This is a genomic window from Acidobacteriota bacterium (assembly GCA_040756905.1).
In the GTDB taxonomy this organism is placed as follows: Bacteria; Acidobacteriota; Aminicenantia; order JBFLYD01; family JBFLYD01; genus JBFLYD01.
This window is the reverse complement of record JBFLYD010000009.1, coordinates 1-57,671: the sequence shown is the minus strand read 5'-3', so window position 1 is coordinate 57,671 and position 57,671 is coordinate 1. Positions and strand designations below refer to the sequence as shown.

Here is a 57,671-nt window from a genome sequence, read left to right as displayed (position 1 = left end):
GCATTTTTTCTATCTTTGAACTGAGATTTCTTTTTACTTCTTCTGAATGCCATGAGACATTTTTTTCTATATTGTTTAAAGAAAATTCAATTTTCCCTATGGAGGCTTTCAAATTTTTTTCGATAAACTTCCCCTCCTTTTTTCTTTCCTTGAGGATCATATTCAGGACTTCTCTGAATCCTTTCTCGAATTTTCTCCAGTCTTCATTAGATATAGCTGACTCATTTAGCTTAAGAGAAAATATCTCTGGGAACTTGATGACCTCATTTTTCAGCAATGGATAGTGATTCAAAATTTTATCAAAAAGAAATGCGTTAAAATTAATTTTCCATCTATCTGAATTTAAAAAATTTATTTCAAAATTTATATATATCTTTCCTCTAAAAATCTCCTTTTTTACTATTTTTAAAATTCTCTTTTCAAGTTCAACAATTTGAGGATTGGATCTAAACTCCCATTCAAAATATCTATGATTTTCTGATTTCAACGAAATAAAAAAGTCGAGACCAGGATAAAAAAACCTCTTTTGAGCATAACCTGTCATACTGTTTATCATGCCTGTTGCTCGTTGAGTAATTCAGGAAATTGCAGGACATAAAGATGGGCATATATTCCCCTCTTTTTCAATAAACTTTCATGAGTGCCTTGCTCAACGATAGTTCCTTTATCTATTACCAATATCTTGTCAGCTTTCCTAATCGTGGAAAGTCTATGAGCTATAACAATGGTTGTTCGATTCTTCATTAAATTTTCAAGGGCCATCTGGATAGCTCTCTCAGATTCAGAATCAAGCTGGGATGTGGCTTCATCAAGGATAAGAATTGGAGGGTCTTTTAATATCGCCCTTGCAATTGCTATTCTCTGTCTTTGTCCAAGGGAAAGAATCTGGCCACCCTCGCCTATCACAGTTTCATATCCATCTGAAAGATTCATTATAAAATCATGAGCCATCGCTGCTTTTGCGGATTCAACAATCTTTACTTCGGATATGTTCTCTAATCCATAGACAATATTGTTCTTAACTGTATCGTTAAAAAGAATTATATCCTGGGTAACCAACCCAATCTGAGCTCTTAAAGAACTTAGAGTAATACTTCTTATATCATAATTATCAATCGTTATCTCACCCAAGTTCATTTCATAAAATCTCGGAATGAGGTTTATCAAAGTTGTTTTACCTGCTCCACTCAATCCAACAATTGCTACTAACTCACCAGGTTCAGCTTTAAAACTCACATCTTTCAGAACAAAATTTTTATCGCTATATGAAAAGCTTACATTTCTAAACTCCAGTAAACCTTTAACTCTTGGAAGAGTTAATAATCCACCCCTTTCTTTAACTTCGGGTTGCTCTTTCATAATTTCTTCTATTCTTTCCAATCCAACAAGAGCTTGTTGAATATTAAAATTAACCTTGCTTAACCTTTTTACTGGAGCATACATTAAAAACATCGCCGTGAGAAAAGAAGTAAATTGTCCAGGGGTTACAGCTCCTGATACTATCTTCCTCGTTCCCACCCAAAGAATAAACGCAGCAACGAAGGCTCCTAAAAACTCCATGAAAGGTGAGTTAAATGAGCTAATTCGAGACATTTTCAGATGAACTTTGAAATGATCATCTGTTAATTTTAAAAACTTTTTCTTTTCAAACTTCTCCATGTTAAAAGCTTTGACTATTCTGTTTCCTTTAACAGTTTCAAAAATAATATTTGAAATATCAGCCATCTTTTTCTGACCGAGAAGCCCTTTTCTCTTAAGCTTCTTACCGAATCCGATTATGGGAATCGATGCCATTGGAATTAAAAGTAATGATATGAAAGCTAATTTCCAGTCCTGATAAAATATTACAAATAGAAGACCTATCAAAGTAAAAGATTCTCTTATTAGATCTCCAAGAGTTTCAGAAAGAGCTGTCTGAATTCTATCAATATCATTGGTAACCCTTGATATTAATTCTCCTGTGGGCCTATTGATAAAAAAATTTATCGGTTGATCTATGAGATGAGAATAAAGTTTATCTCTAAGGGATTTTACAACAGTCAAGCCTATTGAAGTCATTTTGTACGAGGATAAAAATGTAAAAAATCCTTTTCCAAGAAAAACCATAACTAAAAGGAATGGTAGAAGACCTTCAAGTTGAGTTTCTTGAATGTGGAATATTTTCAAAAATAAATCTCTTGGAATAAATGCAACAGGGGCTTCCTTTGAACCTTTTAAAAAGAGATGATCCATGATTGGTTGAATGAGGAGGGTAAATGTAGCTGTAAAAAAAGCAACCATCGCCATTGAAAAAATTGCGATACCGATCTTTTTCCAGTTTTTGCTTATAAGGGAAAATAATTTTATATAATCATTCATACAAGAAATCTATTCAACAAATTTTTTGCAATTTGAATTGCATTTAAGGTGCATCCTCTTCTTAAATTATCAGCAACAAGCCATATCCAATAACAATTAGGAAAATTAGGGTCCTTCTTCAGTTTGATAAAGATACGATCTTCTCCTGATGCTGATACAGGAGTGGGAGGATCGGATTTTAATGGAAATATTTTAAAAAAGGGAACTTTTTTCATCCGGTTTTCAATTTCTTCAAATGGGATCTCTTCTGGAAATTCAACATAAATCATTGAAGAATAAGAATGAAAAACTGGAACTTGAATGATTGAAAGAGAAAAGAACTCGCTTCTTCTCAAAATTCTTTCAGTCTCTTTTATTATCTTTTTTTCGAGATCTGTGATACCATCCTCTGAAACTTTCCCTACCTGAGATATAATGTTGAAGGCGACCTGTTCTTTAAAGATCGATTTAGGAATTTGAGTAAGGTTTAAGACTCCCACCGTTTGAGAAATAAATTCTTTTATTCCTTCATCCTGATACTCTGATACTGGTTGATAAAAAATGGATATTGCTTTTTTTATCTTAAAATTTTTTTCAAAAAAATTAAAAACCAGGCTTAGAATAATAGCAATAGGATGGGGATTAGCAACTATATAATCATCAAATTTCAATAGTTCTTCGTTAACTCCATCAACTATTAAAGGAATGTTCTCTTCTTCATTAAAGGTAAATTCAAGGTCGATTGCGAAAATTTTCTTTTTTTTTGCCTTCTTGCCCCATTCTTTATTGAATTCTGTATCCGAGACTAAAAAAATTAGATCGATATCCTCTAAATAATTTTCATCTGGATATCTTACAATTTTTGCCTCATTTTTGAATTCTGTTAACAAGCTCCATTCCTCTTTTACTGAGAAATCAAAAAATTCAATATTTCGCAATGGAAAAGCCGCCTTTTCTATCAGATTCTTAATCTCTTTGCCTCTAAACGAATTTGCTCCAAGGATGGCTAAATTGTAATTTCTATTGGGCATCGAGAACTTCTCTTTCTCTCTTTTTAATTAATGTCAACATCTTTTTCCGAAGCAACAAAAATGGAGCATAAAAAATATATGGCACAATGATTAAAAGAACAGATATTTGAGAGTAAAAATAAAACACCCCAAAAAACATAGCCAAGACCAAAAATATCCAGAAATTTTTTGTAATCTTAAAATTCAATTTTTCATAGCTTGTATATTTCAGATTGCTTATCATCAACAAAGAAATAAATAGAATGTAAATTGTTAGTAGAATTAAAATCAGTTTGTCTTCCACAACTTTGTTGTTATACAGAACAAAGCCAGCAATTGAGACTGCTGCGGCAGGGATTGGTAATCCGATAAAATACTTCTTCTCCTCTCCTGGAACTGCAGTTATATTAAACCTTGCAAGTCTCAAAACTCCTGCCATTAAATATATAAATCCAAACACCCATCCAATATGATAAAAGTTTTTCAAAGCCCAGTAATAAATCAGTAAAGAAGGAGCTATGCCAAAGGAAATTGCATCTGCAAGAGAATCAATCTGAATTCCAAAGTGTGATGCGGATTTTGTAATCCTCGCAATTCTTCCATCGAGTATATCCAGAATCCATGAAATAATAATCATTAGAGCAGCTATTTTAAATTTTTCAGAAATGACATTTTTTATTGCGAGAAAGCCAAAAAATAAATTGGCAATTGTAAGTACTGCAGGAATAAGATGGAGTCCTTCAATTCTTTTTCTTAGTTTTGTTCTTTTTCTTCTGATGCGTTTTCTTATCATTCAAATCTCCCTATTATTGTCTTTCCTCCTTTAACTTTATCCCCCTCTTTTACAAGCAGGTTGACACTCGCAGGAAGGAAAAGTTCCACCCTTGATCCGAACATGATAAGACCTATTCTCTCCCCTGGTAAAACTTTCTGATTTTCCTTTAAATAACACTTTATTCTTCTTGCTAATATTCCTGCAATCTGTTTCAGAATTATCCTCTCTTTTTCACCCTTTATATGTATAACATTCTGTTCATTTAAATCTGAGGCATTACCCTTATACGCTGGAAAAAACTTTCCTTTTTTATAGACTATTTTTTCCACTATTCCTTCTACAGGAGACCTGTTTACATGAACATCATACAAAGATAAAAATATGCTTATTTTAATAGAATTTTCATTTGCAAAAGAATTGTCATTTATTTTTTCAACCTTTATCATTTTTCCATCTGCAGGAGAAAGTATCACACCTTTTTCTAAAAAAGGAATTCTTTCTGGATCTCTGAAGAAAAACCCGACAAAAGCTGCAATGAGAATAAAAATTATTAAAATAGTTAATTTGTTGAAAATCAAAATAAATATAGACGCAATTAGCATTAGAATTATGATGATAAAGATGCCTTCTTTTGCCATTTTTTATTCTTATTTTTTAAGCGATGTTTGATATTGCTCCATAATCAACTGCATTTTATCTTTTAAGATCAATTTTTCTTTTTTAATCCTTTTAATCTCTAATCTCTCATCATCGGTTAAAAATTTTTTTGATGATAATTCTTGTAATTCTTTCTCATATTTTTGATGAGAGTCATACAGCTTTTTAAATTCTTCATTTTCACTCAAAAGAACCTTCTTAATTTCTTCTTCTTTCATTTTACCCCCTTATTTATCAATTGATTTTGAAATTTCCTGTTTCTCTTGTCTAAGTTTAAGATTTCTTTCACTTATCGAATTTTATATTCTATCTAAAATTTTGTCAAAAATAAATAATCTTAAACTTTTAATACATTATATCGTATAATCTTAGTGAAAGATAACGGAGAAAAGAAATGAAGAAGAAAACAATAATCATTGCAGTAGTAATGGTCGTTATATCTGTCATAATTTTATTAAACATTAGGCGGGGAAAACCTCCTATTGAGGTGGAAACAGAGAAAGTAACAAAGAGTAACCTTATCTCAAAAGTATCTGCTTCTGGAACCATCAAACCTAAAAAATATGTTAACATTTCTGCCCATATTCCAGGGAGGATTGAAAAAATCTACGTAAAAGAGGGAGAGAAGGTAAGTGAAAATTCTATTCTGATGAAACTCGACTCAACTCAGTACGAGGCAAATGTTGAACGGGACAAAGCTCTCATTCTTTCCTTTGAAGAAGACCTTCGCCAGACAATGATTAATCTGGAAAAAACTAAAAATACCTTTGAAAGGTACACTCAACTTCACAAAGAAAAACTTATCTCAGATGAACAATTAGAAAATGCAAAAGCTCAGTATGAAATGAACCTTGCCCAGGTAAAAAGCTTAAAATATAAAATTGAACAGGCAAGGGCTTCCCTTAAAAGCTCAAAAGATAATTTTGAAAAAACGATAATCAAATCTCCTTTGAACGGTGTGGTAACAAGTCTCAAAGTAGAAGAGGGAGAAGTGGCAGTTATAGGAACCATGAACAACCCAGGAACAGTTCTTTTAACAATAGCAGACCTTTCAGAAATGGAGGTTGAAGTTGAAGTTGATGAAACTGATATAGTTGGAATAAGAGCAGGTCATGAGACCGAAATCACAGTTGATGCTTTGCCGGATAAAAAATTAAGGGGATTTGTCACAGAAATTGGAAGCTCTGCAATCGAGAAAGGATTGGGCACTTCCACAAAAGAGGCAAAAGATTTCAAGGTAGTTATAACTTTAAAAAATCCTCCCGAACAATTAAAACCCGGCCTCTCCTCATCGGTTGATATAATCACTGCCATTAGAAATGGAGTGCTGACGATCCCTATATCCTCTGTTGTGGTAAGAGAAAAAAAAGAAGAAAAAAAAGAGGAGGAAGGCATTTTTGTTATTAAAGATTCTCAAGTTTTTTTCCAGAAAGCAGAAAGGGGTGTAATGGGAGAAATGAGAGTTGAGATTTTATCCGGGCTTAGAGAAGGAGATACAATAGTTGTGGGACCTTATAAATCTTTAAGAGAATTGAAAGATGGAGATAGAGTAAAAATCAAGAAAAAATAAAGAATTATCAGGTATGAATGATCATTTAATAACCACAGAGAACATATGGAAGATTTATAAAATCGGAAAAGAAGAGGTCCAGGCTTTAAGGGGAATTTCCTTAAATATCAAAAGAAATGAATACATAGCAGTTATTGGACCTTCTGGTTCTGGTAAATCAACTCTTATGAACATTCTTGGATGTCTCGACAGACCAACAAAAGGTGAATATTACCTGAATGGAAAGTTAGTAAGCTCATTAAATGAGGAAGAACTTGCATTAATAAGAAATAAAGAAATTGGATTTGTATTTCAGGTTTTTAATCTTCTTCCAAATGCAAACGCATTTCATAATGTAGAATTGCCTCTTATCTACAATGGAACACCAAAAAAAGAAAGAACGGAAAAAGTCATCAACGCATTAAAAATGGTTGATTTACTTGATAGAAAAAATCACAGACCTTCAGAACTCTCAGGAGGACAGAGACAAAAAGTAGCAATAGCAAGGGCACTCGTTAACAATCCGTCTATCATCCTGGCTGATGAACCAACAGGAAATTTAGATTCAGTTTCGGGTCAAGAAATACTGAAAGTATTCAAAAAGCTTCACCAGATTGGGAACACAATCATTGTAGTCACCCATGAAAATTATGTTGCCTCTGAGGCCCAAAGAATCGTATATATAAGAGACGGAAAAATAGAAAAAGAAGTTCTCAATCAAATTTAAATATATTGAGGAGAAAAAAAAGAATGAACAATGGATTCTCTCGATTTATGGGAATTTTTTTTGAACCTGTAAAAACAATGCAGAGACTTCATGAAAAATCACCCTGGTATGAACCATTTATAGTAATCTTGATTACTTCAATTATTTTTGCTTACATCACCTTTCCCATCCAGGTTAAAGACAGGGTAGAAATGATAAAAAGTAGCACAAAACTATCGCAAAGAATTACTGAGGAACAGCTGGAAAAGATAGCAAATCCAGGAGAGAAAAGTAGAATCATTCAAACTCTGATAAATTCACTTATAGCTTTAATATTTCCATTTCTAATCTTCACAGGTACATTAACGATAATAATTAAGATGCTTGGAGGTGAGGGAAGTTTTAAAGAATTCTGGTGTGCTACTCTTTATTCCAGTTATATAGACTACTTTTTAGGAAGCGGGGTTAAATCTGCTCTCGTCATGCTAAAGAAAACTTATCTCACTGTTTCAACAGGAATTTCGATTTTTTTCCCAGCACTTACATACAAAGACCCCATCTATCATGTTTTAACCTTTATAGATTTTTTTACAATATGGTCATATATAGTGCTCTCTTTTGGGGTTTCTAAATTTACGAAATTTTCTCTTAAAAAATCCCTGATAATTCTCGGGATAATTTTTCTTTTAAGACTGGCAATTTTGAGTATCACAACAATTCTTTCCTTCAAAATATACAGTTAGCATTAGAAAAGATTAACCAAGTATAATTATGGGCAGCAAGGGTGGCGAAGAAAACTTAATTAAAAAAAGAAGGCAACCATCTTCTGAGCGATATATCGACGAGCATCTAAAAATCTGCGAAGTGAGTGAGAATAATCTCCTATATTTTAGATCAATGGAAGAGAAATGATGAAATGAACGGGAGCGAGAGAGGATTTAAAAGATGAGAGAAGATAAGACTCTAAGGGATAGGAGATTATTTGAGCGAACGAGCTTAGATTTTGATGCGAGGAGATCCTGAGCGAAGGGGATGGTTGCCTTCTTAATAAGTGTTTTCGAAGTCACCCTTGCTGCCCAAATTTTTAAACGATTTATATTTCCTGGCCGAGTTTGAAATTTTCGCCGAGAAATATTTTCTTTGCTTCTTTATTCTTGGATAGTTCTTCAGGCATTCCTGAAACTACAACCTCTCCCTCATGAATAATATAAGCTCTATCAGTAACTTCAAATGTATCTCTCACGTTATGGTCAGAAATAATCACCCCTATTCCTTTCTCCTTTAGAAAAAGAATAATTTTCTGGATCTCTGTAACTGTAAGGGGATCTATACCTGAAAATGGCTCATCAAGAAAGAGAAAAACAGGGTTCAATATTAATGCTCTTGCTGTCTCAAGTCTTCTCTTTTCCCCACCAGAAAGAGTAAAAGCAGGCTGTTGTAAAATATCTCCTAAATTAAAATCTCTTATCAGATTTTTTTTCTTCTCAATCTTTGATATGTAAGAAAGTTTAACTGTTTGAAATATCATTTCAAGATTTTCTTCCACTGTTGCTTTTAAAAAAACAGAATGTTCCTGGGGAAGATAAACCAATCCCTTTCTTGCTCTCAAACTCGATGGAAGATAAGTATAATCTTCTTCATCCACATAAATCTTCCCAAAATCGGGCTTTATCAGCCCGACAATAATTTGAAATACAGTTGTTTTACCTGCTCCGTTTCTTCCTAAAAACCCTACAACCTCACCTGAATTTATCTCTAAGCTTACATTGTTGACAACCCTTCTGCCAGAAAAATTCTTAACTAAATTTTTTGCATTAAGCTTTGACATTGAAAACCTTTACTTTATAATCTAAAATCATAAGAAGAAGTAGAATGAAAGTCAAGGAACATAGAATTATAAGCGCTTCAAGAAGAACTGATTTAATTGCTCATTTCCCTGATTGGTTAGTAAATTCATTAAAAAATAGAAAAGCGATTGTAATAGGACCCTACAAATACTCTTATGTTGTAGATCTAAATCCCTCGAATACCCATACAATAGTTCTCTGGAGCAAAAATTTTAAAAATCTTATCGAAAATAGGCATAACTTATTAGATTTATTAAAAGAATATGCCCAACTGTATTTTCTTTTTACAATTACTGGTCTTGGAGGCACCAGAATTGAACCTGGAGTTATTCCTTTGTGTGAAGCTTTAGCCCAGATTGATAGATTGGTAGAAATTTCTCAGCTTCCTGAAAGAATATCTATAAGGTTCGACCCGATAATTTACTGGAGAGAAGATGGAGGAGTAAAAAGCAATCTTACTTATTTTGAAAAAATTATATCTGAAATTTCAAAATTTGGAATAAAAGATATAAGACTGAGTTTTGTTCAATATTATCCAAAGTGTATCAAAAGAGCTAAAAAATTAAATTTAGATTATGTAGATCCTCCTGAAGAAGAAAAGTTAAAGGACATCTATGAAATTGAGGAAACAGTATATAAATACAATATTAATATTTTCTCCTGTTCCCAACCATTTTTGGAAAAAATCTCTTTTATAAAAAAATCTTCCTGCATCGATGGAAATTTTCTTAGCAAAATCCACCCTGAAAAAAAACAGGCTATTACGAAAAAAGACCCATCTCAAAGAAAAGAATGCGGTTGTACTGTTTCAATAGACATAGGTAGCTATACTCAACCATGCCCGAATGCATGTATTTATTGCTACGCCAATCCGAGAATCTAAATGCCCTCTCTTTTCTCCTACAATTATTAATACAAACGAATTAAATAAATTGACATGTAGGGCAAGGCTTTAACCTTGCATTAAGCAACCCCCGAATCAACCCATGAAACAAGTTCAGGGCAAGGTTTGGGGCAGGCTCTGAAGGGTTGCCCTACAAATTATTTATTGCGTTTGTATTAGGTGAGAAGGAAGGGTGGCGGAGAAACCGAAGGTTCCTGAGAACCGCCACTTCAGAATTTATAAATTTTCTCTTTTTCTAAAGGATTCCCAGGTATTTTTTAAAAGCATTGCAACTGTTAAAGGTCCAACTCCTCCTGGAACAGGGGTAAGGAATGAAGCTTTTTCTATCACCTCAGGGTGAACATCTCCAACAAGAGTGCTGCCTTTTTCTTTAATCTGAACTTCTTTTTTCTCATTATCTCCACAAATTCTTTTAAACTCAGCCAAATCTGTTATCTGATTAATTCCGACATCTACAACAACAGCACCCTGTTTAACAAAATCTTTTCTGACAAAGCATGGTTTCCCGATTGCCACAATTAATATATCAGCAGAACTTGTCACATCTTTTAAGTTCTCTGTCTTTGAATGGCAGAAAGTCAAAGTGGCGTTCTCATTTAGTAACATCAACCCTAAAGGTTTTCCAACGATAAAGCTCCTTCCTATTATAACTGCCCTCTTTCCTTCTATCTTTATGTTGTTTCTTTTCAATAGCTCTAAAATTCCAAAAGGAGTGCAAGGTCTGAACCCTGGCTTTGCATAGAATATTCTACTAACATTATCAGGGTGAAAACCATCCACATCTTTATCAGGGCTTAAAGCACTTATTATTTCAAGGGTATCAAGATGAGAAGGGATTGGAAGCTGAACCAGAATTCCATCTATCGCTCTATTATCATTCAATTCATTGATTTTATTTAATATATTTTCCCTTGTTTCATCTTCAGAAAATTTTACAATCTCTGACTTGATTCCAATTTTCTCGCATTCCCTTTTTTTTATGTTAAGATAAATTTTTGATGAGGGGTTCTCACCTATTAAAATTCCAACTAAATAAGGAGGCCTTTTGATTTTTTCCTTATAGGATTCTAATCCTCTCTGAATTTCTGCCTTAATTTCTTCAGCTAATAAATCTCCTCTCAGCCATTCTCCCATCCTGCAATTTTACCTGTGTTATCTTCCCTCCGTCAATTTTATTTTATGATAAAAAAATGGAATCAATTATTTCATTATATACCAGAAATTACTCTAATTTTACTGAGCAGCAAGGGTGGCGAGAAAACCGTCACGAATGTGGAGCGGGCATGGTTTCTCCTGAGTTTACTCAGGAGAAGAGCGAAGCATGAATGCTCCCGCACTAACTGTATTTATTCCAAAAAAATTAAGTGATGGGAGTAGAGATATTATGAATTCCTTAACTTAGGTAATAATAAGTTAGTGCGGGACTGGGGAAAATACAGCGTGTTTTCGAAGTCACTCTTGCTGCTCAAATTTTTTATCGGCTAAAAAACTTTATGGAAGGTCTTTTTCTGAATTTCTCATACAGTTCGATATGCTTGCTTGTAAGAGGAAGTTTCTGCCCTTTTATAAAAAGATGTTTTGTTTGTGTTCTCATCTCCAGAGGGTCTCCATCTGTCAAAATTATGTTGGCTATTTTCCCTTTCTCCAAGCTCCCAATTTTATCCTGAACCCCGAAAATTTCAGCAGGATATATCGTTATGCCCTTCAGGGCTTCTTCTTTTGGAAGCCCATAGGCAGAGGCAGTTCCAGCCTGATAGGGAAGATTTCTTACATCGCTTGCGCTTTCAGTGGAAAATACTACCTTTACCCCTGCTTTATTAAGAATTGATGCATTGGCGTATATTGCATCATAAGGTTCCTTTTCTCCCGGAAGAGAAAATAGAGAGCTGAGTATCACCGGAACACCTTTTTCTCCTATAAATTTTGCACACTTCCAGCCTTCAGATGCCCCACTCAGAATGAGCTTCATTTTATATCCATCAGCAAGTTCTATTGCTCCTTTTATCTCCTTTACTTTATCTGCAGAAATTACAACAGGAATTTCTCCTTTTAACGCAGGAGCCATAGCTTCCAGGATCAAGTCTTTTTCAGGAATTGAGCCTTTTTTATCCTTATTGTATGCTTCCCAGATTTCAATGTATCTTTTTGTTCTATCCAGAAATTCTTTCAATTCTTTCAATTGCTTTTGAGCCACTGCTTCGTCCTGGGGCTTTTCTCCTGGAGCTCCGAATCTCCTTCTCTCAATAACTCTTGGATATGAAATGTGAATGGCAGCTGGAGATTTCAACACCATCTCTTCAGGAGTCCAGCCTATTAAGTTTACAAGAGCGCTCTGTCCTGCTATCGTGCCTCCTCTCGGAGAAACAAGAACAGTTGCAATTCCATTAACCCTTGTAACTGGAATTAACTCACTATGGGGATTTATCGCAACCTCAGCTTTTATATGGGGCTTAAAATTTCCAATTTCAAAGGTATCAACTGTTGCTCGAACAGAACCTATTTCAGAAAGACCGAGAAAAGAGGAGGAATCAATTAGCCCTGGATAAACATATAGACCTTTTGCATTTATTATTTCATACCCTTCTGGAACTTCCAAATCCTTTCCTATTGCTTCAATTTTGTCGTCTTTAATAAGCAATATACCATTTTCAATCGGAGCCGATGTCACCGGGAAAATATATGCATTTACAATCGCATATCCCTTATTGCCTTCCGAATAAACATAATTTATCAGTATTAAAAGAAAGCATAATAATCCAATGAATTTAATAGAAATTTTTCCTTTCATCTTCCACCTCACTTTTTCTCTTTTTCTTTAGCCATCGCAAGGGCTTTTTCAGCGGTTATAGCTTTTTCTATGTCAAAATAAACCTCTCCCTCAATTATCGTCATCAAAACTTTTGAATAGACGCTCAAGGGATGTCCATTAAAAATAGCCAAATCTCCATCTTTCCCAACCTCAATACTTCCACATCTGTGGTCAATTCCGAGCATCTTTGCAGGATTTATTGTAATTGTTTTGAGAGCCTCTTCTTCACTTAATCCTCCATACTTCATGGTTTTTGCCGCATCCTGATAGAGTCTCCTCACTCTTTCATCTGAATCTGAATTAACTGTTACAGCAACTCCTCTTTCTGTAAGAATGGCTGCATTGAAGGGAATTGCATCAAAAGCTTCGATTTTATAAGCCCAGTTATCAGCAAATATCGAGGCAACTGTTCCATGTTTTGCAATCTCATCGGCAACTTTGTATCCTTCAAGACAATGTTCAAAAGAGACAACCTTTGCTCCATACTCATCTGCAGTTTTAAGCATCATCAAAAGTTCATCAGCTCTGTATCCATGGCAAACGATCCCAAGGTTTCTTTTTAATATATCAGCCAGTGCTTCTAATTTTAAATCTCTTTTTGGGGGAAGGGGTGGAATTTCTCCCTTCTTTAAAGATGACTTTTTCTTCTGGTATTCATCCCATTTTTTCATGTACTCTAAAGCATGATTGAAAGAATCTCTTATAACAAATTCTATCCCCATTCTTGTATTGGGAAATTCAGGGCCTCTGGGCATAGGAAAATTAGACTTCTTTGGATTTTCTCCGAGGGCAAATTTTATTCCCTGCATTGAATCTTTAACTAAAAGTTCTTCAGGCGGCTTCCCCCATTTTAGTTTTATAACAGCATTATGTCCTCCAATTACATTTGCACTTCCATGAAGAGGTTGAACGCAGGTGGTTCCTCCTGCCAGTGCTCTGTATATCGCAATGTCATCATGTTTTATCACATCCTGAATGTTTACCTGGGGAGTTACCTGAGAAGTTGATTCATTTATTCCTCTGTCGATTGCCATGTGAGAATGGGAATCGATTATGCCTGGCATTACATACTTACCTGTTGCATCGATAATTTTAATTCCCTCAGGTGGCTTTAAATCTTTACCAACTGCAAAGATTTTTCCATTCTTTATCAAAATAGAACCACCTTCAATCTTTCCCTTTGTAATCGTAAGAATAGTCCCCTTAGAAATAAAAAGGTTATCACCGGCTGATTTTTCTTCTGCTCTTACCCAAAAAAATGAAAATAAAATAAATACAATAAATAAAATATATTTTGATTTATTTTTTCCCATTTTCATCTCTCCTTTTAATTATTTCCAGCACTTTCAAAAAGTAAATTTAAATTGCCTGGACGGGTTGCTTTCCATTCTGCAGTGCCCATTGGTCCAAGGTCTATCGTCCCAGTTATAGAATTTCCCTCTACTTTTCCAGAGAAAAAAACTTCCATCGGTGGGTCAGTCGTTGGAATAAGTATTGAAAAACTGATTTCATTTCCGCTCACAACTCCATTACTTATCTGTGTTATTCCCATCTGACTTTTAAACTCTCCTGATACATCAGACCCTGATTGAGTAAGAGTCATCGTAGCAGACATCTCACCCCCTGGGGACATTATTGAAACATTCCATGTTCCTGTTACATCAACCGTGGGTGGCTTGATTCCCTCTTTTTTCACGGCTTCTTTAACTTCAATCTCTTTTCCATCGATAAATAAATATTTTAAAGTTGTATCTTTTTGAAACAACTCTCCCTTTGTAACCACTATGTTTGCTATCTTCCCTTTTTCAATGCTTCCAACCTGGTCAGAGATTCCGAATATCTCAGCTGGATAAATTGTAAATGCTTTAAGAGCTTCTTCCGCAGGCAATCCATTCTCGATTGCCTTTGACACATTCTTCATGATATCTCCGTACTGTTTTAACCCATATCCAGTAAAGGCGAACTTAATCCCTGCTTTGTGAAGGGAAGCTGCATTTCCATAAATAAGCTTCCAAATTTCCTCGTCTTCTTTCTTCTCCTCTTCTTTTTTCTCCTCCTTTGCCTCTTTCTTTATGGAAGGCTTTTTTTCTTCTTTTGGCTTTTCCTCTTTTTCAATCGGAAGGTCAACCTTCAAAAGAAAACTGTATCCAGTTGTATCTTTTGGTTCTGGAAAATTAAGGCTTAACAATACAGGTCTTTTCTCTTTCTTTAATAAATCTAAAACTCTCCACCCCTCTGTAACTCCGCTCAATAGATAGTTTAAATTGAATTCCTTCGCAATTTTGATAGATCTTTTTATGTCATTTTCTTTGTTTACTGAAAAAATTATTGGCATTTTTCTGTTTAAAGCTGATTGAAGAGACTCAAGAGGTTTGTTATAAACAGGTCTTCTTATCCCTTTTTTGTATTTGTTGTAATACTCCCATTCTTTCTGATAATAATCAGCATCAATAAAAGTCTGTCTGATAAAAGCTAAAACACCCATCAATGTTGAAGGGTACGCCCCTCTTAACATGTTAAATTCAAGATTAATACCTGCAGGAGATTTTAGAAGCATTTCTCCAGGAGTTTCTCCAGCTAAATTTATTATCGCGCTCTGACCCGTGAAAACTCCCTGGGCTAATGCTGACAACGTTGTTGTAATACCTAAATTTCTTGCTGTTGATATGTTCGGAGCTTTTGGGTTCAAACTGTCAATTACAAACTTATCTGCATTCAAAGGTTCTATTTTTTCTCTCTCTTCAATTGGCTGACCAGAAGGTGGAACCTCTTCTGCCTTTGGTTTTATCTCTGAGATTCCAATTGTGGAATGGGAATCAATCAATCCTGGATATACGTATAAATCTTTTGCTTCTATTATTTTGGCTCCAGCAGGGATAGGAATGTCCTTTCCAACAGCTTCAATCAACCCATTCTTCAAAATTACAGTTCCATCTTCTAATATTCCTTTTGTCACAGTAAAAATTTTTCCACCTTTAATAGCTATTACCTCGTCTGCTCGGGCTGAATAGCCATTAACTAAAATAAAAAAACAAATACACAAAAGAACTAACATTTTTATATATGAAGGAATCTTCATACCCCCTCCTTCTTAAGATTTTGCATTAAATATAAAGTATGAAAAAAAATAATGATATAACCTGATAAAATTCATTGTCAAGGAATCATCGGCTCATTGTCAAAAAAGTTGACGATAAGGTATAAAGGTTAAGCAATCCATACTGACTTAATGTTTACAAATTCTTTAATCCCATAATGGGACAATTCCCGGCCATAGCCTGATTTCTTAACTCCACCAAAGGGCAGGCGTGGGTCTGATTTTACCATAGCATTAATAAAAACCATTCCTGAATCAATCTTCCTTGCTAACTCTTCAGCCTTTTTCAAGTCTTTTGTCCATAGACTGGCTCCCAGGCCAAACCGTGTGGCGTTAGCTATCCTGATAGCTTCCTCTTCATCCCTTACCTTGATAACAGCCGCAACTGGACCGAAGGTTTCCTCTCTATAAACCGGCATACCTTCCCTTACATCTGTCAGAACTGTAGGAGCATAATAGAATCCAGGTCTATCCAACCTTTTTCCTCCGGTCAGGAGTTTTGCTCCTTGAGCTATGGAATCCTGGACTTGTTTATCTAACTCCAGTAGCAGGTCTTTCCGGGCAAGGGGTCCAATCTGAGTATTTTTATCCAGAGGGTCACCAACCTTTAACTTTTCAATATTCTCGGTAAGTAGTCTTTCAAACTCTTTGGCCTGTTCTTCAACTACAATAAATCTCTTGGCAGCGATGCAACTCTGTCCTGTATTGGTCGTTCTGGCCTGAGTCCCTACACTGGCACAAACATTAACATCTGCATCATGAAGGATTATGAACGGATCGCTTCCCCCTAATTCCAGAACAGTTTTCTTAATCTCCCTGCCTGCTATTTCTGCTACCTTACTTCCAGCATCTTCACTGCCAGTAAGAGTTACTGCTTTGATCTTATCATCCTTTATGACATCTCCTACCTTCTCTGAACTTATCAACAAAGTTGTAAAGAGATGGGGTGGAAAGCCAGCTTTCTGGAATACTTCTTCTATGGCTAAAGAACAACGCGGGACGTTAGAAGAATGCTTTAAAAGGGCCACATTGCCAGCCATCAATGCCGGCGCTGCGAACCTGAATACCTGCCAGAAAGGGAAATTCCATGGCATTATAGCAAGAATAACACCCAGGGGTTCAAAACAAACGTAACTCTTGCTCGCATCAGTTTCTATCAGTTCATCCTTTAAAAATCTTTCTGCATTCTCTGCATAGTACTCACACACCCAGGCGCATTTTTCTACCTCAGCAATGGACTGGATAATGGGTTTACCCATCTCCTCGGTTATAATTCTTCCATAATGCTCCCCATGTGTTCTTAATTGATACGCAACTTTTTTCATTAAATTGCTTCGCTCCCTGAAAGATGTTTCTTTCCATAGAAGAAATGCCTCCCAGGTCTTTCCTGTACTTTCTCTTATCTCATCTAAAGAATGTTCCTCAAAGGTAGCAATTAATTTTCCATTAGCAGGATTAATAGATTGCAGGATCATTTATCCTCCTCCTCTAAAGGGAGATTACATATTTAGTCTTTATCAAAGCAAAAAATTGATGTCAATAAACATAAAAATATTAATTAAAACTTCATTTTTTAGAAATATTCATATAAAATTTTTTTATCAAAGGGTACTTAATTGTATTTCAGGAGATATAATTTATTAATGAAGTGAAAAAAATTAAAATTATTGACAGATGAAAATACTTGAAGTCAAAACAAGGGCAAAAGAAGAGTTTGTGGATATAACTCCTCTTGTCCAGAAAGCAATTTCAGAAGATGAGGTTAAGGAAGGACTCTGTATAGTATTTATACCTCATACAACTGCAGGGATTACGATAAATGAAAATGCTGACCCTGATGTTGTAAGGGATATTCTCTATGGTCTTAGAAAAATTGTTCCTGACAATGCTCCATACAGCCATGGAGAAGGAAATTCTCCAGCCCATATAAAAGCAAGCATTCTAGGTCAATCTGAAATTATTTTGGTCAAAGATGGCAAGCTGGCGCTTGGAACATGGCAGGGAATTTTTCTTTGCGAATTCGATGGTCCACGCACAAGAAAAGTTTATGTCTCCGTTCACAAAAAATAATTTGTTTTGTCTTGTTCCTCTGTCATTTCATAACGCAATAAAATAGTATCACACATTTAAAGAAAATTTAAGAATTTATTTCCAGATTTTTGAAATTATCCACTGTCTGGGAACTCTTTCTTTCTGTATTGAAAACTCCTCCTCCTTTGAATCAATTACCTTTTCTTTTTTAAAAAAAGTTACAATTATTGTGTATTTTCCAGGAGAGAATTTCTCAAGAGAGAGCGATTCAAATACATTTAAAAGAGAAGGAGTATCCCAGATCTCTAAATCTTTTCTCCATAAAGCCTCATCAGATTTGTTTATCTTAAGCACTAATTTCAAGTTCTCCTCATATCCTTCTTTTTTCCTTAGCTGGGTGAATATGATGAGTTTATCTTTCTCTGAAAATAAATTTTCAATTGAAGGATAGATTCTCTGATTATCTATTTTAAATGGTTTTTTTACATCCTTTTCAGTATCTTTTTTTATATCATATCCTAATACCAAGTTGTTTATTCTTTCTTCTTTATCCTCTATGAGGATTACCCTTTCAAAGGGAACAAATTCTTTTGAGACTGTGTTCTGAAAGAGAATATTCAGTATATATTTTCCCGGAGAAAGGGGCAGAAAACTTTCATAGGAGAAAGGATGTGTTCTTGCTATTTTTATGTCTTTTTTTGTAAGCTCAATTGAAGATTCTTCATCTATCTGGTATGTTGTTTTTCCATCCTGAGTTTTAATTGTTCCGTTTACTCTCCAGTGGGCGGAGTATTTATCCTCATAGGAGATTAAAGAGAGGGATTTTGGGGAAAATGAGTAGTGGAGAAAATAGTTTCCTTTTTCATCTTCTATCATTTCTGTTTGAAGTGTTCCTGAGATTAAATTTACTGAGTAATCTACCTCCACCTTTCCTTCAGTCTTTAAGAATTCATCTACATATTCATCTTTTATGAGCTTATGAGGATAAAGTGGAATGTTTGCTAGCAATTTATCCGATTCCATAGGACTTTTTATCTTTCCTCCTGGTTGTGGTATAAGAGATAGTGATGCTAAATAGAGGTCATAATCTATTTTATGTAAGGGATCGAAATCGCGTTTTAACTTTGTTAGAACCGGTTCTGTTAACAAGATTTCATCTTTAATCAATCTTTCTCTTCCATCGACCGTTGGGCTGTAAAGTTTATATTCTCCTGCTCCAAATCTTCTATAAAAAAGTATATAAAAGAAAGGTTCAAGACCAAGTCTTACATCTCCAGAGTAAAACCATAACTCGCACGGATAAACCTCTTGTTCTGCATCGAACCTTTTCCTCTCAATTGGTTCTCCCAATATTATATATATTCTTCCCTGGTCAGTCATCCATCCAGGTCTTGAGGCGTGCCTTCCAAACCATTTATTTGCATAATCTATTCTTCTGTAATGTTCCTCTTTAAATTCATTCTTTGGAGTTCCAGATGTTGGGTCTCTCTGTCTCCAGAACTCCTCAATAAATTTATCCCTCATTTCATCAGATTCAAGTTTTAAAAATATCTCCCTCTCCTTTGGTGTTATAATGTAAACTACTTCCTCATCGAGCCATTTTTTGTATTTTGGTGGAAGGGTTTTCTTCTCTTCTGAGTAGATAATTCCAGGGCAAAAATAAAGAAAGCAAAGGATTGAAAGAATTATTACAATTTTATGTTTGTATTTTTTATTTAAAAGAAAATTTAAGGATTTTCTCTTCTCTGAATTGAAATTTTTATCCATTTTCTATTTTTTTCTCTTTAATTTTCCTCTAAATAGTCCATTAACATAAAAATAATAGATGGTCAACCAATCCTAAATAATTGATAAATACATTTGGAAGCTATAAAATTTGAAAAAGGAGAGAAGATGACTATTGTTACTTTAATCCCGGGAGATGGCATCGGACCGAGTATAACCGATGCAGCAAAGAGAGTTATTGAAGCCACTGGTGTTAAGATAGACTGGGAAGTAGTTGAAGCAGGAATTCAAGGAATAGAAAGACATAAAGACCCATTACCAGAAGAAACACTTGAATCCATTAAAAGAAACAAAGTAGCTCTGAAAGGACCTCTTACAACTCCGGTTGGTTCAGGGTTTAGAAGCGCCAATGTAGCTTTAAGAAAAGAACTTGACCTCTTTATTAATTTGAGGCCTGTTAAATCATTTCAGGGAGTAAAAAGCAGGTATGAAAATGTTGACCTTGTCATATTCCGGGAGAATACAGAAGAGTTTTACAGTGGAGTTGAACATTACATCGATGCAGCTCGAAGCGCTGCAGAAACAATTGGAATTGTAACAAGAACAGGCTCAGAAAGAATCATAAAAGCTGCTTATGATTACGCAAGAAAAAAACAAAGAAAAAAAGTAACGATTGTCCATAAGGCAAACATACTTAAATTTACAAGCGGACTTTTCCTCGAGATAGCTAAAAACATTTGCAAAGACTACCCAGAAATCGAATGCGAAGATAAAATTATTGACAACATGTGTATGCAGATGGTTTTGAACCCGAATCAATTTGATGTCATAGTTACCACAAATCTTTTCGGAGATATTCTCTCTGATTTAGCTGCTGGCCTGATCGGAGGCCTGGGTTTTGCACCTGGAGCTAACATTGGATATGAAATTGCTATTTTTGAGACAGCCCATGGAAGTGCTCCTGACATAGCCGGGAAAAATATCGCAAACCCATGTGCAATGATTTTGGCATCATCGATGATGCTGGAATATTTAGGTGAAATTGAAGCATCAAAAAAAATTGAAAATGCTGTTTTATCAGTATTGAAAGAGGGTAAAAAGGTAACAAAAGATATAAACCCAGAGAATTTCGTTGGAACAGAAGAAATGACAGATGCTATTATTGAATACATCATTAAAAATTAATGGCATTCCATGGAAAATGGATTATAAAATGGGAAAAAATCAGAGTTCACCATTGTATTCCATTAAGGATACTTTTAGCTTTAAACAACATATTCAAAGAAAATCTTCCTGTCCATGGGAATATCATTATATGTGAAAAGGATTCTCCAGAAGTAATTTCATCTCAAAAATTTATAAGATTAAAAATCCCTCTTGAGCGTGCCAGATTACCTCTAAACAAATTAACTCAATTTGTTAATGAACTTTCTATAAAAACAGAAAAAATTGAAAATGATATTTTTAAAACTAACAGTCCAATTAAGACAAACAAAAACATCCTATTAATTTTTCCTTATCTAAAAACTGATTTTAGATGGAGGTCGATGAGTGCTCCTCCTGGACTTCTTTTTTTAGCAGATTCTCTGAACAAAAAAGGGCACAATGTAAAAATCACTCTTTCAGAGATTTTATACGAACCCTATCCCAGATTTTCAATCGAAGAGGATACACTCAATAATTTTGACTGGATAGGTTTTCCTCTTTACGATGACCTTTTTTTTCCTGTCTCAAAAGCAATTTCCCATTTAAAGAGAAGATTTAAAAATAAAATCGCTGTTGGAGGACCTATGGCAACTCTTTCTCCCTTAGCAGTGTCTTCCCATCTTCAAGAAGCAAATTTAATCATAAGAGGAGAAGCAGAGGAAGCATTTCCTGAGGTTCTATCATTTTTAGACTATCCTGAGGAGAATGCATCAAATCTTTTAAATTTAAAGGGTTATCTCTACAGGAATGAAAACCTCTTAATCTCATCCTCATTCTCCGAAATAAACAAACCAAACCTGAAAAATGTTGATATATCTGTGGAGGAAATCCCAGAGGAACTTTTAAATTATGGGCTTGAGCTCAATACTTCAAGAGGATGCCCGAGAAGCTGCATTTTCTGCAGCCATGTCCATGGAAAAAAATTTAAGCCAATTACTACAGAAAAAGTTGGAAGATGGATCGACAATTTTTTAGAAAGACTAAAAAAAATGAATATAGTAAACCCTCAGGCATTCACAGTTAACATTAACGATGATGACATCCTTTTGAATTTAGACCATTTCCTAAATGTTATAGAAGAAATAAAAAAAAGAGGGTTTTCTCTCTGGGGGATCCAGACTTCAATCAGCTCATTAATAAGAAGACATGAACCAGATAAAAAACTGATTGAAATTCTTTCAGATAAAAAATTATATTTTAAAGAAAATCCTCTTTTGTGGATTGGAACAGATGTGTTTATTGAAAGTCGGGCAAAAAGACTTAATAAATCCATAAGAAATCAAAAAATTATCGAAGGGCTTCTTAATCATCTCGATAGAAAAAAAATCCTTAATTATCATTACTGGATACTTTCAGACATGGAATCGGATTGGGGGGAATTCCTTCAAGAATTTCACTTCATCCTGAAAATGAAACTGAGATTTAAAGAGACTTTTTTCATTCTCCCGAATAGCCCGTTCCTTATCCCATATCCAGGGACTGAGGCTTTTGAAAGGATAAAAAACAATAACCTCTTTGACAGGATAAGAATCTTGTGGGGTTTTGAAACAGATGGATTTCCAGAATTTACCCATAAAATTGTAGCCTACGAAATACCAAAGAGTGAATATTTACATTCTCTTCTGAATCCTTCTGTCAAACCTGAACTTCGAAATGTTTCATCGACTTTTTTAGACCATTTAAGAGGAGAAAATTATCATTCAGCATTTCAGGAGGCTATTTATTATCTTAATCATGAAATCTTATTTCTAAAATCAACGAATGAAAATAAAGAAAGAATAGATCTTTTAGAAGAAATAAAGGAAAAGGCAATTTCAGATTTCTTAGCCCTTTATAAATTATCGCCATGAAATAACAATAATCTATTTGAAAATCCCAGATAAAAATGTAAAATAATAAGAGGAGAAGAAATGGGTGAAAAGAATGTAAAGATATACACAACTCCAACATGCCCTTTTTGTACAGCGGCCAAGGATTATCTTAAGAAAAATAACATTTCTTTCACAGAAGTTGATGTGAGCCGGGATAGAAATGGAGCAATGGAGATGATAAGAATGACGAACCAGACGGGGGTTCCCGTTATTGTTGTTAATAGCCAGCCAATAATAGGATTTGACAGAAAAAAACTCGATGAACTCCTGAATATTAAATAGGATAAAATATTTTTTGGATAATTCTTTTGAATGAAATTTAAGAATTTTTCTTTAAGGATATTTTTTGGCTTTATAGCCCCAGCTCTCCTCTTTTCTCAAAGCATTGTTGATGTGGCAAAAAATGAAAAAGAGCGAAGGGAGAAAGTCAAAGAAAAAGCCAGAATAATCACGAATGAAATTTTAAAGAGAGAATCAAAAAGGGAAATCAATATAATTCAAAATATCTATCAGAATTTAGAAATTTATGGAATAAAAGAAGAAACAAAAGAATCTCAAGAAAATCAATCGGAAAAAAAGGATGAAGCTTACTGGAGAAACCTGAAAAAAGAGCTTGAAGAAAAATATCGAAAAGCTCAAGAATATGCAGATTTACTCCAAACAAAGTTGAACAGCCTCTGGATGGATTTCTATGCTTTGGACGACCCTTACCAGAGAGAACAGGTTCAATTCAGAATTCAGGAAACAACAGAAAAATTGGAAAAAGCAAAGGATGATTTAGCGAAAGCAAAAAAAGAACTCGATGAACTCCCGGAAAAGGCGAGAAAAGCTGGGGCACTTCCGGGATGGATAAGATAATAATCAAGTGTCGTGTCACAAAAGAGCAACAAAAGGAGACTAAGTGACACGACCCTAGGTTAACAAAAGTTAACTTAAAATTCTAACCTTAATTTAATAAATACTTATATATCAGCAAATTACAAAATGGCATCTTCTTTGCTTTTAAAAAATATGATGGGAAATAAGAAAGGATTTAGTTTAATTGAAACTCTTATGGTATTTTCTTTATTTATCATCTGTTTTCTCGTTTTTTTAAGAACAATTGCTCATAACAAATTAATCGAAAAAAATTCAAAAGAAAATCTTTTTCTTTTAGAATGCGCAAGAAATAAAATTGAAGAAATACAGATAGGCTCTCCCATACTTGAAAAATCAGAAGAAATCGAAAAATTAAGTATATTTTCATTTAAATGTCCCATCATCAATAGGATAAAAATCAAACAATTGGATGAAAATCTAATAATGATAGAAGTTGAGGCATTTCCAGAAAAATCAGAAGAAAGAAAAGTTTTATTGATGAAATATATCTCAAAAAATATAGGATTCTAAATGAAACAGAAAGGTTTTAGTCTCTTAGAGCTTTTAGTCTCATTTTCAATCTCAATTTTCATTTTCTATCTTTTTTCAACTTTCATTAATTTTTCCATAAAAAATCTAAGTTTGATAAAAAAGAATGAAGAAAAAAATTCTTCTTTATTTCTCTCCCTCGAAAAAATAAAACTTGATGTATCAAAGGCTGGAATGAATTTAAGATATTCCGATGGTTCTCTCTCCGTAGAAAAAAAATCATTAAAAATAAAATTTGCTGAATATTCTACTTTTCCTTCCAGAGAAATTCTCTCAGGTCAGAACATAATCTACGTGGAGGATTCATCATTTTTTAAAGAAAATAGAGAAATATTAATATATGATTTTCTCAATAGAGAAATAAATAAAATAAAATCAAAAGGAAAAAATTTTTTAATATTATACGATAATTTGAAAAATACTTACTTAAAAAGCACAGCGGAGATATTTCTCATTGAAACGATAGATTACAAATTTTATCAAGATCAGAAAGTTTTGAAATATTCGGAAAATGGTGGATATTTCCAACCACTTATAGAAAACATTGAAGAGGCTATTTTTGAGTTCAATGAAGATTTTAAATTGTTAAGTGTAAAAATAACTATCAATCCTTCAGAATCATTAAAATTTACTTACTTCGCAAAAAATCTTTTTCTTTCAAAGGAAAGATATTAATGAGAGAAAGAGGATCGATAAACATATTAATTTTATTATTCATTCTATTTTTTTCATCAATTATTTTAATCTCTCTATTCTCTTCTTTTTTATTGTTTAAAGCCACCTCTCTCAAAAAATCTTCAACAATCTTAAATTTCCTTTCTGAAGCAGGAATGAAGTATACACTGGATAAATTTATACAAAATCTGGAAAAGATCAATCTCCATGAACTAAATGACCAAGCGGAGATCGATGATCCTGTAATATTGTTGGAGGGCATTTTAGGAGAAAAGTTTCCAAACCATAATTCCCAGGCATGGAGAGAGGGAAGGTGGGATTGTTCACAAGAGTTAAAAACAAAAAATAAAGAAAGGAATGAGATTTTCAATCAATATACAATCGAATTTAAATCGATCTCGAAATCATCCTGGAAGAATCTCTCCTTTAATGCTCAATGGGAGACAAAAGGCTTTTTCATTCTTTTCGATGGAAAAATTCCTCTTTCCTTTCTTCCATTTTCTACTTTAAAAGACACAAAAAATCTGCATCAAAATTATGAAAACATTTCAATAAGAGCTCCTCAAAAAATTCTTACAGAAAAATTTTATTTTGAAGAAAAATTTATACCAGAAGATGCATCTTTTCAACTCCTTAATTGTCTTAAAATAAAAAAAATTAATTCTCCCGAATCCATAGATTATAGAACGATAAGAAAGATCCTGGGAATGGAAGAAATAGATGCTCCTCCAGAGGAAGGAGTTTATCTGATTGAAAATCAGGATGGAATGGGAGGAATATTCTGCGAAGGGGATCTTGATTCGATAATTCTTGCCATTGACGAGTCATTCCAGGTAATAGGATTTTTTCAAAAAGATAAAATCTGGGTTTTAAAATACAGTAAAAAGGAAAATAAAACAATCTTTTCTGAACCCGCAACCAGGGCAGAATTAAATGGAGTGCCTGAAGAAATAATCATAATTAATGGAAAAGTAAATGCTCTGGGTGGAGGTACCATAAATCCCCAAGGAATTCCTGTTTTTTATCAAGACGAGCCAATAGAATCTTTAACTCAGGACTCAAATATTACAATAGCTGCCTCTGACAAAATTACAATAAAATCCGACATAACGGGAAAAGGATTAAGATGGGAAAAGGATTTTCCTTTCTATGATAAGAGTAAGGGTATCCTGGGGATATTTGTGTCAGGAAGGGACTTTTTTAACTTCGAAAAGAAAGAGGGTATTATAAAAATAGAGAATGAAAAAGGAAAGACCACTGTAGATGCAAATTTAATATCTGAAAAAATCATTTTTGAAAATGAAACCAAATTAATTGGTAGCATTCAGGGGCATGAAATAAATTCTCCATTTAAAATTGAAATTTTTCCCTATGATTTAACAAGGAATTATCCAAAATTCTTCCCAATAAGTCCAAAAAGATTGTTATATTTATCTTCTTTTCAATTTTTATACTGGAGGAATTCGCAAATATGAAAGAAAGGGGCTTCAACCTTCTGGAAATAATCATTACTCTTTCTATTTTTATGTTAACTCTTATTATAGTAGTTCCTGTTTATTCAACCTGGATTCCTTTAAAACAGCTAAAGTTTACTTCTTCTCAAATCTCCATGAGCTTAAACCTGGCAAAATGCAAGGCAATTTTTTCAGGGACAAAATACAGAATAAACTTTCAACATAATTCATACTATCTTGAAAAATATATAAACGAGAAAAAGACCTGGGAAATCGATGGAAGAATTTACCATACAGAGAATGTAAGCATAAAATCCAACAACAACCCTGTCTTCCATCCTGATGCAAAAATTACCAGTATGTGCACCATAATTCTCAGCAACAAAGCAGGTCAGATAAAAATAACCCTTGCTATTACAGGAAGAATAAAAATTACTGATTAGAATTAATTGACAATAAAAGGGGAAATCATAGAAAATTTATATTAATGAGGAAATTGTTTCTTTTCATTCTGAAAGAGTTGATTTTTTTTATCATTATTTTTATCTCAAAAACTTCAAAAATAAAATTTGTGAGAAGAGAGAATTTTGAAAACTTAAAAAGAAGTGGAGAAAAAGTTATTCTTTTGTTATGGCATGGAAGGATAATCCTTCCTATTTATGTCCACAGAAAACAAAGCATAATGCCTCTTGTTAGCCTCAGTAAAGATGGAGATCTGGCTGCAGTGGTTTTAAAAAGATTTGGATATATTCCTATAAGAGGATCGAGTTCAAGAGGGGGAATTGAAGCTTTTAAAGCGATGAAAGATAAAGTATTTCAAAATATCATTGCTATAATTCCAGATGGCCCACGAGGTCCAGGGAGGAAACTTAAACCAGGAGCCCTTTACTTAGCAAAGCAAACAGGCTCTTCGATTATTCCATTAACATTTTCCTGCAAAATAAAAAAAATCTTAAAGGGATGGGATAAACATTTGATATTTTCACCCTTTAACAAATGTGCAATTTTTTATGGAGAGAGATTTAAAGTTCCAGATAATTTGAATGACTCCCAAATAGAAGAACTGAGAAAAGAATTAGAGGAAAAAATGGTTCTTCTTGATAGAGAAGCTGACGAGTATTTTAAATGATTAGAGAAATGGAAAATTCTTTTAAGATATTAGAAAAAGAAAACAGAGTACTAAAAAATCTATTGAACGCAGCTCAACTTCTTGGTAAATCGCTGGAAATTGAAGATGTTCTTGAAAAAGCAATGGAGATAGCAGAGAAAACCCTGAATGCAGAGACAAGCTCTATATGGGAACTGGATGAGGAAGAAAATGAATTATTTTTTAGAATGGTCAGAGGAGAAAAAGCAGAAAAAATCAAGAAAAAAAGGTTAAAAATGGGACAGGGAATAGCAGGATGGGTTGCTTCCACAAAAAAACCTCTTATAGTTGAGGATGTAAAGAAAGATCTTAGATGGAATAAATATTTTGACAGAGAATCCCATTTCATAACGAAGTCAATCCTCACAGTCCCCCTTATAGCTAAGGAAAAATTAATAGGAGTTCTTCAACTGCTTAATAAAAAAGGTGGTGAAAATTTTACCCATTCCGATGAAGAAAAGATAATGGGTTTAGCTTCACCTATTTCAATAGCCCTTGAAAATGCAAGGCTTTACCAAAAAATTAAAGATATCTTCATCCAAACTTCTTTCGCTCTGGCAACAGCTATAGAAAAGAGAGATCCGTATACTGGAGGACACACAAAACGTGTTCTTGATTATTCCCTTAAAATTTCTGAAAAAATGAATTTATCCAAAAAAGAAAATGAAAATTTAAGAATTGCATCAATCCTCCATGATGTGGGGAAAATTGGTATCCCTGATAGAATTCTTACAAAAAAAGGAAAGCTTACCAAAGGAGAATTTGAGTTTATAAAAAAACATTCCCAATTCGGAGCTGAAATATTAGAAAAAATAAAAGGATTGGAAGATGCAGTAATTGGAATAAAACATCACCATGAATGGTATAATGGGAGTGGATATCCATCAGGATTAAAAGAAGAAGAAATTCCAGTTCTGGCAAGAATAATTTCAGTTGCTGATACCTTTGATGCTCTTACTACAGATAGACCTTATAGAAAGGCATTTTCAAAAAAAGTTGCCCTAAATATTCTTAAAGAATATTCAAGAATTCAATTCTGTCCTAAAACTGTGGAAATATTCATACAGATTATGGAATAAGATGCTTGATAATCTTCTATTAATACTTTTTTTAAAATTTTTTATTATCTCAGGACAGGTTAAAGACGAACCAACATGGAACTTGACTTTAGAAATGGAATGCAAAGGAGAATGGAAAATCTATGAAAATTCTATTGTTGAATCAGGAAATTACTATCTCCATATGATCTGGAATGGATGGATGGTAAAGGATAATGGAGATTTTTCATTGGTGGGGCACAAAGAAGAAAATAGTAAAATGGGAGAAAGATTAATTTCATGGAAAGTTACTCAAAAAAAAGGGGAAAAAATCAATGATGTCTCAGAGGAAATAACACCATTAATTGAAGAGGGGATAATTCTACCCAGGGATGAAAAACTCTTTTTTATTTTTAAAATATGCTTTCTTTCAAAATCGGGAGCTCGGATTCCTCAGATCAAATCCATTCCTCCTATTCAATTCTATGGATATGAATTTATCAAACCCTCAATAAATTATTCCGATCATCTAATTGAAGGTAAAAATTGTCTTGATGTCAGAAGAGATGAAATATTATCTTTTAAAAAAATTGAAAAGAAAATTTTATGGAAATGGAAAAAGGAAATAGAAAGAAATATAGCATGCTGGCATACTGTAAAAGTTAATTTTGAAATTTACCTCTGAATAAGGCTCTTTTTTGGAACATTTAAAAAAAAATTTTCGTTAACAATTAAGGAGGAATAAATGAGAAAGGTTTTTATTTTAATATTTTCTATATTTCCCCTTTTTGTTTATCCAGAAGTTAAACAGGAGATAAAAAAATCCTTTGACTATCCTGAGATAAGCAGGATGAGGCTAAGTAATGTCAATGGAGAAATTTCTATCCAATCCTGGGAAAAAAATAAAATTGAAGTCTTAGCTGTAAAAAAAACAAAATGGAACCATGAAGCTCTTGAAAGAGTAGAAGTTGTGATGGAAGTGGATGGAGATTTGCTAAAGATTAAAACCGAATATAGAAAAAAATTTTTATTCTTAGATGGAGATAGAGCATGGGTTGATTATTCAGTAAAAGTTCCACAAAAATTTGACCTAAAGAGTATAAAAAATGTAAATGGGGAAATTCATTTAGAAAATCTCCAGGGTGATATAGAAACAGCCACTGTTAATGGAAGAATATCGATTGTAAACTGCGGTGGAAGCCTTAAAGCAAATACTGTAAATGGTTCGATTGATGCATCTCTAAATTATATAAAAAATTATGTAGATATTAATACTGTCAATGGAAGCATAGATTTATCCATCCCATTAAATATAGATGGCGAATTGGAAGTAAATACAATAAATGGAAAAATCTCATCAGATCTCTCAATAACCTTGAAAGACTTTTATTTCCATTCAAGAAAACTGAGGGCTACATTAGGTGATGGAGGAATCCCTATAAAGTTATCAACAATAAATGGATCTATAACAATTTCAGAATTAAAAGATAGATCACGTATTTAACAAAATAGGGCTCCGCATTCGTGACGGTTTTCAGGAACCTTCGGTTTCTCGCCACCCTTTCTGCTCATAGAATTAGATAGAAAAAGAGAGGAAAAGAGTCTGATTCCTTGATAACCTAAATTTTTTGTGTTAGATTTTCTAAAGTATGAAATATAAAATTTTTCTCATCTTATTGATTTCATTTAACCTTTTCTCTCAGGAAGAATTTCCAGTGAGCGAATTCCCAAAAATAATTGCGAAAAACCATGAAAGAATAAAAGATACCTATATCGCCTGGGGAGATGTGGAAATTGCTTTCAGAGATGTAAAAATTTTTGCAGACCGAATTGAGTTCGACAGTAAAAATATTATCCTTAAAGCAGAAGGAAATGTAGTTTTAGAATTAACAAATCAAAGTATTTCAGCTGAAAAGATTGTTATGAATCTGGAGAATGAACGAGGTGAAATGTGGAATACATTTGGCATCGTTGAACCAGGTCTTTTCTTTTTAGCAAAGCATTCAAAAAAAACAGATGAAGATGTCTATCTGTTTAAAAAGGCATCTTTCACCTCCTGTTTGCAACCCAACCCTCGATGGAAGATTTCCACTTCTGGAGGAAAAATTAAAAGAGAAAATTATGTGGATATGTGGAATGCAACTTTCTGGTTAAAAGGAATTCCTGTATTTTACATCCCCTATATCCGGTATCCTCTCCCAAAAGAAGGTCGCAAGTCAGGATTCTTGATCCCTCAAATTGGACATTCAAGCATTAAAGGAACTATTCTAAACCAATCTTTCTTCTTAGCCCTTGGGAGAAGCGCTGATATAACTTTTAATTACGATATCTATTCAAAGAAAGGGAACGGACAAGGAGCGGAGATAAGATGGGTTTTGAACCATGGGAATTACGGAAACATTAAACTCTACAATTTTTTCTACAAAAAAGACCAGATCTTAAACAGACAGAGTGATTATTTGATAATAGGAGATGCAAGGCATAGATTATTCTGGGATATATATGCAAGAGCGAGTGTTAATTACCAGAGTACAGTTAATTTTCTTCAGAATTTTGAAAACAATTTTAATCTCATCACAATAGGAACTCTAAACTCTATATTTTATCTTTCAAAAACATATAAGAATTATAGTTTTTATCTAAGAGCTGACAGGTCTGAAACTTTTTTCTTAGGCTCGGATTATTCCTTCGCAGGTTATAGATTACCTGAGTTTCAATTTTATAAAACAAAATCAAGAGTATTTTCTCTTCCCCTTTATTTCTCTTTAAATTCATCATTCGGAAGGTTAAAAAGAAAAATTCCTGGTGGACAACCTCTGCTTTTAAATCGTTTTATTTTTAATCCATCATTTTCCCTTCCCTTATCACCTTTTCCCTGGTTATCGGTCTCTCCCGAGTTTAACATGAGTAATTCAATTTATTTCAAAAGTTACAGAATAGAAAAAGGGAAGATGATACTCAGCGATGATCCAATCCACATAAAAATGCCTCAATTTAGTATTGAAGTGGTTGGGCCAATTTTCAACAGAATCTTTAACACTCCGAATTTTTCCTTTTCGCCCAAATTTAAACACATCATAGAACCAAGAATTGTTTATAATAAAACTTTCCAGTTCGAAGAGATGTCAAAAATCATATATAGAGTGCCAGAGGTGGATTTCAGTGAATCATGGTATTACTGGTATTATTTTCATTATTCAATTCCAAACCAAATATCGTTCATGCTAACAAATAGAATTTTGGCAAAGCGCAATCTCGGAGGAGAACAATTGACACCCGTCGAAATATTTTCGTTTTCTCTTTACCAATATAGATATTTAAACATGAAAACTAAAAAACCCTTAAAACCTAACTGGGGTTCTTATTTAAGATTCTCTCCAACTCAACACTATAATGCCCATTTCAGAATAAACTATGATTATCTCAGAAGATTTAAAGATGTCAGTCTTGGGGTCGGGTTTAATTCTCCTTCTAAGAATGCAGATTTGAACATCTCCTGGTCTATCTCCAATATAATAACTGAAACAAAATCTGAAAGATATTATAACCAGCTGAGAATTTACACCCATTTAAAAATACCCTATACACCAATTGATTTTACCGGTGAGGTGGATTATGATTTTGTCTTAAAAATAAGGCAGTTCACATCGATAAAATTCGGCTTTGATTACCAGTGCCTCAATTTCTCATTTCAATATTTACGTATAGATTTGACGAGATATATCAACAGGAAAGAACACCAAATAAGGTTTAACATAGGATTAGCAAATCTGGGCTTAGCTCAGGATTTACTCGGTGGAAGGGGGTTTTAAATGAAAGGATTGATTTTAAGTGGGGGAAAGGGAACAAGGTTAAGACCTTTAACTTACAGCCAGGCAAAACAATTGGTTCCAGTTGCCAACAAGCCTGTTCTTTTCTACGGTTTGGAAGCTCTTTCAGAAGTTGGAATAAAAGAAATCGGAATAATAGTCGGAGAAACAAAAAAGGATATAGTCGAAGCTCTTGGAGATGGTTCCAGATGGAATGTTAAGGTTACATACATTGATCAGCCAGAACCATTGGGACTTGCCCATGCTGTATTGATTTCTGAGAGTTTTTTAAAGAATGAGCCATTCATCATGTATTTGGGGGACAACATTTTAAAGAGTGGAATAAAATCTTTTTATGAAGAATTTTTAAAAGAAAAGCCAAATTCCCTCATACTATTATGTCCTGTTCCTAATCCAGAACAATTTGGAGTGGCTGAGCTGGATGGAGAGAAAGTCATAAGACTTATAGAAAAACCTAAAACTCCTCCATCAAATTTAGCCCTTGTTGGTGTATATATTTTCGATGAAAACATTTTCAAAGCTGTTAAATCACTAAAACCTTCATGGAGAAATGAACTAGAAATTACCGATGCAATTCAGTATTTAATAGATAATGGGTATAACGTAAAATCGCATCTTGTTAGCGGATGGTGGAAAGATACGGGCAAACTTGAGGATATACTCGAAGCTAACAGACTTATTTTGGAGACAATCGAAAGTAAAATAGAAATTCAAATAGAAAATCAGTCAAAAATAGAAGGAAGAGTGCAAATTGAAAAAGATGTAGAACTGAAAGAAAGTGTAATAAGGGGTCCTGCAATAATCGGTGAAAGATGCAAAATAATTAATTCCTACATAGGTCCTTTTACCTCGATAGAAAAAAATTCATACATAAAAGATACCGAGATAGAAAATAGCATTGTCTTGGAGGGAAGTATAATCGATGGCATAAAGAGCAAAATTGAAGAAAGCCTCATCGGGAGATTTTCCAAAATAAAAAAAGATTTGAAAAAGCCAGAAGCATATAGATTTATGATCGGAGAAAATTCTGAAATCGGAATTAAATAGGAGGGAAGATGATACAAGGAGTTGAGATAAAGAATTTAAGGGTAATCCCTGATGAGAGAGGAAGGCTTATGGAAATACTCAGATGTGATGAAAAATTATTCAAAAAATTTGGGCAGGTATATGTATCAACTACTTATCCAGGAGTTGTAAAAGCATGGCATCTTCATGAAGAACAGTTCGACAACATTGTTTGTTTATATGGAATGATAAAACTGGTTCTCTATGACAGCAGAAAAAACTCTCCCACGTTCAATGAATTAAACGAGTTTTTTCTTGGAAATTATAACCCCCAACTTGTTCAGATTCCACCCAATGTTTTCCATGGATGGAAATGTATCGGAGAGGAGGAAGCAATTGTAATGAACATTCCCACAGAGCCTTACAAATACGATAATCCTGATGAAATAAGGATAGACCCCCATAAGAATGATATTCCATATGATTGGAGCAGAAAGGATGGGTAAAAAATTTCTCATTACAGGAGGAGCTGGATTCATTGGCTCAAATTTTATAAAACATCTTTTAAAAAAATACCCTGACATTAAGATTTTAAATATAGATAAATTAACTTATGCAGGAAATTTAGAAAATCTGAAAGAAATTGAAAACGATGAAAGATACAAATTCTACAAGGGTGATATAAGAGACCGTGAATTAATAAGAAAATTATTGACTGAATCTGATGTCATAGTAAATTTTGCTGCTGAAACCCATGTGGATAGATCGATACTTTTCCCTGAAGAATTTATACTTACAGATGTCCTTGGAACTTTCACCCTTCTGGATGAATTAAAAAAGTTTAAAGATAAATTATTCATCCATGTATCAACCGATGAAGTGTATGGAAGCATTGAAAATGGTTCATTCTCCGAAGATGACCCTTTAATGCCTTCATCTCCTTATTCAGCAAGTAAGGCAGGAGGTGACAGGTTGGCATATTCTTACTTTAAAACTTTTAACCTTCCAGTTATAATTTTAAGACCATGTAATAATTATGGCCCCCATCAATTCCCGGAAAAACTAATTCCATTGTTTATAACCAATGCTTTAGAAGACAGGGAGCTCCCGCTTTACGGAGATGGACAAAACATAAGGGATTGGCTGTATGTATCAGATTGCTGTGGAGCGATAGACCTTATAATAAAAAAAGGAGAAATAGGAGAAGTTTATAACATTGCTGCATCTCAGGAATTTCCAAACGTTTATATAGCAAATAAGATTTTAGAGTTGCTCAATAAACCTGACTCTCTAATAAAATTCGTAAAGGACAGACCAGGACACGACAAAAGATACTCTTTGAAATGGGAGAAGATAAAAAAATTGGGCTGGCAGCCTGAAATTTCTATAAATGAGGGATTAAAGCTGACAATCAAGTGGTATAGAGAAAACGTTTCCTGGTGGAGAAAAATAAAAGAAGAGTCTGATGAATTCAAGAAGTTTTATAAAAGCTATTATGAGGAGGTGAAATGAGAATTCTAATTACTGGCATCACAGGGTTTGTAGGAAGTCATTTGGCAGAGTATGTGCTAAACAATCAGCCTGGAGTTGAAATATGGGGATTGGGAAGATGGAGGAGTTCTTTAGATAACATCAGGGGAATCTTAAATAAAATCAATCTAATTGAAGGTGATTTGAAGGATCTCTCTTCCATTAAACATGTACTGAAAAATGTTAAACCAGACTGGATATTCCATTTAGCAGCCCAGAGCTTTGTTCCAGCATCATGGAAATTACCAGCAGAAACATTCGCAATAAATGTAATAGGCGAGATAAATCTCTTTGAAGCAATTTTAGATTTAAAATTGGATCCTAAAATTCACATTGCAGGCTCCAGCGAAGAGTACGGATTAGTTTATGAAGAAGAAATTCCGATAAAAGAAACAAATCCTCTCAGACCTCTGAGTCCCTATGCAGTTAGCAAAGTTTCCCAGGATTTACTCGCATATCAGTACTTTAAGAGTTATAGGTTAAGAACAGTAAGAACCAGGGCATTCAATCACACAGGTCCTCGTAGAGGTTTAGTTTTTGTAACTTCAAATTTTTCAAAACAGATAGCTGAAATAGAAAGAGGAGAAAGAGACCCTGTAATATTCACTGGAAATCTTGATGCAAGGAGAGATTTTACTGATGTAAGAGACACAGTAAAAGCCTACTGGCTTTCATTAGAAAAGGGAGATGAAGGAGAGGTCTATAACATAAGTTCTGGCAAGGCCTATTCAATAAAAGAGGTGCTTAATATACTTCTGAGATACACAAATAAAAAAATTGAAATTAAGCTGGACGAGGAAAGATTAAGACCTTCGGATGTCATGCTTCTTATTGGGGATAGCACAAAATTTAGAGAAAAAACAAAATGGAAACCAGAAATTCCATTTGAACAGACACTTCAAGATCTGCTTAACTGGTGGAGAGAAAGAATTTGAGAGCTCTTATCACAGGGATTACTGGCTTTGCTGGAGGCCACTTAAAAGAATTTTTAAGAAAAAAATATATCGATGTATTCGGAATTGCAGATCCAAAGTTCCCCTCCGACAAGAAGGGAATTTATGTTCTTGATATCAGAAAATTTAAATCTTTAAAAGCAATTATTAAAGATTTAAAACCAGACCTTGTATTCCACTTTGCTGCCATATCAAATGTAAGTAAAAGCTGGCTGAATAAAAGGTTAACCTTTCAAACCAATTTTTTTGGAACCCTTAACCTCCTCGAAGCAATCAAGCATACTTCACCTGATTCAAAGATTCTTCTTGTTGGATCAGCAGAAATGTATGGAAATGTTCCACAAGTTAAACAACCCATAAATGAAAAATTCCCGATAAATCCGGTAAATCCATATGCCACATCAAAAGCAGCCCAAGAACTCCTTGGCAAACTCTATCTTAATGGAGAAGGACTCAACGTGTATTTTGTAAGATCATTTAACTATACAGGACCTGGACAGAGCGAAAATTTTGTTTGTTCTGACCTTGCCAGACAGATTATATTTATTGAGAAAGGATTATCTCCTCCTGTTATAAAAACAGGAAATTTAGAAATTAAAAGAGATTTTTCTGATGTTAGAGATGTAATCAAAGCTTACTATCTTATACTCACCAAAGGGAAAAGAGGAGAAATCTACCAAACATGCTCTGGTAAAACTTACAGAATAAGAGAAATTCTTGAAATACTCCTATCTTATACAGATAAAAAAATAAGAATAATAGAAGACACGAAGAAAAAGAGAAAGCATGACATACCTGTTCTCCATGGGGATTTCAATAAATTGAGAAAAGATACAGGCTGGAAACCTGAAATTCCAATTGAAAAAACATTACTGGATTTAATCAACTGGTGGCGAGTTATAGTGTGAAACTCCTCGTCACAGGAGGAACTGGTTTTTTAGGAAAAAGATTGTGCTTTGCTTTACACAGAAAAGGATATAAATTAAGAATTGTAGCTAGGGATATAACAAAAATAAAAGACTTTCCTGAAGAATTGGAAATTGTTTTTGGAGATATTCGGGATAGGGAAATAATAAATAAAACAATCGATGGAATCGATGGGATATTACACCTCGCAGCTCTTGTGAAGAGCTGGGTAAAGAACAAAAAGGAATACTATGAAATAAATGTCCAAGCATTGCAAAATTTATTGAACATCTGTGAACAAAAAAAATTAAAGTTCCTTTATGTGTCAACTTTTTTCGTATCCGGACCAACAGGAGATAAAATTTTCAATGAAGATGATTTCAAAGAAAGAGTTAAATTTTTCAACGAATATGAAAGAACAAAATATCTGGGATATGAGATTTCAAAAATACATAAAAAAAAAGGAAACCCAATAATCATTGTTTTCCCTGGAATTATATACGGACCCGGAGAGCTTACCGACGGCAATTTTATCGTAAAACTGATTTTAGACCATATACAGGGAAATCTTCCTGGAATGATAGGAAAGGGCAAATATTTGTGGAACTTTGTTTATGTGGATGATGTTGTGGAGGGAATAATTTCAGCATGGGAAAAGGAAAAATTTGGGGAAGAATTCATCCTGGGAGGAGAAAATACGTTAAATAAAAATGTGTTTGAAATATTAGAAAAATATACAGGAATAAAACCTCCTAAATTGAAAATTCCTCCAGCAATTGCCTATTCCTTTGGTATCGTTCAGTATCTTTATTCAGAAATAACAAACAAACAGCCAAAATTTATCCACAGGGATGTTAAACTGTTGACAAAAAATTGGGCTTATTCTTCTGAAAAAGCTGAAAAATTGCTTGACTATAAATGGAGATCGCTTGAAGAGGGCTTGAAAGATACAATTGAATGGATTCAAGACGAGGTGATTAAACTTAATGATGAACGCTAAATTTTCAGAAGATCTAAGAAAAATAATCCACATAACAATGGGAGGCTTCGCATTATTGCTAAGATGGCTGGAATGGTATCAGGCAGCATTTCTTGCTCTGGTCGCTTTAGGGTTTAATCTCACCATATTAAAAAAAATAGGAAAAGATAAAATTTTCAGAAAAGAAGAGTTAAAAGGAATAGGAGGGATTATATTTTATCCTCTCTCGGTGTTTATCTTAATCATCCTTTTTAGAAATCATCTTCACATAGCAGCAGCTGGATGGGCAATGATGGCTTTAGGGGATGGAATGGCCACTTTAATTGGAATTCACTTCGGTAAGAAAAAAATCCCCTGGAATAAAGAGAAAAGCTATTTAGGAACTATTATCTGTTTTATATTCGGGTTCGCTGGAATGAGTTTTTTTATATGGTGGGTTGGAGCAAGATATGAAGGAGTTTTAAACAGTTATTCTTTGTTCATTGTTCCTTTTTTAGGGGCGATTTTTGCCTCATTCATTGAATCTCTTCCCATCAGAATTAACGATAACCTACTGATACCCATTTCATCTGGAATATTTCTGTATGTTCTGCTTTTAGCCGACCCTTTTATTTTTTCTCTGAAGAAAGACATTTTAATCTCTAATTTTTTAACTGGGATATTCATTAATTTAATTTTCGCAATTTTAGGAATTGCAATCAGAGGTGTGAGTATTTCCGGCTTTATATCTGGAATTTTTGTTGGGACTGGCATTTATACATTTTTAGGTTTTTCAGGGTTTTTAATTCTCCTTTTATTTTTTCTTATCGGAACAGTATCAACAAAGATAGGACTTAAAAAAAAGGAAAAATTACACATAGCTGAAGAAAGAAAAGGTGCAAGGTCCTTCAAAAATGTTTTCGGAAAGGGATTTGCTCCCCTTTTTTTCAGTTATTTAGCATTTTCTTATTCAAAAGATCTGTTTTCCATAGCATTTGTATCATCTCTTGCCACAGGGACTTTTGATACCGCATCATCTGAACTCGGAAAAGTATTTGGAAAAGAGACCTATTCAATTTTAAGTTTAAAAAAAGTCACGGCAGGTGAACCAGGAGGATTCTCATTGGAGGGGACTCTCTTTGGAATTTTCTCTGCCTTACTGATTTCTTTTGTATCTTTTTACATTGGACTCATCAATAGCATTTCAATTCTAATCGTTCTTATATCCTGTCTTTTAGCAAATTTTTTTGAAAACATTATAAGCTCAACCATTGAGGTAAAGGGAATAATTTCAAATGAAATAACAAACTTTATAAACACACTTTCTGGTGGTTTGATTTCAATTTTCATTTTCTCTCTTGTCAAATGAAAAAAATAAAACTCTACTTAGAGTTTATGAGACCCTTTACCTTAATAGCTCCATTTTTGGGTTTTCTTTCTGGAGGAATTTGCTCCTGGGGAGCCTATCCTAAGACTCCTTTTCAATGGAGTTATTTATTTTATTTAATTCTGGGCTCGTTTATGGCAGCAATATTAAATGGAGCATCAAATGGGTTGAATCAGATTTTTGATATAGAAATAGACAGGATTAACAAGCCAAAAAGACCGCTCCCATCGGGAAGACTATCATTAAAAGAAGCTTATGTATTTTCAGTTTTCCTTTACATCCTTGCATTTATAATGGCATGGTACGTATCCCCTGAAGGCAGAAAAGAATGCTTTATCCTGGTCTTAATTGCTGCTTCGATGACTTATATTTATTCAGGTTATCCATTCAGAACAAAAAGATGGGGAATTCCAGCCAACATAACGATTGCTCTCCCGAGGGGAATCCTTCTTAAAGTAGCTGGCTGGTCCTCTGTAAAATCGATAATTGGAGTGGAACCCTGGTTCATAGGCCTTATATTTGGACTTTTTTTGTTAGGAGCAACATCAACAAAAGACTTCGCTGATATCGAAGGGGATAAAAAAAACAACTGCATAACTCTTCCAGTTAAATATGGCGTTAAAAAGGCAGCATGGATGATATCGCCTTTCTTCATACTTCCCTTCTTTTTAATCCCGCTCGGAGCAAAATTTAGGGTACTCACAGGAAATCCTTTTCTTTTAACTATTCTTGGGTTTTCCCTTGTCCTATGGGGATTTTATGTAGATTATCTAATTCTTAAAAAACCTGAAGAATTAGCCATCGAGGAAAACCATATATCATGGAAACACATGTATATGATGATGTTCTTTGCCCAAACAGGCTTTGCCCTCTCCTATGTCTTTTAAAATGAGACAATGGTTCCTTGAGCGATAAATCGACGAGCATCTAAATCGCTTTTAATTTTTCTTGACATTAGTGCAATATGTTTTTATACTCTTTAAAACTTTTTTAGGAGGTAAAAATGAACTTGATAGATAGGGTTCAGGAAGTTCTTTTTAAGCCTAAAGACACATGGATAAAAATTAAAGAAGAGCAGATTACTATATCACAGTTATTTACAAGTTATGCGGTTATTTTAGCTGCGATCCCGGCTGTGGCAACTTTTATAGGTTCCTCATTGATCGGATATTCATTCCTGGGATTAAAATACAGAGTTCCTGTAGGTTCAGCTTTTCTTATAATGATCTTCTCTTACATAATAGGATTGATCGGTGTTTACATAATCGGATCGATAATTAACTTACTGGCACCAAGTTTTAGCTCAATCCAGAATAGTTTAAATGCAATGAAAATTGCAATTTTTTCATTCACTCCCGCATGGATTGGAGGGATTTTTAACATAATACCTCAACTTTCACCCATTGGTTTACTTATAGCTCTTTATGGACTTTATCTTCTATATTTAGGAATTCCTTCTCTTATGGAAACTCCGAAAGAAAAAGCTCTTGGTTACACAATTGTTGTGATACTAATTTCAATTGTAGTTTTTGTAATTGTAGGAATTGTAGTGGGAGCAATAGGCGCTTCTTTTTACTCAGTTAAGAGGTTTTATTAAAAAGTTTCAGCAAATCTTTGTAAGATTTTTCAGGTTTTTCAATTATCGTTCTACCAATAATTATATAATCTGCACCAAGTTCTATTGCCTCAAGAGGAGAAAGAACTCTTTTCTGGTCATCTTGAGGAACTTTCTCAATCCTTATCCCAGGGGTGGCAACTAAAAAATCATCTCCTAAATTTTTCTTTATAATTTCAATCTCCAGGGGTGATGAAATAACTCCATCTGAACCTGATTCTTTGGAAATCCTTGCAAGGTTTAAAACCATCGACCCCACATCTTTTTCTATTCCGATCTCTTTCAAGTTTTTCTGTTCCATGCTCGTAAGTATTGTCACTGCCATTATCAATGGTCTGGGAATTCCTGAAATCTCAGCTTGATTCTGAGCTGCCTCTGAAGCTTTCATAAGCATTTCTTTTCCTCCGAGCGAATGAACTGTCATCATGGAAACTCCCATTTTTGTTGCTTCTTTTACTGCATTAAAAACTGTGTTTGGTATGTCATGAAATTTCAAATCAAGAAAAATTTTCTTATTTTTTTTCTGTAGCTTTTCAATAATTTTTCCTCTTGAGGAAAGGAATAATCCAGGACCTACCTTAAAAATTTCGATTTCTTCAAGAAAATCAACGATTTCTAAAGCTCTCTCAATTCTCTCAACATCAAGAGCTACGATTACCCTTTTAATCAATTCTTTCACTTTTAAAACTCCCGATGAAATTTTCTATTCTTTCTACAGAATTTCTTTCACAAATTTCCTTTAACTCATCTATAATTCTCTTACAGGCATAGGGATCTACTAAGTTTGCTGTTCCTATTTCAACTGCTTTAGCTCCAACACATAAAAACTCCATAACATCCTCACCGGAAAAGATTCCTCCTATACCAATAACAGGAATCTGTACTGCATTTATAACCTGATAAACCATCCTCAAAGCTACTGGCTTAATCGCTGGGCCTGATAAACCTCCAAATAAACTGCCAAGCCTGGATTTTTTTTCTTTCCAATCAACTGCCATCCCAAGGATTGTGTTGATAAGAGATATACCATCAGAGCCAGCCTCCTCTGCGGAAATCGCAACAGATTTTATATCCCCTGCATTGGGTGATAATTTTGTAATGATTGGCTTTTCTGTAACCTCCCTTACAATTTTTACAACCCTGTAAGTCCAATCTGGTTCCATCGCAGGACACATCCCATCTTTTTTTATATTTGGACATGATATGTTCAATTCAAATCCTGAGATTCTTTCCTCTTTTTTAAAGAAATCCACAACTTCTGCATACTCTTCATCAATATCACCACAGACATTTATCAGGATTTCTGTGTTAAATTTTTTTAATTCTGGAAAAACTTCCTCATAAAATCTCTTGACTCCAATCCCCTGAAGCCCTATCGAGTTTAAAAGTCCAGAGGGAGTTTCAGAAAGCCGGGGTGGAGGATTCCCTTTCTTTTCATTTAAAAAAAGCCCCTTGACTATAACTCCTCCAAGGATTGAGAGGTCATAAAAAGGTAAAAATTCGATTCCGTACCCAAAAGTTCCACTCGCAGTTAAAATCGGATTTTTAAGCTTTAAAAATTTTAAATCTACGGATAAATCTACCATACTATCTCCTCTGATTTGAACACAGGTCCATCAACACATGCTTTTTTAAAACACTCTTTTCCATTTTCTCTAATCCTTACAGCACACCCCCAGCATGCTCCAAACCCGCACCCCATTATAATCTCAAGAGATATTAAGCTTTCTATGTCAATTCTTTCAGAAAAATAAGAGACCTTTTTGAGCATCTCTACTGGTCCACATGAATATATAGAGGAGATTTGTTTCTTTTTAACAATCTCTTCGATGAAATCTATTACCATGCCTTTTTTCCCGAAGGAGCCGTCCTCGGTTACATAGACAACATTAAAGCTATTTTCTTCTAATTCCTCCATCAAGGGAATATCTTCCTTTGCTTTTCCGCCATAAATTAACACAAATGGTATTCTATGTTCATACATCTTTTTAGCCAAATAGAAAATAGGAGATATGCCCCTTCCTCCTGCAATCAATAAAACTGACTTTTTCTTTTCTTCAGGATAAGAAAACCCATTCCCAAATGGACCGAGAATTCTAACCCTTTCTCCTACTTTTTTAAAAAATAAAATTTCAGTTCCAATTCCAACTCTCTGGAAAAAAAACTTTAAGGAGGATTCTTCGAAATCCATCACTGCAAGAGGTCTTCTTAAAAGAGGAAAATTCTCCTGCACTTTTACCATAAAAAATTGCCCTGGTTTTAATTCGATTTTATCAAAAGGAATTTTTAAAGATAAGCAGCAATATTTATTTGACCAGATTTTTTTCTCTATTATTTCAGCTTCAAACTCATAAATCATTTATCTTTAAAGTTTTCACTGAATAATATCCATTTCAACTTATAAATGTCAATTTTTCCATAAAATAGTTTTTCAAAAATCTATTTTACGATGGCTTCTTCACCAGTTTTCAATTTATAGATAATTTTAAGAGGGCAGATTTCTCATCAGATAATGATATCTTAATGCTTCACCCAATTATTATCTTCTAAATTCATCTTTTACATTTATAAAGGAAGGATTATTTAATGCCTATCAAATTTTTAAGGGCTGCATATTAAAATTTGAAAGAATTATATATTTGCAAAAAATAAAAAAAATTATAATATAAATTAAATGGGGCTGTAGCGCAGCTGGGAGCGCGCATGACTGGCAGTCATGAGGTCGGGGGTTCAAATCCCCTCAGCTCCACTTAATATTTTTTCAACCAAGTAAAATTATGCTTATTTTATCATTGTCGTTTTAAAATATTTTCAAAACAACGTGTTTAAATAGGAGGATAATAGGAGGTCTTTTAGTATGTAAGGACAATACCATCTCCAAAATAACAAAGTAATCAAAAATATATAAATGAAATTTCTCCTTATATACAAAGTTATATTGAAGCCGCACTGTATTTTAGGAAATTTAATTTCTAAGGATGTGTAAAAAAACTTTTAGCTCACCAATCTTTGTCAATTACTCAGAGATACTTACATTTAACATATTAGAGCGGAGTTGAGAAATTGAAAAAAATGATAAAAAAAATTGATTTTTTTAACAAAGAATAATATATTATAAAAAAGAAAAGATAGCTTGAAAGGGAGAGACATAATGTTTGTTCAAAGTAATTCGGATATAACACAAAAATGGAGGAATGTTTGAACCACTTCGAATATAAACCCAGATAAAGCTATTTCCTAAAAATGAAGAGTTCAAGATGAAATATTTATTAATAGTAATCATGGCAATTATTGCAATTATCGGCTGGCTTAAACCGAGGGTAATCCCTTCATGGCTCACAATCGCTATGGTATTCCTGATAATTTTAGGAGCAATTATTCAATTTGTTATTCAGAGAAAGGAATATATGGATAAAGAGATCTCAAAGTATGCAGGCAAATTGGAAAATAAATCAAAAACGATCTTATTAGACCCGCAAGAAAAGCAATACCCTCAATTTGAATTTGGTGATTCAGGCGCAATTCTTGACTATAGAGGCCCTGAGGGATCACCTTTATTTAAAATCTTTGAAGATAATTGTCTTACTATCTGGACAGAAAATGGGAATTTAAAGATTTCTACCATAATCCGAAATAAAAAGGGTGAGGTGGTTGCAGAACTTCTAGCTAATGAATGGAAGATAAAAAAGGAAAAGGCATTTGATCGAAATTTTACAAAGGATGCTTTAGAAGTGAAGGATGAAACAGGAGATATTGTTTTACAGATTAGAGTTAAGGACAACCGCGTTCAGTTCCAAGGAAAATTTTATGATGGAAATGGTCAGGGCATAGCGTTTGGGAAGATAGATACGCCACAAGGTGCCGGGGGCATAATCGAAATTACGTGTCCAGATCATCCTATTTTAGAACTTAAAATTAAACCAATATTTAAATATCCTAGTGAAATGCATCTGGGAAAACTTCTTTAGTTAAACGGAAACGGCATCTAGCATGGCACAAAAGTCTCACTCAAATTCTTCCAACTTCTTTTATGCCGATCATGATATGCAATAGCGAAAAATAAGGAATAATTAAAATGGAAAAAATGGTTTTAAAAATATTTCTGATAGAAATTGAGCGACAATGTAAATTTGCAATTACTGCTATAGATGAAATAAAATCTGGATTATTAAACATTAATTCCGATATAGTTTGGTATGCGATACAAAATTTCTTAGTAGCTATTGGTAATATATCTAAAATTTTTTGGCCATCAAAAAAAGAATCTCAAAAAAGGGGAGAAGAATTGAGAAAAAGTTTAGGTATCGAAGATAATTCTCCTATACATCCAAGGAATTTTAGGAATCATTTTGAACATTTTGATGAAAGATTAGAAACTTGGATCATGTCATCTAAAAGACATAATTTTGTTGATTCAAATATTGGTCTATCTAACATGATAGCTGGAATAGATACAGAGGATTTTCTTCGTAATTTTGAAGATACGACTTGGGCGCTTACTTTTAGAGGAGATAAATATGAATTGAAACCTATAATTAACGCTATTTATGACCTTTATCGAAAGGTTTTGATTGAAACAAATAAGCCATGATAGGAATAATATTTCGCCGGTGGCTAACATTGGATAAAAGAGAAATTGAAGATTTACCCGAATCCCGACATATCGGGACTACTTTTATCCCGAAGACATATACATAATGAGTGTGATTAATTTGTAGGGAATCATAGGAATTTTAAGGAATTTAAAAGAACTTAAAAAGTATAGAAAAATCACTTCAATACTATTTTTTCTTTTTTTAAGGAGTTTAGTATCAATCTATCATAATTTCAACAAAATTATGTAAAATTTATAACAATGATTTTATGTCTGAGCTTTATATTTATATAAGAACAAAAATATAAATCTTCAGTGTAATTATACTATAGATTTAAACAATGTGCTGGCTAGTTAATTTTTAATTAGTCTGTTTAGTATAAGAAAAGAGGATAGAGCTAATAGATTTAAAAAAACGACAATGAGAAAAAATTGATTTTTAATCAGGAATAATTATATAAAAATAAAGAAAAGGTATGGCAGAAGATGCATGGGGAGATAAAGTTAGTAAAAAAATTAATGTGGATATTTATAAAAAAGAAATGTATTCTAAATTGTTTAAATATAAATAAATTGGGTAAAACAGCGAGCAATGAAAGTATTTAAATAGAATCGCAATATTTATAATTAAAATGCAAAAATTAACAAGCGAATGTCCTATATGCAAGAAGCCGCATTATGGAAATTTAGGGGAGCATATACGTTCTCAACATAGTGAAAAAGAATTTAAGGAATCAGTATTGAAGGCGAAAGAGAAAGGAATACCAGATCCAGAAATTGGCACATTGTTTGGAATTACTTTCAGACAACTGGAAGAAATTATCACCGAAGCATATGGAATCAATATTTCGGTTCTCACAAAACTCAGGAAGATAAAATATTGGGAACCTAAAAATTTTAGAGAAGATACTACAACTGTTTGGAGTTTTAAACAAAGAGGAGATTGGGCAACGCATGATGGAAGATATAGAGGAAACTGGGCGCCGTACATACCAAGGAATGTAATCTTGAAATATTCAAAACCTGGAGATATTGTTTTGGATTATTTCGTCGGAGGTGGAACTACAGCAGTAGAGGCGAAGTTACTTGGTAGAAGATGCATAGCTAGAGACATCAACCCAGCATGTATAGGTTTAACCTTAGAAAATTTAAAATTTTCACCTCCAACAACACTATTTCCTTTCTCCATCTATGAACCCGATGTTTCAGTAAGTGATGCAAGGTCTCTCTCTCATATATCAGATAATAGTATTGACCTTATTTGTGCTCACCCTCCTTATGCAGGAATCATTAATTATAGTTCTAGCGTTGAAGGTGACTTATCAAAGCTTGGTGTTAAAGATTTTTTAAAGGAGATAAAAAAAGTTGCAAGTGAAAGTTACCGTGTCCTTAAACCTAGCGGAAAATGCGCAATTCTTATCGGAGATACCAGAAAACATAAACATGTTATTCCCATAGGATTTCAAACAATAAATGTTTTTTTAGAAGCAGGGTTTAAAATAAGGGAATTGGTGATTAAACGCCAGCATAATTGTAAAACTACTGGATTTTGGTATGAAAAAAGCACAAAATATAATTTCCTCCTTTTGGCCCACGAATATCTACCAATTTTTGAAAAACCCGAGTCACTTGCCCCCTCCTTAGCCTTAAGAGAAGAGAGCTTAGATTATGGAGGTGTTATTCCTGCATTTGAAAAAATACCCTTGAAAAAAATAGATGAACTTGAAACTACCACGGTATGGCTATTTCCTGAGAGAGATTTGGAAGAGCGTTTAAACAAAAATGTAATTAATAGGTATTCAATTGGAGGTAAATACTCAACTATAAATTTTAATGTCAATTTTGAAAATCAGGCATCTTTTACTAAAGAAGATGGGAAAAAGAAGATAGACCTGCTTTTTATAAAAGCAACATTTTTGAACAATAACCCTTTAAAGCCAAACATTGAGCACTATTTAGAAGAAATAAGACAGACCGTGATACAAAGCTTACCTAATGTTAACAAAGGTGGATTTTTAGTAGTCCAAACGCAGGATGTAAGAATGGATGGATTTATTGAACCTCTTGGCAAAAGAATAGTAGATCTAATCGTCTCTGACAATTTATGGTTAAAAGAAATTGTAGTTGTAGCTCAAGAAGAACAAAAAACTGATAATGAAATCAAAGAAGTAGAAAAAGATAATAATTTGAAAATAACACATCAATATCTACTTATTTATGAGGTGGTAAAATGAGAGTAAGAAAAGCAAAGGCAAAAGAAAGGAAGAATGGTACATGGTATATTAGATGCCCTGTATGTAAATCTCGAATTGACTTAGATGAGTGCCCTATTCCTGGTAGCATGACTTTTAATGTCGAGTTTTGTTATGAATGTGGAGCAGAAATTGAGGTCTGTCCACCCTCATCCGTACAAGAGGAGGTAAAATATTGAAATTATTTAAATTATTGGTAGCAATTTACTATTACATAAAGTCATCTTATAAAATTTGGAGAGTTAGACGCTTTCAAGAAGATGAAGTCGTTTATACTACAAAAACAAATATTAAAATTGCAGTTTACCCTGGCAGAAAGTCAGAATCCCCTTACGATTTCATTGTAAAATTCCAAGAGCCAAACAAACGAGAACGCACCCCCGCTCATGTTCACTTAATTGTAGAGATGTATGTCAAACATGCTCATAGTTCTTTATTAACTTTGAAACTTAAAGACCATATCTTGGCAATGCTCAGTCAAATAAAACCTGTAAATTCATTTCCACCAAGCCTTCAGTTTTTCAAAGCAGAGCATATCGAACCATTCAAAGAATTAGATAAAGTGGGAGAATTTTCTGTAGAATTCCTGCTTGTCGTGACAGAGCTTATGGCTATACAAGAGAAAACCAATTATCCAGAAGGCTCCTTAACAGAAAGTTTATACAAAGATTTTATGGCTAAAGACAGATTTTCCGTAATCCAAAAAGCGGTATTAAAAAGGTTGAGATGATATAATTAAAGAATTAAAAATAAGCCGGGGATAATATCTTACGCTATTAGATGCAACACTATCATTAAAATTCTCTTCGCCGAATTTGGCAATGCGAAGAACATTTTCCAATATTCTCTCTAAAATATAATTTTTGAATACAACTTTATTTTTCAGGCACCCACAGACTTTGTTGATAATCTGAGCTTTAATTTATAAGAAATTATAGGAATTTTGTGCATATTCATATGCTTTTAAAAGAATAGAAAAATCCTTCTCAATATCTATAAATTTAGGGAATTTAGCAGAAAAGAAATATTTTTAAAATAATTAATAGATGTAGAAGAAAATTGCATCATGTTTTTGTGAGGTAAAAATGGGTCACAAGTAAGGCAAACGATGAAAAAATAAAAAAATAGAAATACAAAACTGAATAAAATGAATAATTTATTTCTCGCCTTTAAGGATGCAGGCGATTCCAGAGCTTAAATTTTTTAAATAAATATTTTTTAATTTCTCTTCTTTTAATAACTCAATAATTTCTTCCCGATCGAAAAAACCTATTATTGATGATGAAAGATATTCATAGGAAGCTTTTGAGCCAGAAATTAAACCTCCTATTAATGGGACAATCTTTTTAAGATAGAATTTATAAACTTTTGCTAAAAAACTTTGTTCAGGAAGTGTGAGCTCAAGGATCAAAAGCACGCCACCTTTCTTTAGCACTCGTATCATTTCTTCTATGCCTTTTTTTACATCAAGAAAATTCCTCAAGCCAAAGCCAATGGTCACTGCATCAAAGGTTTCATCTCTGAAAGGAAGATTAAAAGCATCACTTCTCTGAAGGGTTATATTTTGACAAAGGTTTAAGTTGTCTATCTTTCTCAAGCCTATTTTTAACATATCTTCAGATATATCAATTCCTATAATCTTTGCTTTTGGACCTTTTTTAGCAAGGGTAATAGCTAAGTCACATGTTCCTGCACAAACATCCAGTATTTTGTAAGATTTAGAAAAGCTTAAAAGTTCTGCCAGTTTCTTTCTCCACCTTCTATCAGCATTCAGACTCAGGATATGGTTTAAAAGGTCATACTTATCAGCAATTAGAGAAAACAATTCATCAGTTTTTTTCTTTCTCATCTTTCTAAATTTACAAAGACTAAGAGGATACCAAATTACAATAAATCAAGTAAAGATTCGAACAGGAGAAATTAAAACAGTCTCTCTAAACCGGAAGGGAAAACCAAAAACCCTGGTTTAAATAAGAGGACAATCTGGGTGTTTATGTTTATTATAGGGTCATAAGAGGCCAATGTTTATAGGGTCAGATCTTCATTATTCGTTTAAAATTAATTATTATTTTTTATCATATTTTTTTGGAAAATACATTGAATCCGATTAATGAAATATTTAAATAATGAATAATGAAGATCTGACCCCCCTTGTGCCTGGCTTATTTGAGGGTTTTCTCAAATGAAAATGAAATAATGCAGCTTTGATTTTTAACATCATAAACTTAATTGCATAAATAAATTAATCAAATAGAAAAGAAGTTAAGTCTTTTCAATCATGTCAGTAAGAAAAACTTTTGATGGAAATATTCGTATTAATAAATTAGAATAATTAATTGCTAAAAACTCTAATAAAAAAGAGGAAGCTGGTGAATTATCTTTTAAAAAATATTTTATAAAGGAGGATTGGATGAGGAAACCAATTTTAATAATTTTTTTGATATTTTTTATCATAATAATTGCTACAATCGCATCATTCATAATAATTGGCTTAAAGGAAGAGGTAACGGTAAAAAAAGATAGCTACCTTATTATAAGCATTGGCGGTGACATTCCTGAAGAAATAATCGATTATGGAGGATTTCCTATATTTGAAAAACCTCTTACAATAAAGGATTTACTGGTCAACATAAAAAAAGCAAAGGATGACAAAAAAATTAAAGGAATCTATCTAAAGATATATCCTTTAAGAATTGGATGGGCAAAAGCCCAGGAAATAAGAGATTATCTTGAAGATTTTTCAAGCTCTGGAAAAAAAATTGTAACTTTCCTCGAGACAGGAGGAAATCTTGAATATTTTATAGCTTCTTGCTCAAAAGTAAATCTTTTGCCCACTGGATTGCTACTGATAAAGGGATTCGCATCAGAATACATCTTTTTCAAAAATACTCTTGATAAGCTTGGAATAAAAGCAGAGCTCGAACACATAGGAGATTATAAAACAGCATCCAATACTTTTACTGAAAATAAGTTCACCAACGCCCATAGAGAAATGGCAAATTCTCTTTTAGATGATTATTATGAAAGATTCCTAAGGGAAATATCTAACTCAAGGAAAAAAGACTTAAAAGAAATAAAAAAGATAATAGAGGAGGGACCATATCTTCCTGAAGATACATTAAAAAATGGACTTATCGATAGATTAGCCTATGAGGATGAAATCCTGAACGAAATAAAAAAAGAAGGGTTTGACTTCATTGATATAAAGAAATATTCAAAAGTTAAATTTCCTCTAACGGGAAAAAAGAAAATAGCAATTGTTTATGGGCTTGGTGCTATCGATATAGGAGAAAGTGGAAAGGATTCTATTTTCGGTGCCCCCCTTATTGGATCGGATACTATGACAAAGATTTTAAATAGGGTAAAAGATGATAAATCCATAAAAGCAGTAGTATTAAGGATTGACTCTCCAGGAGGCTCAGCCATTGCTTCTGATATAATTTTAAGGGCTGAGCTTACTTTAAAAGAAAAAAAGCCTCTCATCGTATCAATGTCTGATTTAGCGGGCTCTGGAGGATACTGGATATCGCTTGGTTCTGACTACATTATAAGTCAGCCTTGGTCTTTTACCGGTTCCATCGGGGTTATCTACGGGAAATTCAATCTGAAGGGATTCTACGATAAAATAGGAATAACAAAAGAAATCATAAGTAGAGGAAAATATGCAGAGCTTTTCTCTGATTACAGGGAATTTTCACCAGAAGAAAAAGGGAAAATAATCGAAGAAATGAAATGGATTTATGAAACATTCCTGAAAAGGGTCTCTACATCAAGAAATATGAAAATAGATGAGATCGATAAAATTGGAAAGGGAAGAGTCTGGACAGGAGAACAGGCAAAAAAATTAAAATTGATAGATGAGGTGGGTGGTGTTTTGAAAGCCATTGAGATTGCAAAATCCAAAGCAAAGATCCCAAAAGAGGAATCGGTAGTTATTGAATTTTTTCCAAAAAGAAAAACTCTCTGGCAGCTTATTTTCAACTCTTCAGAGGGGGAGACTCATCTAATCAATGTAGATTTGAAACATTTCTTTGCAATCCCATTTTTAAAATCGAATGTTTATTCAAAAGCATTGGCGATAATGCCATGGATTATATCGATAAATTGATCGATGATTTTCAGGTCGATATTTTATGGAATTAAGAGGAGTCTCAGGTCAAAAAAAATTATACTCTGGCTCTATTTAATTAATCTTTCGTTTTCTCTTTTTTTAGTCACACCAATTTATTACATCATGAAACCTCTTATAACAAGAACTCATTATAGCGATTTATTCCTTCGAGATTTTCCAATGGAATTTCTAATTGACTTTAACTTTAATTATCCAAAATTCTTTCCCCTCTACAAAAATATCCTGATAATTTCTGGGATCGTATTTCTATTATTCCATGTATTTTTATCAGGCGGAATTTTAAAAACTCTCCTTAGAGAAGAAGAACGATATAACCTGAAAACTTTTTTCGAAGGATGTTATGATTATTTCTGGAGATTTTTTAAAGTTTTTCTTATCTCAATTCCATTCTATGCATTCTCATTTTTTCTTATAAGAAAATGGCTCTTTGATTTAATTTTAAAAAATTATAAATTGGACGAGAAACAATTTTTCTTCTTCAGAATTGGCATGGATATTCTATTCTTACTAACATTTTTTCTCCTCAATTTTTTATTCGACCTGACAAAAATAAAAATTGTCTACAATAACTCGAAAATTATTTTATTAGAATTATTCGATACATTGATATTTTTAATTAAAAATCTCCTTTCTTCTTTTTATCTTTATTTTACCCTTGGGTTAATCAACGCAATCTTTATCATTATCTATAATCTTTTATCCCCCATTTCCAGGGCATCAACATTTTTATCCATTTTGTCTGCTTTCTTTATTATGCAATTGCTTGTGATTTTGAGAGTATTTCTTAAACTAACATTCTGGTCTTCTGAATTCGAATTTTATCTTGAAGCTTTATCCGGAAAGCAATGAAAAATAACAAAAGATATGCAATGCTTATAGATTTGAGAAAATGTGTCGGTTGTCACACATGTTCTGTTGCCTGTAAAGCTGAAAATAGTTTTCCAGTAGGAGTTTTTGCATCCTGGGTTAAAATAATAGAAAAGGGAAAATTTCCCCATGTATCCCGTTCTTTTCTTCCGTTATCCTGCAATAATTGTGAAAAGCCTATATGTCTTACAAACTGTCCTGTCAAGGCAACATGGAAACGAGAGGATGGTATTGTAATGATAGATCAGCACAGATGCATAGGATGTAAATATTGTATTGCTTCATGTCCATATGATGCAAGGTTTGTAAACCCGCTAAAAAAATACGTTCAAAAGTGTACTTTCTGTCACCATCGCGTTGATGTAGGCTTAGTTCCTGCCTGTGTGGAAACCTGTATTGGAAGAGCAAGAATCTTTGGAGATATCAACGACCCAAACAGTTTAATATCTCAAACAATTTCCACCAATCCGGTTAATGTTATAAAACCCGAGATGGGAACAGAACCAAGAGTTTTCTACGTTGGATTAGATTTAGATGCAGCTGACCCAATAAAGGTCTGGAAGGTTCTGGAAGATTAACATGGATATTCAGGTAATTTATAACACTCCTTACTACATCCCTCTTGGAATATTTATTGCAACTTATTTTTATCTAACTGGGATAAGCGCTGGCTCTTTTGTGATATCTGCAGTTACAGTCCTTGGAGGAAAAAAAGAATATAAATCAATAGGAAAAATAGGGTCCATATTGGCTCCTGTATCCCTTCTAATAGCTCCAATATTTTTGCTAATAGACTTAGAACAGCCAATGAGATTCTGGCATCTGTATATATATCTTCAGATGACATCCCCAATTACATATGGAACATTTCTGTTGTCAGCTTATCCATTGAATGGAGTTCTCTATGCATGGGCTTTATTTGCAAATAAGGAAAAAACAGCAAAGATTCTTGGAATAACAGGGATTCCGCTTGCTATATGCACCCATGGTTATACAGGGTTTATTCTTGCTCTTGGAAAAGGAAGGCCTCTATGGAGCACAGCTTTGATGCCCACTCTATTCATTGTTTCAGCAATGGTATCAGGTATTGCGCTTGTAATATTAATCGCATCTTTTAATAATTTTTTCTTCACAAAAAGAAAAGATGTAGAAAAGGCAGAACAGGAGAAGAAATTAATATTGAATCTGGGAAAATTTATGGGTGCAACCATCGTTGCTGACCTCTTTTTAATTCTTAATGATATTCTGGTGCTTTTAACGTCTAAAACTGAAGAATACCATGTAGCACAGCTTCTTCTATTCGGAGAATTTAAATTTCTTTTTTTAGGGATTGAAATATTCCTTGGAAGCATCGTTCCTCTTTTTGTTGTGTTTTTCCCGAAAACTGGTCAAACTCTTAGAGGAAATGTTTTTGCTTCTCTGCTGGTAATGATCGGAGTATTTGCGATGAGATTGACTGTAGTTTATGCAGGTCAGAGTGTTCCATTGCATTGAAGAATTAAGCCATGAAAAGAAGAGATTTTATAAAAATAGGAGCAGCAGGAAGTAGCTTAATTTTACTATCAAGAATAAGCCCTTTAGAGTTAAAATTTGAGAAAAAACATATTTCTCGAACCACAGGAAGAACTCATGTGGGAATTCCAACTACATGTTTAAATTGTTATGCAAGATGTGGAATAATTGCTTACATTGAGGCTGATAGATTAATTAAAATCGGAGGAAATCCGGATCATCCAAACTCAAGGGGGAGAATGTGCGCAAAGGGGCACGCAGGGATTCAGATGCTCTATGATCCTGAAAGAATTTTACATCCCATTAAAAGAATAGGAAAAAGGGGTGAAGGAAAATGGAAGAGCATATCCTGGAATGAAGCTTACAGGGAAATCGCTATGAGATTAAAAAAATTATGGGAAAAAGGTCATCCTGAACGCTTTGTATTTCTCAGCACAAGAGATATTACAACTCAAGATTTTATAAAAAGATTTATGCATGCCTTCGGCTCGCCAAATGCTCTGGTAAATGTTTCCCTTACAAATAATAACAAAAGATTTGCTCAGAAAATAACGTGGGGAGCTCCATATGAAATTAATGATGTCTTAAACTGCAGGTATATGCTAAATTTTGGGTGCAACCCATTTGAAAACCATATATTGAGGACAAGCTTTGTCCAAAGAATTACGGAAGGAAGACTGACAAAAATTATTAAAGGAAAAGTATTCTATGGAGCAAAACTTGTTACTTTTGATGTAAGATGTTCTCAAACAGCAGGAAAAAGTGATGAGTGGTTTTCTCCTTTTCCTGGAACAGATGGCCTCATCGCTCTTACGATGGCAAACGTGATAATGCAAGAAAATCTTTATGATGAAAGTTTCTTAAAAAGATGGACGAACTATCCTGTTCAAGAACTTAAAAACCATCTGAAACAATTTACTCCAGAGAAAACTGAAAAAGAAACTGGCATCCATTCAGAAGATATAATAAGAATTGCATTAGAATTTGGCCAAAGCAAGCCTGCTACAACTATCTCAACTGGTGGTGTGAGTAAACATTTAAATGGAGTCTTAAATGAAAGGGCTGTAATATTACTGAACATAATTACAGGAAATATTGATATAAAAGGAGGATATTGTCTACCGAGATATTATGAGTTTTCAGAACCCCATCCAAAACCTCCTTCTCCAGAAATAAAAAGTAATCTTATTAAAAAAAATGGATATGAAGCACCATTTAACTTTATGGAGGAGGTAAAAGGGGAGGCTGGAAAAATCGAGGCTCTCTTTACCTATCAGGCTAACCCTGCTTATGAATTTCCTGATACTGACTCTACGATTGATGTCTTAAAAAATGAAAATCTTATACCATTTCATGTTAGTATCGATACTCATCTAACAGAAACTTCTGAATTGGCTGATATTGTACTTCCATCTGCGACATATTTAGAAAGATGGGAGTTAGATTCTCCTCCTTCATTGGAACTCATTCCTTTTGTTAGCCTGAGACAACCTGTTGTAAAACCCCTTGGGAAAACAAAATCTATAATGGAAATATTGATTGAACTCTCTGATTATTTGAATGGAAACATGAAAAAATATTTTTTCTTTGACCCTGAAGATTACCTTGCATCCCAGATTTCTGAAATAGATGAACTCATAAAAGAAGGTGGCCTTGACTACTTGAAAGACCATGGCTTCTGGGTTGAAACTAACGCAAAACCTGAATTCAGAATCTATGAAAGAAAAGGATTTGACACTCCTTCAAAAAAAATTGAAATATACTCAGAGAAACTTAAGGAAATGGGGTTAAATCCTCTTCCATCTTATGAACCTATACCAATCCATAAAAATATAATTGAAAAAGGAGAATTTGTACTCACTACCTTTCAATGGAATATCCACACTCATTTCCATACTGCAAATTCTCTATGGCTTTCTGAGATTGTTCATAGAAATCCAATATTGATGAATAAAGAAGCAGGAGAGAAGATGAACCTGAAAACTGGAGACACAATAAAAGTTACCTCAAAAATTGGTTCTTTAGAAGGAGAGGTTTTTTTGGTCCAGGGAATTCATCCCAATGTAATTGCAATATCTGATAATTGTGGCCATTGGGCTTACGGAAAAATTGCTCAGGCAAAAAAATTTAAAAGTGATGACCCTTTAACAGAGTTACTCTGGTGGGAGAAGGAAAGAAACGGGATTCATCCAAATCAAATAATTCCTGTAGTTTCAGATCCTTTAGGAGGTGGACAGGCTTTCAATGACACAACAGTTTCTGTGTATAAATTAGCAGAAAAAAAATCGCCGGGTTTTTTTGAAAAATATATTGGTTTCTTATTTGAAAAATAGGGAAAATTTTTTATGAAAATTCCTGTTTTAAATCTAAAAAATTCAATGATTGTGGGAATTGGAGGGATAGGATTATTATTGATGGGTGGATGGTATCTGGGAAAATATGCAACGAGTGAAAAATATTGCTTAAAATGTCATGCTACAGGTGAAACATTAAACATAGGAGTAAAATCAAAAATCCATCCTGATTACAAAATTGTAGGATGTACCGAGTGCCATTCAATGCATCTTCCTCTTTTTCCGTGGAATGTTCTCTTTGAGAGAGGGCACTCTGCTTACATATCAGATAAGTTAAGACTAAATCCCAACTGTGTAAGATGTCACTCGGATATATTCAAAAAACCTTTAGATAGTTACAAATATAATGTTTATAAAATAAAAATTGATCACGAATTTCATGTTGATTTTTTAAAAACAGGTTGTTCTGATTGTCATTCTAACATTGCCCATGATAAGTGGGCTACCCAAACAAATCGGCCAAACATGGAAGTATGTATGAACTGTCACAAAAAGGAAAGGGGAACATGTGAAATATGCCATCCAAAAAACACAATAAATCCGCCATTATCTCCCCATATAGTAAGAACTGAATGTAAAGGATGCCATCAAAATTATGAAGGAGAAGTAATTTCCTTTTCTGATAAAACATTTAAACACATTCCCCATATTCAAAAAGGAGTTGCCTGTAAAATATGCCACTCCAATGAAAAAAAACATGGTGAGATTCTTATCGAAAAGAAAGACTGTATGATTTGCCACCATTTTGATCCAAAAAGAATCTGTATGGAATGCCATAAAAGAAATGCCCTTCCCTCCCCACACCCAACTCATTTTGCATTAGAACTTAAATGTCAGAATTGCCACACGATGAAAAAAGAAATCGGCATGTTATTAAACAAGGAAGTATGCAAAAACTGTCATTAATGTCATCTTCACTAATGACATTCTGAACATTTGTTTTTATTCAAAAGAAAATTTTTTTCCTTGGTAAGAAAATGGCAATTGTTACAATTGAGGTCCGTGTCCTCTACATGAAACTGATGGGAGAACAATTTTGATTCGTATTTTATTTCTTTTGTTTTAAGTTCTCCATGGCAAACTTGACAATCTCTGTTGACTGTTTGATGGTGACATTTAGTACAGCCATTTAAACTTATGAACAAAACCTCTCCCTTCGGCTTTTCTTCATGTCTTCTATGACATTTTTCACATTCTATTTTACTGTTTATTATATGCGTTCTATGACTAAAATTTTTTCCGTGTATAATCCCTTGTTGACTTTCGATTCCTTGATGGCATCTAAGACATGAACTTCTGTAAGGAATTTCTTCCCAGTATTTTTCAGAAATTTTTTTACCAGATTTTCTAATGGTTTCATCAATTAGCTCATAAGTTTTATTTAGGATTTTCAATGAATAGTCCACATTGTATATTCCGATCCAAAGTGGCCATCGATTCCGATTCAAACCGGCCACTGATTCTGATTGAAAGTGGCCACCCATTCCGATTTATTCCGGCCACTTTTTCGATGAAATCAGAATTTGAAAAAG

The 57,671-nt window shown here is 33.6% G+C and carries 56 protein-coding genes and 1 tRNA gene (1 of these 57 running past the window's edge); 39 read left to right on the top strand and 18 right to left on the bottom strand.

Annotated elements, in window-relative coordinates; genetic code table 11:
- The 6 genes in view from AB1410_01165 to AB1410_01140 are tightly spaced (at most 9 nt apart) and all read right to left on the bottom strand, a layout consistent with a single transcriptional unit that may run on beyond the window.
- Positions 1–556: the 5' portion of a DUF1732 domain-containing protein gene (locus AB1410_01165; GenBank protein MEW6455309.1), read on the bottom strand. Its footprint begins 299 nt before the window's first position; only the first 556 of its 855 coding nucleotides appear in the window; it begins with the start codon at positions 554–556; the stop codon falls past the left edge of the window.
- Positions 553–2,358, bottom strand: a complete 1,806-nt coding sequence (locus AB1410_01160) for an ABC transporter transmembrane domain-containing protein (protein MEW6455308.1) — start codon at positions 2,356–2,358, stop codon at positions 553–555. Before AB1410_01160 ends, AB1410_01165 begins: the two co-directional genes overlap by 4 nt.
- Positions 2,355–3,368, bottom strand: a complete 1,014-nt coding sequence (locus AB1410_01155; protein MEW6455307.1) for an Asd/ArgC dimerization domain-containing protein — start codon at positions 3,366–3,368, stop codon at positions 2,355–2,357. Before AB1410_01155 ends, AB1410_01160 begins: the two co-directional genes overlap by 4 nt.
- On the bottom strand, positions 3,358–4,140 hold the full coding sequence (gene pssA, locus AB1410_01150) for a CDP-diacylglycerol--serine O-phosphatidyltransferase (protein ID MEW6455306.1): 783 nt from the start codon (positions 4,138–4,140) through the stop codon (positions 3,358–3,360). Before pssA ends, AB1410_01155 begins: the two co-directional genes overlap by 11 nt.
- Entirely contained in the window at positions 4,137–4,760 is a 624-nt protein-coding gene (locus AB1410_01145) for a phosphatidylserine decarboxylase family protein (GenBank protein MEW6455305.1), read from the bottom strand. The genes pssA and AB1410_01145 overlap by 4 nt, the downstream gene beginning before the upstream one ends.
- Before the next feature lie 9 nt (positions 4,761–4,769).
- A complete protein-coding gene (locus AB1410_01140; protein ID MEW6455304.1) occupies positions 4,770–4,997 on the bottom strand; it encodes a YdcH family protein in 228 nt (75 codons plus the stop codon).
- A gap of 176 nt (positions 4,998–5,173) precedes the next feature.
- Between AB1410_01140 and AB1410_01135 the strand changes: the two genes are divergently transcribed.
- From AB1410_01135 to AB1410_01125, 3 genes are read left to right on the top strand one after another with little or no spacing between them, the layout of a single operon-like run.
- Positions 5,174–6,349 carry an efflux RND transporter periplasmic adaptor subunit gene (locus AB1410_01135; GenBank protein MEW6455303.1) on the top strand — a complete coding sequence of 392 codons (1,176 nt, stop codon included), beginning with the start codon at positions 5,174–5,176 and terminating at the stop codon, positions 6,347–6,349.
- Between the two features lie 13 nt (positions 6,350–6,362).
- The gene (locus AB1410_01130; GenBank protein MEW6455302.1) at positions 6,363–7,055 is read left to right on the top strand and encodes an ABC transporter ATP-binding protein; all 693 of its coding nucleotides are present in this window, start codon (positions 6,363–6,365) and stop codon (positions 7,053–7,055) included.
- Between the two features lie 23 nt (positions 7,056–7,078).
- Positions 7,079–7,777 (top strand): YIP1 family protein, encoded by a 699-nt coding sequence (locus AB1410_01125; protein MEW6455301.1) that lies wholly within the window; start codon positions 7,079–7,081, stop codon positions 7,775–7,777.
- Positions 7,778–8,127: 350 nt separating this feature from the next.
- On the opposite strand, the gene lptB is transcribed toward AB1410_01125, so the two are convergent.
- Positions 8,128–8,862 carry an LPS export ABC transporter ATP-binding protein gene (gene lptB, locus AB1410_01120; GenBank protein MEW6455300.1) on the bottom strand — a complete coding sequence of 245 codons (735 nt, stop codon included), beginning with the start codon at positions 8,860–8,862 and terminating at the stop codon, positions 8,128–8,130.
- Between the two features lie 44 nt (positions 8,863–8,906).
- Here lptB and AB1410_01115 point away from each other — a divergent pair, with 44 nt between their 5' ends.
- The gene (locus tag AB1410_01115) at positions 8,907–9,764 is read left to right on the top strand and encodes a DUF1848 family protein (GenBank protein ID MEW6455299.1); all 858 of its coding nucleotides are present in this window, start codon (positions 8,907–8,909) and stop codon (positions 9,762–9,764) included.
- 237 nt (positions 9,765–10,001) lie between these two features.
- Here the strand turns inward: AB1410_01115 and AB1410_01110 are convergent, their stop codons facing one another.
- The 5 genes from AB1410_01110 to AB1410_01090 all read right to left on the bottom strand — a co-directional run bounded on the left by AB1410_01110 (position 10,002) and on the right by AB1410_01090 (position 17,166).
- A complete protein-coding gene (locus AB1410_01110) occupies positions 10,002–10,919 on the bottom strand; it encodes a bifunctional 5,10-methylenetetrahydrofolate dehydrogenase/5,10-methenyltetrahydrofolate cyclohydrolase (GenBank protein ID MEW6455298.1) in 918 nt (305 codons plus the stop codon).
- 340 nt (positions 10,920–11,259) lie between these two features.
- Positions 11,260–12,573, bottom strand: coding sequence for an amidohydrolase family protein (locus AB1410_01105; GenBank protein ID MEW6455297.1), 1,314 nt, complete (start codon positions 12,571–12,573; stop codon positions 11,260–11,262).
- 8 nt (positions 12,574–12,581) lie between these two features.
- Positions 12,582–13,907: an amidohydrolase family protein gene (locus AB1410_01100; GenBank protein ID MEW6455296.1), complete on the bottom strand. Its 1,326-nt coding sequence runs from the start codon at positions 13,905–13,907 to the stop codon at positions 12,582–12,584.
- 14 nt (positions 13,908–13,921) lie between these two features.
- On the bottom strand, positions 13,922–15,673 hold the full coding sequence (locus AB1410_01095; protein ID MEW6455295.1) for an amidohydrolase family protein: 1,752 nt from the start codon (positions 15,671–15,673) through the stop codon (positions 13,922–13,924).
- A 128-nt stretch (positions 15,674–15,801) separates the two neighbouring features.
- Positions 15,802–17,166 (bottom strand): NAD-dependent succinate-semialdehyde dehydrogenase, encoded by a 1,365-nt coding sequence (locus tag AB1410_01090; protein ID MEW6455294.1) that lies wholly within the window; start codon positions 17,164–17,166, stop codon positions 15,802–15,804.
- A gap of 199 nt (positions 17,167–17,365) precedes the next feature.
- Between AB1410_01090 and AB1410_01085 the strand changes: the two genes are divergently transcribed.
- Complete coding sequence (locus AB1410_01085) at positions 17,366–17,761, top strand: secondary thiamine-phosphate synthase enzyme YjbQ (protein MEW6455293.1); 396 nt, start codon at positions 17,366–17,368, stop codon at positions 17,759–17,761.
- 75 nt (positions 17,762–17,836) lie between these two features.
- Here the strand turns inward: AB1410_01085 and AB1410_01080 are convergent, their stop codons facing one another.
- Positions 17,837–19,489, bottom strand: a complete 1,653-nt coding sequence (locus AB1410_01080) for a GWxTD domain-containing protein (protein ID MEW6455292.1) — start codon at positions 19,487–19,489, stop codon at positions 17,837–17,839.
- A 126-nt stretch (positions 19,490–19,615) separates the two neighbouring features.
- On the opposite strand from AB1410_01080, the gene AB1410_01075 reads away from it, so the two are divergent.
- The 22 genes from AB1410_01075 to AB1410_00970 all read left to right on the top strand — a co-directional run bounded on the left by AB1410_01075 (position 19,616) and on the right by AB1410_00970 (position 40,410).
- Positions 19,616–20,632, top strand: a complete 1,017-nt coding sequence (locus AB1410_01075; GenBank protein MEW6455291.1) for an isocitrate/isopropylmalate dehydrogenase family protein — start codon at positions 19,616–19,618, stop codon at positions 20,630–20,632.
- The gene (locus AB1410_01070; GenBank protein MEW6455290.1) at positions 20,632–22,503 is read left to right on the top strand and encodes a hypothetical protein; all 1,872 of its coding nucleotides are present in this window, start codon (positions 20,632–20,634) and stop codon (positions 22,501–22,503) included. Before AB1410_01075 ends, AB1410_01070 begins: the two co-directional genes overlap by 1 nt.
- A gap of 60 nt (positions 22,504–22,563) precedes the next feature.
- On the top strand, positions 22,564–22,806 hold the full coding sequence (locus AB1410_01065; GenBank protein ID MEW6455289.1) for a Uxx-star family glutaredoxin-like (seleno)protein: 243 nt from the start codon (positions 22,564–22,566) through the stop codon (positions 22,804–22,806).
- 30 nt (positions 22,807–22,836) lie between these two features.
- Positions 22,837–23,382 carry a hypothetical protein gene (locus AB1410_01060; GenBank protein ID MEW6455288.1) on the top strand — a complete coding sequence of 182 codons (546 nt, stop codon included), beginning with the start codon at positions 22,837–22,839 and terminating at the stop codon, positions 23,380–23,382.
- Between the two features lie 126 nt (positions 23,383–23,508).
- Entirely contained in the window at positions 23,509–23,913 is a 405-nt protein-coding gene (locus AB1410_01055; protein MEW6455287.1) for a type II secretion system protein, read from the top strand.
- Positions 23,914–24,606, top strand: coding sequence for a prepilin-type N-terminal cleavage/methylation domain-containing protein (locus AB1410_01050; protein ID MEW6455286.1), 693 nt, complete (start codon positions 23,914–23,916; stop codon positions 24,604–24,606).
- Entirely contained in the window at positions 24,606–26,081 is a 1,476-nt protein-coding gene (locus AB1410_01045; protein MEW6455285.1) for a hypothetical protein, read from the top strand. The genes AB1410_01050 and AB1410_01045 overlap by 1 nt, the downstream gene beginning before the upstream one ends.
- Positions 26,078–26,503, top strand: coding sequence for a hypothetical protein (locus tag AB1410_01040; protein ID MEW6455284.1), 426 nt, complete (start codon positions 26,078–26,080; stop codon positions 26,501–26,503). The genes AB1410_01045 and AB1410_01040 overlap by 4 nt, the downstream gene beginning before the upstream one ends.
- A gap of 44 nt (positions 26,504–26,547) precedes the next feature.
- Positions 26,548–27,189, top strand: coding sequence for a lysophospholipid acyltransferase family protein (locus tag AB1410_01035; GenBank protein MEW6455283.1), 642 nt, complete (start codon positions 26,548–26,550; stop codon positions 27,187–27,189).
- Complete coding sequence (locus AB1410_01030) at positions 27,186–28,286, top strand: HD domain-containing phosphohydrolase (protein MEW6455282.1); 1,101 nt, start codon at positions 27,186–27,188, stop codon at positions 28,284–28,286. Before AB1410_01035 ends, AB1410_01030 begins: the two co-directional genes overlap by 4 nt.
- Position 28,287: 1 nt before the next feature.
- Positions 28,288–28,929, top strand: a complete 642-nt coding sequence (locus tag AB1410_01025) for a hypothetical protein (protein ID MEW6455281.1) — start codon at positions 28,288–28,290, stop codon at positions 28,927–28,929.
- Between the two features lie 60 nt (positions 28,930–28,989).
- On the top strand, positions 28,990–29,748 hold the full coding sequence (locus AB1410_01020) for a DUF4097 family beta strand repeat-containing protein (protein ID MEW6455280.1): 759 nt from the start codon (positions 28,990–28,992) through the stop codon (positions 29,746–29,748).
- A 211-nt stretch (positions 29,749–29,959) separates the two neighbouring features.
- Entirely contained in the window at positions 29,960–32,056 is a 2,097-nt protein-coding gene (locus AB1410_01015; GenBank protein ID MEW6455279.1) for a hypothetical protein, read from the top strand.
- Complete coding sequence (locus AB1410_01010; protein ID MEW6455278.1) at positions 32,057–33,121, top strand: glucose-1-phosphate thymidylyltransferase; 1,065 nt, start codon at positions 32,057–32,059, stop codon at positions 33,119–33,121.
- Between the two features lie 8 nt (positions 33,122–33,129).
- Positions 33,130–33,585, top strand: coding sequence for a dTDP-4-dehydrorhamnose 3,5-epimerase family protein (locus AB1410_01005; protein MEW6455277.1), 456 nt, complete (start codon positions 33,130–33,132; stop codon positions 33,583–33,585).
- Entirely contained in the window at positions 33,578–34,591 is a 1,014-nt protein-coding gene (gene rfbB / locus AB1410_01000) for a dTDP-glucose 4,6-dehydratase (protein ID MEW6455276.1), read from the top strand. Before AB1410_01005 ends, rfbB begins: the two co-directional genes overlap by 8 nt.
- Positions 34,588–35,544, top strand: a complete 957-nt coding sequence (locus tag AB1410_00995; GenBank protein ID MEW6455275.1) for a GDP-mannose 4,6-dehydratase — start codon at positions 34,588–34,590, stop codon at positions 35,542–35,544. The genes rfbB and AB1410_00995 overlap by 4 nt, the downstream gene beginning before the upstream one ends.
- Entirely contained in the window at positions 35,526–36,470 is a 945-nt protein-coding gene (locus AB1410_00990) for a GDP-mannose 4,6-dehydratase (protein ID MEW6455274.1), read from the top strand. Before AB1410_00995 ends, AB1410_00990 begins: the two co-directional genes overlap by 19 nt.
- Positions 36,467–37,468: an NAD-dependent epimerase/dehydratase family protein gene (locus tag AB1410_00985; GenBank protein MEW6455273.1), complete on the top strand. Its 1,002-nt coding sequence runs from the start codon at positions 36,467–36,469 to the stop codon at positions 37,466–37,468. Before AB1410_00990 ends, AB1410_00985 begins: the two co-directional genes overlap by 4 nt.
- Entirely contained in the window at positions 37,455–38,795 is a 1,341-nt protein-coding gene (locus tag AB1410_00980) for a DUF92 domain-containing protein (GenBank protein ID MEW6455272.1), read from the top strand. The genes AB1410_00985 and AB1410_00980 overlap by 14 nt, the downstream gene beginning before the upstream one ends.
- Positions 38,792–39,700: a UbiA family prenyltransferase gene (locus AB1410_00975; protein MEW6455271.1), complete on the top strand. Its 909-nt coding sequence runs from the start codon at positions 38,792–38,794 to the stop codon at positions 39,698–39,700. The genes AB1410_00980 and AB1410_00975 overlap by 4 nt, the downstream gene beginning before the upstream one ends.
- Before the next feature lie 116 nt (positions 39,701–39,816).
- Entirely contained in the window at positions 39,817–40,410 is a 594-nt protein-coding gene (locus AB1410_00970; protein MEW6455270.1) for a Yip1 family protein, read from the top strand.
- On the opposite strand, the gene pyrF is transcribed toward AB1410_00970, so the two are convergent.
- The 3 genes from pyrF to AB1410_00955 are packed head-to-tail and all read right to left on the bottom strand — an operon-like array spanning position 40,394 to position 42,787.
- Positions 40,394–41,107 carry an orotidine-5'-phosphate decarboxylase gene (gene pyrF / locus AB1410_00965; GenBank protein ID MEW6455269.1) on the bottom strand — a complete coding sequence of 238 codons (714 nt, stop codon included), beginning with the start codon at positions 41,105–41,107 and terminating at the stop codon, positions 40,394–40,396. The genes AB1410_00970 and pyrF overlap by 17 nt on opposite strands.
- Positions 41,091–42,014, bottom strand: a complete 924-nt coding sequence (locus tag AB1410_00960) for a dihydroorotate dehydrogenase (protein MEW6455268.1) — start codon at positions 42,012–42,014, stop codon at positions 41,091–41,093. The genes pyrF and AB1410_00960 overlap by 17 nt, the downstream gene beginning before the upstream one ends.
- A complete protein-coding gene (locus AB1410_00955; protein ID MEW6455267.1) occupies positions 42,008–42,787 on the bottom strand; it encodes a dihydroorotate dehydrogenase electron transfer subunit in 780 nt (259 codons plus the stop codon). Before AB1410_00955 ends, AB1410_00960 begins: the two co-directional genes overlap by 7 nt.
- A gap of 317 nt (positions 42,788–43,104) precedes the next feature.
- On the opposite strand from AB1410_00955, the gene AB1410_00950 reads away from it, so the two are divergent.
- The 6 genes from AB1410_00950 to AB1410_00925 all read left to right on the top strand — a co-directional run bounded on the left by AB1410_00950 (position 43,105) and on the right by AB1410_00925 (position 48,004).
- Positions 43,105–43,177, top strand: a tRNA-Ala gene (locus AB1410_00950).
- Between the two features lie 508 nt (positions 43,178–43,685).
- On the top strand, positions 43,686–44,396 hold the full coding sequence (locus AB1410_00945; protein ID MEW6455266.1) for a hypothetical protein: 711 nt from the start codon (positions 43,686–43,688) through the stop codon (positions 44,394–44,396).
- A gap of 107 nt (positions 44,397–44,503) precedes the next feature.
- Positions 44,504–45,019, top strand: coding sequence for a hypothetical protein (locus AB1410_00940; GenBank protein MEW6455265.1), 516 nt, complete (start codon positions 44,504–44,506; stop codon positions 45,017–45,019).
- 635 nt (positions 45,020–45,654) lie between these two features.
- Positions 45,655–47,256 carry a DNA methyltransferase gene (locus tag AB1410_00935; protein MEW6455264.1) on the top strand — a complete coding sequence of 534 codons (1,602 nt, stop codon included), beginning with the start codon at positions 45,655–45,657 and terminating at the stop codon, positions 47,254–47,256.
- Complete coding sequence (locus AB1410_00930) at positions 47,253–47,453, top strand: hypothetical protein (protein ID MEW6455263.1); 201 nt, start codon at positions 47,253–47,255, stop codon at positions 47,451–47,453. Before AB1410_00935 ends, AB1410_00930 begins: the two co-directional genes overlap by 4 nt.
- Positions 47,450–48,004: a hypothetical protein gene (locus AB1410_00925; GenBank protein ID MEW6455262.1), complete on the top strand. Its 555-nt coding sequence runs from the start codon at positions 47,450–47,452 to the stop codon at positions 48,002–48,004. The genes AB1410_00930 and AB1410_00925 overlap by 4 nt, the downstream gene beginning before the upstream one ends.
- 426 nt (positions 48,005–48,430) lie before the next feature.
- On the opposite strand, the gene ubiE is transcribed toward AB1410_00925, so the two are convergent.
- On the bottom strand, positions 48,431–49,123 hold the full coding sequence (gene ubiE / locus AB1410_00920) for a bifunctional demethylmenaquinone methyltransferase/2-methoxy-6-polyprenyl-1,4-benzoquinol methylase UbiE (protein MEW6455261.1): 693 nt from the start codon (positions 49,121–49,123) through the stop codon (positions 48,431–48,433).
- A 561-nt stretch (positions 49,124–49,684) separates the two neighbouring features.
- Here ubiE and sppA point away from each other — a divergent pair.
- The 6 genes from sppA to AB1410_00890 all read left to right on the top strand — a co-directional run bounded on the left by sppA (position 49,685) and on the right by AB1410_00890 (position 57,045).
- Entirely contained in the window at positions 49,685–51,382 is a 1,698-nt protein-coding gene (gene sppA / locus AB1410_00915) for a signal peptide peptidase SppA (protein MEW6455260.1), read from the top strand.
- Positions 51,383–51,565: 183 nt separating this feature from the next.
- On the top strand, positions 51,566–52,255 hold the full coding sequence (locus tag AB1410_00910) for a hypothetical protein (protein MEW6455259.1): 690 nt from the start codon (positions 51,566–51,568) through the stop codon (positions 52,253–52,255).
- Complete coding sequence (locus AB1410_00905) at positions 52,252–52,851, top strand: 4Fe-4S dicluster domain-containing protein (GenBank protein ID MEW6455258.1); 600 nt, start codon at positions 52,252–52,254, stop codon at positions 52,849–52,851. The genes AB1410_00910 and AB1410_00905 overlap by 4 nt, the downstream gene beginning before the upstream one ends.
- A gap of 1 nt (position 52,852) precedes the next feature.
- Positions 52,853–53,767, top strand: coding sequence for an NrfD/PsrC family molybdoenzyme membrane anchor subunit (gene nrfD, locus AB1410_00900; protein ID MEW6455257.1), 915 nt, complete (start codon positions 52,853–52,855; stop codon positions 53,765–53,767).
- An 11-nt stretch (positions 53,768–53,778) separates the two neighbouring features.
- Entirely contained in the window at positions 53,779–56,118 is a 2,340-nt protein-coding gene (locus tag AB1410_00895; protein ID MEW6455256.1) for a molybdopterin-dependent oxidoreductase, read from the top strand.
- Positions 56,119–56,130: 12 nt separating this feature from the next.
- Entirely contained in the window at positions 56,131–57,045 is a 915-nt protein-coding gene (locus AB1410_00890; GenBank protein ID MEW6455255.1) for a cytochrome c3 family protein, read from the top strand.
- 11 nt (positions 57,046–57,056) lie between these two features.
- On the opposite strand, the gene AB1410_00885 is transcribed toward AB1410_00890, so the two are convergent.
- On the bottom strand, positions 57,057–57,533 hold the full coding sequence (locus tag AB1410_00885) for a cytochrome c3 family protein (GenBank protein MEW6455254.1): 477 nt from the start codon (positions 57,531–57,533) through the stop codon (positions 57,057–57,059).
- Between the last annotated feature and the right edge of the window lie 138 nt (positions 57,534–57,671).

Coding starts and splice junctions, on each gene's coding strand:
- AB1410_00895 (MEW6455256.1), top strand. CDS start 53,779: ATGAAAAGAAGAGATTTTATAAAAATAGGAGCAGCAGGAAGTAGCTTA.
- AB1410_01060 (MEW6455288.1), top strand. CDS start 22,837: ATGAAATTTAAGAATTTTTCTTTAAGGATATTTTTTGGCTTTATAGCC.
- AB1410_01140 (MEW6455304.1), bottom strand. CDS start 4,997: ATGAAAGAAGAAGAAATTAAGAAGGTTCTTTTGAGTGAAAATGAAGAA.
- AB1410_01105 (MEW6455297.1), bottom strand. CDS start 12,573: ATGAAAGGAAAAATTTCTATTAAATTCATTGGATTATTATGCTTTCTT.
- AB1410_01040 (MEW6455284.1), top strand. CDS start 26,078: ATGAAAGAAAGGGGCTTCAACCTTCTGGAAATAATCATTACTCTTTCT.
- nrfD (MEW6455257.1), top strand. CDS start 52,853: ATGGATATTCAGGTAATTTATAACACTCCTTACTACATCCCTCTTGGA.
- AB1410_00945 (MEW6455266.1), top strand. CDS start 43,686: ATGAAATATTTATTAATAGTAATCATGGCAATTATTGCAATTATCGGC.
- AB1410_00975 (MEW6455271.1), top strand. CDS start 38,792: ATGAAAAAAATAAAACTCTACTTAGAGTTTATGAGACCCTTTACCTTA.
- AB1410_01050 (MEW6455286.1), top strand. CDS start 23,914: ATGAAACAGAAAGGTTTTAGTCTCTTAGAGCTTTTAGTCTCATTTTCA.
- AB1410_01070 (MEW6455290.1), top strand. CDS start 20,632: ATGGCATTCCATGGAAAATGGATTATAAAATGGGAAAAAATCAGAGTT.
- AB1410_01065 (MEW6455289.1), top strand. CDS start 22,564: ATGGGTGAAAAGAATGTAAAGATATACACAACTCCAACATGCCCTTTT.
- AB1410_01075 (MEW6455291.1), top strand. CDS start 19,616: ATGACTATTGTTACTTTAATCCCGGGAGATGGCATCGGACCGAGTATA.
- AB1410_01110 (MEW6455298.1), bottom strand. CDS start 10,919: ATGGGAGAATGGCTGAGAGGAGATTTATTAGCTGAAGAAATTAAGGCA.
- AB1410_01055 (MEW6455287.1), top strand. CDS start 23,509: ATGGCATCTTCTTTGCTTTTAAAAAATATGATGGGAAATAAGAAAGGA.
- AB1410_00995 (MEW6455275.1), top strand. CDS start 34,588: ATGAGAATTCTAATTACTGGCATCACAGGGTTTGTAGGAAGTCATTTG.
- AB1410_01010 (MEW6455278.1), top strand. CDS start 32,057: ATGAAAGGATTGATTTTAAGTGGGGGAAAGGGAACAAGGTTAAGACCT.
- AB1410_01160 (MEW6455308.1), bottom strand. CDS start 2,358: ATGAATGATTATATAAAATTATTTTCCCTTATAAGCAAAAACTGGAAA.
- lptB (MEW6455300.1), bottom strand. CDS start 8,862: ATGTCAAAGCTTAATGCAAAAAATTTAGTTAAGAATTTTTCTGGCAGA.
- rfbB (MEW6455276.1), top strand. CDS start 33,578: ATGGGTAAAAAATTTCTCATTACAGGAGGAGCTGGATTCATTGGCTCA.
- AB1410_01145 (MEW6455305.1), bottom strand. CDS start 4,760: ATGGCAAAAGAAGGCATCTTTATCATCATAATTCTAATGCTAATTGCG.
- AB1410_01100 (MEW6455296.1), bottom strand. CDS start 13,907: ATGGGAAAAAATAAATCAAAATATATTTTATTTATTGTATTTATTTTA.
- AB1410_01025 (MEW6455281.1), top strand. CDS start 28,288: ATGCTTGATAATCTTCTATTAATACTTTTTTTAAAATTTTTTATTATC.
- AB1410_01030 (MEW6455282.1), top strand. CDS start 27,186: ATGATTAGAGAAATGGAAAATTCTTTTAAGATATTAGAAAAAGAAAAC.
- AB1410_01115 (MEW6455299.1), top strand. CDS start 8,907: ATGAAAGTCAAGGAACATAGAATTATAAGCGCTTCAAGAAGAACTGAT.
- AB1410_00910 (MEW6455259.1), top strand. CDS start 51,566: ATGGAATTTCTAATTGACTTTAACTTTAATTATCCAAAATTCTTTCCC.
- AB1410_01085 (MEW6455293.1), top strand. CDS start 17,366: ATGAAAATACTTGAAGTCAAAACAAGGGCAAAAGAAGAGTTTGTGGAT.
- AB1410_01080 (MEW6455292.1), bottom strand. CDS start 19,489: ATGGATAAAAATTTCAATTCAGAGAAGAGAAAATCCTTAAATTTTCTT.
- AB1410_00970 (MEW6455270.1), top strand. CDS start 39,817: ATGAACTTGATAGATAGGGTTCAGGAAGTTCTTTTTAAGCCTAAAGAC.
- AB1410_01005 (MEW6455277.1), top strand. CDS start 33,130: ATGATACAAGGAGTTGAGATAAAGAATTTAAGGGTAATCCCTGATGAG.
- AB1410_00935 (MEW6455264.1), top strand. CDS start 45,655: ATGCAAAAATTAACAAGCGAATGTCCTATATGCAAGAAGCCGCATTAT.
- AB1410_00890 (MEW6455255.1), top strand. CDS start 56,131: ATGAAAATTCCTGTTTTAAATCTAAAAAATTCAATGATTGTGGGAATT.
- AB1410_01045 (MEW6455285.1), top strand. CDS start 24,606: ATGAGAGAAAGAGGATCGATAAACATATTAATTTTATTATTCATTCTA.
- AB1410_00905 (MEW6455258.1), top strand. CDS start 52,252: ATGAAAAATAACAAAAGATATGCAATGCTTATAGATTTGAGAAAATGT.
- AB1410_00955 (MEW6455267.1), bottom strand. CDS start 42,787: ATGATTTATGAGTTTGAAGCTGAAATAATAGAGAAAAAAATCTGGTCA.
- AB1410_01095 (MEW6455295.1), bottom strand. CDS start 15,673: ATGAAGATTCCTTCATATATAAAAATGTTAGTTCTTTTGTGTATTTGT.
- AB1410_01130 (MEW6455302.1), top strand. CDS start 6,363: ATGAATGATCATTTAATAACCACAGAGAACATATGGAAGATTTATAAA.
- AB1410_01035 (MEW6455283.1), top strand. CDS start 26,548: ATGAGGAAATTGTTTCTTTTCATTCTGAAAGAGTTGATTTTTTTTATC.
- AB1410_01155 (MEW6455307.1), bottom strand. CDS start 3,368: ATGCCCAATAGAAATTACAATTTAGCCATCCTTGGAGCAAATTCGTTT.
- ubiE (MEW6455261.1), bottom strand. CDS start 49,123: ATGAGAAAGAAAAAAACTGATGAATTGTTTTCTCTAATTGCTGATAAG.
- sppA (MEW6455260.1), top strand. CDS start 49,685: ATGAGGAAACCAATTTTAATAATTTTTTTGATATTTTTTATCATAATA.
- AB1410_01090 (MEW6455294.1), bottom strand. CDS start 17,166: ATGATCCTGCAATCTATTAATCCTGCTAATGGAAAATTAATTGCTACC.
- AB1410_01135 (MEW6455303.1), top strand. CDS start 5,174: ATGAAGAAGAAAACAATAATCATTGCAGTAGTAATGGTCGTTATATCT.
- AB1410_01020 (MEW6455280.1), top strand. CDS start 28,990: ATGAGAAAGGTTTTTATTTTAATATTTTCTATATTTCCCCTTTTTGTT.
- AB1410_00980 (MEW6455272.1), top strand. CDS start 37,455: ATGATGAACGCTAAATTTTCAGAAGATCTAAGAAAAATAATCCACATA.
- pssA (MEW6455306.1), bottom strand. CDS start 4,140: ATGATAAGAAAACGCATCAGAAGAAAAAGAACAAAACTAAGAAAAAGA.
- AB1410_00940 (MEW6455265.1), top strand. CDS start 44,504: ATGGAAAAAATGGTTTTAAAAATATTTCTGATAGAAATTGAGCGACAA.
- AB1410_00960 (MEW6455268.1), bottom strand. CDS start 42,014: ATGGTAGATTTATCCGTAGATTTAAAATTTTTAAAGCTTAAAAATCCG.
- AB1410_00930 (MEW6455263.1), top strand. CDS start 47,253: ATGAGAGTAAGAAAAGCAAAGGCAAAAGAAAGGAAGAATGGTACATGG.
- AB1410_01125 (MEW6455301.1), top strand. CDS start 7,079: ATGAACAATGGATTCTCTCGATTTATGGGAATTTTTTTTGAACCTGTA.